Origin of the sequence: Agrobacterium sp. NPDC090273 (genome assembly GCF_044772305.1) — a bacterium.
In the GTDB taxonomy this organism is placed as follows: domain Bacteria; phylum Pseudomonadota; class Alphaproteobacteria; order Rhizobiales; family Rhizobiaceae; genus Agrobacterium.
The window spans coordinates 171,106-228,776 of the sequence record NZ_JBIVYN010000007.1 but is presented as its reverse complement, the minus strand read 5'-3'; the positions used below and the strand labels follow the sequence as shown (position 1 = coordinate 228,776).

The following is a 57,671-nucleotide window of genomic DNA, read 5'->3' as shown; positions in this document are numbered from 1 at the left end:
CCGAAAAGCCCGATGGCATTGACTTCATCGAGAAGCCGGCCCGGATCGCCCTGAAGATCGGAAGCACTCAGTTTCAACGACGCGAAAGCATCATCGGGATCGATGCCCGTTTTCTTGGCAATGAGGCTTGCGCGTTCCGAGACGAGGCCGCGATCAGGGCCATAAATCACAAAAATGCGAAAACGCTCCGCCGGGTTTTCGGCGAAGCGCTCGAATTCATGAGACTTTATTTCCGTCATCGCGCCCGGTCTCAGCGGCCGAGCGTGGCGGCGATATCCGTACGGATGATTTCAGCCAGTTCGCGTGCTGCGCGGTTTTCTGCGTCGCGGATCGCACGGATCTTTGCGAATTCCTGCTGCGGCAGATCGACCTGTGCGGTCACGCTGCGGCGCGCAGAGCGCAGGATCTGTCCATCGGACACGCGCGTCAGCACGTATTGACCATTCATCACCACGCGGCCCGGGTAGGGACCATCGTAGTTGTTGTTGGTTCGCGACGTCAGATCGTAGTTTTCGACTTCGGTGGAGGTCGCACTCGAGCTGACTGTCATCTTGAGATTGTACTGAGCCGTAGCAGGTTCGCCAGCGCCGCCAGAAGCCAGGAAGATCAGGTTGTTGCGAACTTCCTGGGAGATTCTGTCATGCGCAGGAGCGAAGCTGACAGCCGCCAGCCTCTCTTTCGTTCCCGACGCTTCGCCGTAGAGCGGCCGGGCCTGGCACCCGGCAAGAACGCCAGCCACCAGCACGACGGAAAGTGCCGCCGCAGTGCGGCTCCATCTCGAAAATGCGTCAGACAACAATGTTCACAATCCTTTGCGGAACCACGATGACTTTCTTGGGCTCGCCGCCGGCAAGAAGAGATTTGACGGCATCCAGCGCAAGGGCGGCCGCACGAACGGCATCTTGATCCGCATCGCGCGCGATTGTCAATTCGCCACGCTTCTTGCCATTGACCTGCACCGGCATGGTGACGTCGTTTTCCTCGACCAGCGCGGGAACGAACGTCGGCCAGGGGCTCTGCGCCACAAGACCACCATTGCCAAGCACGGACCAGCATTCTTCGGCCAGGTGCGGTGTCATTGGCGCGATCATACGAATCAAAATCTCGACGGCATCGCGCGCCGCTGCCTTGACGTCCTCTGACTTGCCACCAGCCGACACGTCGGCGAGCGGGCCGGCCAGGGCGTTGACCAGTTCGTAGATGCGGGCGATGGCCTTGTTAAAGGCCAGCTTGTCCAGATCTTCCTGAACCGCCTTCAGCGTCTTGTGCGCAGCCTTTGAGGCAGCCAAGCCTTCGCCGTCCGTCGCAGGCTTTCCTGTGACGGCCTTCAGCTCTTCGGCGGCCTCGCCGATGATGCGCCAGACGCGCTGTACAAAGCGGTGTGCGCCTTCAACGCCGGATTCAGACCAGATGACGTCACGGTCCGGCGGAGAGTCGGACAGAACGAAGAAGCGGGCAGTGTCAGCGCCATAAGATGCGATGATGTCGTCCGGATCGACAACGTTCTTTTTCGACTTCGACATTTTCTCGATCGAGCCGATCTTCACCTCGTCGCCAGACGACAACAGGAATGCACGACGGTTTCCGTCCGTTTCGTCGATCCGCAGGTCCGCAGGTGCGATCCATTCGCGCGCAGTCCCTTCACCGCGGCTGTAGGTCTCATGCACCACCATACCCTGCGTAAAGAGGCCCTTGAATGGTTCCTTCACGTCGACATGGCCGGTCTCGCGCATCGCACGGGTAAAGAAGCGCGAATAGAGCAGGTGCAGGATCGCATGTTCGATGCCGCCGATATACTGATCGACCGGCAGCCAGCGATTGGCAACCTTAGGATCGGTCGGCTCGTCTTCCCACGGTGCGGTAAAGCGCGTGTAATACCAGCTCGAATCGACAAAAGTATCCATGGTGTCGGTTTCACGACGTGCGTCTGCACCGCACTGCGGGCAGGCAACGTGACGCCATGTCGGATGACGATCCAGCGGGTTGCCGGGGACGTCGAATGTCACGTCGTCAGGCAGCTTGACCGGCAATTGCTTTTTCGGAACCGGAACGACGCCACAGACTTCACAATGAATGACCGGGATCGGGCAGCCCCAATAGCGCTGGCGGGAGATGCCCCAGTCACGCAGGCGGAAATTGACCTTGCGCTCTGCCTGCGGCGCGTTGCCCAAGGTCTGAGCGGACAGTTTCTGCACGATCGCTTCAAATGCGTCTGCCGTCTTCATGCCGTTCAGGAACTGTGAATTGATCATCACGCCGTCATCGACATAAGCTGTGTCGCCAACAGTGAAGTTATCCTGATCCGGGCCTTCAGGCGCAACAACCGCAACGACCGGCAGGCCGTACTTGCGCGCGAAATCCAGGTCGCGCTGGTCGCCGGACGGGCAGCCGAAGATTGCACCGGTGCCGTAGTCCATCAACACGAAGTTGGCGATGTAGACCGGCAGTTCCCAAGTTGGGTCCAGCGGGTGAACGACCTTCACGCCAGTGTCCACGCCCTTTTTCTCGGCCGTTTCCAAAGCCGCGAGCGAGGTGCCATGACGACGGCACTCATCGCAGAACTCGGCGATGGCCGGGTTCTTTGCGGACAATTCCCTGGCCAGCGGATGGTCGGCGGCAATGGCGATGAACGATGCACCGAACAACGTGTCCGGGCGTGTGGTGTAAACGGTGATATCCGAAAAACCTTCGGGCGCTGTTGCTGCAACTGTCTGCCAACGCAGCGACAGGCCCTCGGATCGGCCAATCCAGTTCTTCTGCATCAAGCGAACTTTTTCCGGCCACTGGTCCAGCGTATCCAGTTCGTCCAGCAGATCCTGGCTGAAATCCGTAATGCGGAAGAACCATTGCGTCAGTTCGCGCTGTTCGACCAGAGCGCCGGAGCGCCAGCCGCGACCGTCGATCACTTGTTCGTTAGCCAGAACCGTATGGTCGACCGGGTCCCAGTTGACCTTGGACTGCTTGCGATAGACCAGGCCCTTTTCCATGAAGTCGATGAACAATGCCTGCTGACGGTGGTAGTAGTCGACGTCACAGGTGGCAAATTCGCGGGTCCAATCCAGGGACAGGCCCATGGACTTCAGCTGGCCGCGCATCGTGGCGATGTTCTGGTAGGTCCAGTCCTTTGGATGAACCTTGTTCTGCATGGCAGCGTTTTCGGCGGGCATGCCGAAAGCGTCCCAGCCCATTGGGTGCAGAACGTTGAAACCGCGCGCGCGCTTGTAACGCGCAACAACATCGCCCATGGCGTAGTTGCGCACATGGCCCATGTGGATGCGGCCCGATGGATACGGGAACATCTCTAGAACGTAATATTTCTCACGCGGGTCGCTGTTGTCGGTCACGAAAACATTGTCTTCGTTCCATTTCTGCTGCCAGCGCGGCTCGGCGTCGCGAGGATTGTAACGTTCGATGGCCATGTCTTTAGAAATCCGGGTATCGAGGGGAAAAATTTGCGCTGACCTTCACCATGAAACGACCGGGGCGTCAAGTTTGGCGGGGCATTAGGACGTTCAAACTTGGCCAGCGCTCATCAAATGGTGCGAAACCTGCTTGGCATCAAGGCTGCAGGCGTCTAGTTAGCGTTGAAAACGGTTCAAACGAAGGTCCTCCAATGGAAATCGAAGCGCGCCTTGAAGATGTCAGGCACCGGATTGCGGATGTTGCTGAAAAATCTGGTCGCAAGGCGGATGATGTTACGCTTGTTGCCGTTTCGAAGACTTTTGACGCGGAGGCGATTGAGCCGGTGATCGACTGTGGTCAGCGCGTTTTCGGTGAGAACCGTGTGCAGGAGGCGCAAGGCAAATGGCCGGCGCTGAAAGAGAAGACCCCTGATATCGAACTGCATCTGATCGGACCGCTGCAATCCAACAAGGCAGCAGACGCCGTGGAACTGTTCGACGTCATCCAGAGTGTCGATCGGGAAAAAATTGCTCGTGCCCTTGCCGCAGAATGCGAAAAGCAGGGACGACATCTTCGTTTTTATGTGCAGGTCAATACGGGGCTTGAAGAACAGAAAGCCGGTATCGATCCACGTGAAACGGCAGCCTTTGTTGTTTTTTGTCGTGACGAATTGAAGATGCCGGTCGAAGGGCTGATGTGCATCCCCCCCGCAGATGAAAATCCTGGCCCGCATTTTGCGCTTTTGGCCAAGCTCGCCGCTCAGTGTGGCCTCGAGAAGCTTTCCATGGGCATGTCCGGCGATTTCGAGACAGCCGTGGAGTTTGGCGCAACCAGTGTTCGTGTCGGCTCAGCGATTTTCGGTTCTCGCTGACGCTGAGTGAACAAAGAAAACTGAGCCTTCAACAAAAAACCCGGCTTTGAAGCCGGGTTTTGTAAATCCGATGACTGCAAACGAATCAGTACTGATCGTCCTCATCTTCGTCGGTCTTGGTCGACTTCAACGAGCTCAGCTTTCTGAACACGGCGTCGGCGTCGATCTGCTCTTCTTCTTCACGCTGGAAGCTGTAGTTCAGGCCTTCGGTCGCGGCTGCAGGCTGCAGCGTGTTGTCCAGCTCTTCTGCGGTTGGCAGCGGACGGCCGCGCGATGCGCGTTCGACTTCAAGGTCGAGATCGATCTGGCTGCAGAGACCGAGCGTTACCGGGTCCATCGGCGTAAGGTTGGCCGAGTTCCAGTGCGTACGATCGCGAATCTGCTCGATGGTGGACTTGGTCGTACCAACGAGGCGCGAAATCTGCGCGTCCTTCAGTTCAGCATGGTTACGGACCAGCCAGAGAATGGCATTCGGACGGTCCTGACGCTTGGAAACCGGCGTATAACGCGGGCCACGGCGCTTGGATTCCGGTACGCGAACCTTCGGCTCGGAAAGCTTCAGCTTGTGGTTCGGATTGCCTTCGGCGCGGACAATCTCGTCACGGGAAAGCTGTCCGGTTGCAATGGGGTCGAGACCCTTGATGCCCTGCGCGGCTTCACCGTCGGCAATTGCCTTCACTTCGAGCGGATGCAGCTTGCAGAACGTAGCGATCTGATCGAACGACAGCGCGGTGTTATCAACCAGCCATACGGCGGTCGCCTTTGGCATGAGCAATTGTTGAGCCATAGATACAATCCTTCTGTCCGTCCGCGCCGGTGTCGCGGGCCGTGGGTACTAACCACTAATTTCCGGGATATGGAGGCTCTATAGCTGCATTGCATCAGAATTGCAATTCTTTGTGCAACAAATGACCTTTGTCTAATTGCCGTACGAAGTTGAACTGCTATGAATTGAACACATGTCTGAGGTGGGAGTCTTGGGCAGAAAACAAGACATATCTGGTTCCAGGAGGAGTTCATGTCTGCCAAAATCTATCCGGTGCTCAAGTCGGCAAAGGCCCGTACGCTCATTGACAACGAGCGTTACCAGAAATGGTATCAGGAGAGCGTCGAGGACCCGGAAAAGTTCTGGGACAAGCACGGCCGGCGGATCGACTGGTTCAAGCCATATACCAAGGTCAAGAACACCTCGTTTCGCGGGCGCGTGCCGATCAAGTGGTTTGAGGACGGTCTTACCAACGTTTCTTACAACTGTATCGACCGGCATCTGAAGACGCATGGCGAACGTACCGCGATCATCTGGGAAGGCGACAATCCCTATATCGACAAGAAGATCACCTACAATCAGCTTTATGATTACGTCTGCCGTCTCGCGAACGTCCTGAAGAAGCATGGCGTCAAAAAGGGTGACCGCGTTACCATCTATATGCCGATGATCCCGGAGGCAGCTTATGCGATGCTCGCTTGCGCGCGTATCGGCGCCATTCATTCCGTGGTTTTCGGTGGTTTCTCTCCCGAAGCGCTGGCGGGCCGCATTGTCGATTGCCAGTCGACGTTTGTTATAACCTGCGATGAAGGCGTGCGTGGTGGCAAGCCTATCCCGCTGAAGGAAAATACCGACAAGGCGATCGACATCGCGGCGAAGCAATATGTCATCGTCAACAAGGTTCTGGTTGTCCGCCGCACCGGCGGCAAGACTGGCTGGGCACCCGGCCGCGATGTCTGGTACCATCAGGAAATTGCCACCGTGAAACCGGATTGCCCGCCCGTGAAGATGAGGGCGGAAGATCCGCTTTTCATTCTTTATACGTCCGGCTCCACCGGCAAACCAAAGGGCGTTCTGCACACGACGGGCGGGTATCTCGTCTATACCTCGATGACGCACGAATATGTGTTCGATTACAAGGATGGAGAGGTCTACTGGTGTACGGCCGACGTTGGCTGGGTGACCGGGCATTCCTATATCGTATACGGACCGCTGGCGAACTGCGCGACGACGCTGATGTTCGAGGGCGTGCCCAACTTTCCGGATCAGGGACGTTTCTGGGAGGTGATCGACAAGCACAAGGTCAATATCTTCTATACGGCACCAACAGCGTTGCGTTCGCTGATGGGCGCGGGCGACCAGTTTGTCACGCGCTCGTCGCGCTCCAGCATTCGTCTGCTCGGCACAGTGGGCGAGCCGATCAACCCGGAAGCCTGGGAGTGGTATTACCACGTCGTCGGTGAGGACAAGAGCCCGATCGTCGATACATGGTGGCAGACGGAGACTGGCGGTATTTTGATTTCGCCGCTGCCGGGCGCGACCGATCTGAAGCCCGGATCGGCGACACGACCGTTCTTTGGCGTACAGCCACAGCTTGTCGACGCGGAAGGCAACGTTCTGGAAGGCCCGGCCGACGGCAACCTGTGCATCACCGACAGTTGGCCCGGTCAGTCGCGCAGTGTCTATGGCGATCACCAGCGTTTCATCGACACCTACTTCTCCACTTACAAAGGCAAGTATTTCACCGGCGATGGCTGCCGTCGCGACGAGGACGGATATTACTGGATTACCGGCCGCGTCGACGATGTGCTCAACGTGTCTGGCCACCGACTTGGCACAGCGGAAGTGGAATCGGCGCTGGTGTCGCACCATCTGGTTTCGGAAGCGGCGGTTGTCGGTTATCCGCATGCCATCAAGGGGCAGGGCATTTATTGCTATGTGACGCTGATGGCCGGACAGAACGGTGACTATGCGCTTCGCGAGGAACTGGTGAAACACGTGCGCAACGAGATCGGCCCGGTCGCCACGCCTGACAAGATCCAGTTCGCACCCGGTCTGCCGAAGACACGCTCCGGCAAGATCATGCGCCGTATTCTCAGAAAAATCGCCGAAGACGATTTCGGAGCGCTCGGAGACACCTCGACACTTGCCGATCCGGCGGTGGTCGAAGATCTCATCGCCAACCGGCAGAACCGGCTGGCGGCGTCCTGATCGTCCAACTGTCTTGAAAAGGCTGCTTCGGCAGCCTTTCTTTTTGCCAATGGCACAAACAAAAACACCCGGAGGCGGAACCTCCGGGTGTTTTTCATTCTAGGTCAGTGCGATTACTGACCGCGGATCTTCTTCAGGTCCGCGAGAACGGCGTCAACGACGTCAGCGCCGATTTCAGCCTTGTGCTTTTCGTAGACGACCATCGACTTTTCGCGGATACGGGCCTGCTCTTCAGCCGACAGCGTGTTCACTTCGAGGCCGGCAGCCTTGATCTTTTCCAGGGACTTCTGGTTCAGATCGCGGATGACCTTGCGCTCTTCGTCACGGCCAACGGCCGCGCACTCGCGCAGGGCAGCCTGCTCTTCAGGAGCGTAGCTGTCGAAGATCGGCTTGGAGAAGAGGAACAGGAACGGCGTGTAAGCGTGGTTCGTTTCCGTGATGTACTTCTGGACTTCGTAGAACTTGGACGTGTCGATCGTTACGTAGGGGTTTTCCTGCGCGTCGATGGCGTTGGTTTCAAGTGCGGAGAAGACTTCGCCGAAAGCCATCGGCGTTGCGTTGGCACCGAGGTTCTGGAAGGTGTCGAGGAAGATGTTGTTCTGCATCACGCGAACCTTCAAGCCGGAGAAATCTTCCCACTTGTTAACAGCGTGCTTGGAGTTGGACAGGTTGCGGAAACCGTTTTCCCAGTAAGCCAGGTTTACGAGACCCTGCTCTTCCAGCTTCTTGTTCATCATGTTGCCGAACTCACCGTCCATAACGGCGTCAGCTTCCTGAGCGTTGGAGAAAAGGAACGGCAGGTCGAACACGCCGAGAGCCGGGATCAGGCCAACGAGCGGCGACGAGGACGTCACAACGGCTTCCTGAACGCCGGAGCGGAGAGCCTGCGTTGCCTGAAGATCGCCGCCGAGAGCGCCGCCCCAGAATGCCGTCAGTTTCAGCTTGCCGCCCGACTTGTCGTCGAGGCAGGCCTGCATCGCCTTGATGCCGTTGCCGACCGGGTGGTCGGCATTGATGCCGTTCGAAACACGGATGTTGCGGCTGCTGAATTCAGCCATCGCAGGTGCTGCTGCGCCAACGGCGAAAGCGATTGCAGTGGTGGTCAGAAGAAGCTTTCTCATAATATCCTCCCTTGGATTTGTGAGCGAGAAGCGGATTGCGGATTAACGGAGATACTGCAGCGGAACCATAACGATGTCCGGGAAGATGACGAGCAACGCCAGGACAATGGTTTCGGCTACAAGGAACGGCCAAACGCCGATCGTTACCTTGCCCAGCGGAATGCGTCCCACGCCGCTGACGACGTTCAGCACGACGCCAACCGGAGGGGTAATCAGGCCGATGGCGTTGTTGATGATGAAGAGTACGCCAAAGTAGACCGGATCGATACCTGCCTGTTTGATGATTGGCATCAAAACAGGTGTCAGGATCAGGATGGTCGGCGTCAGGTCGAGTGCGGTGCCGACGACGAAGACGAGGATCATGATGACGACCATCAGGAGCATCGGTCGGTCGATCAGCGGCTCGATATAGCCTGCAACTTCGTTTGGAATGTTGGCAGCGGTGATAAGCCATGCGGAAACCAGCGCGGCGCAGACCAGGAACATGATGATCGATGTGCTTTTCGCGGCACGCAGGAGAACATGGAAGAGGTCTGCAGGCTTCAGTTCGCGGTAGATCACCATGCCGACGAACAGAGCGTAGGCGGCGGCCACAACAGCGGCTTCGGTCGGGGTCATGATGCCGGCCTTGATGCCGCCGAGGATGATGACCGGCATGCCGAGCGCCCAGCCGGCGCGAGCCGTCGCAGCCAGACGTTCTTTCGCAGTCGTTCTTGGCAGCGGCTGAACATTGTCCTTACGCACGACGATAAGCCAGGCGATGATCAGCGAGATACCCATCAGGATGCCCGGAACGATACCGGCAAGGAAGAGCTGCGTGATCGAGACGTTTGCGGCGACGCCGAAAACGATGAAGGCCATGGACGGCGGGATGACCGGAGCAATGATGCCGCCTGCGGCGATCAGACCACCGGAGCGCGGAATATTGTAACCGGCTTTTGCCATCATCGGGATCAGGATCGCCGCAAGTGCTGCGGTATCAGCTGCTGCCGAACCGGAAATGCTGGCCATAATGATGGCGGCAACGATTGCAACGATACCAAGACCGCCGCGGATGTGGCCGACGAGAGCTATCGCGAAGTCGATGATGCGGCGGGAAAGGCCGCCGGAGTTCATCAGTTCGCCGGCAAGAATGAAGAAGGGAATAGCCAGCAGCGTGAAGGTATCAGCGCCCGAGATCATGTTCTGAGCAATTATCTGAGTGTTGAACATGCCCATGTAAGCCATGAGCACGACGCCACAGAACATCAGCGAGAATGCGACGGGAACGCCAATCGCCATGGCTCCCAGCAGAGAGCCGACAAAAACAAAAAGTGTCATGGTATCAGCGCTCCGAAAGCTGTTCGATCGTCAGGTTCTCGCCCGCAAACTGGGCGACTTCATCATCGGTCACGCGGCCCGTGAGATAACGGTAGAGGCGTTCGAGCGCGATGATGAACATCAGGCCGCCGGTGAACATGCCAACGCCGTAGACCCAGATCATCGAGAGCTTGGTTACGGGGGCGTGCATGCTGGCGTTGATGCCGGACTGCTTCCAGGTTCCCCAGAAGAAAATGGCGGAACAGACAAGAATGATGATGTTCGAGATGATCATGCAGAAGACGCGTGCGCGTCGCGACAGGAACATGACGAGCGTTTCAATGCCCATGTGGCTGTTCTCGCGAAACGTGAGAACGGCACCGATAAAGGTCAGCCACACGAAGAAATAGCGCGACAACTCTTCCGACACGTTGATACCGGAATTCATCGTGTAACGCATGACAACGTTCACGAAGACCATGATCGACATGCCGGCCAGCAGCAAGACGAGAATGATTTCGAGAATCCGGTAAAAGAGATTGATTGTCTTTTGCATTTTCCCCTCCCGAAGAAATTTTTAGAGTAGCCCTCGTTTGGCCAGATTGCGCATCAGAGCCGTGGTGCCGAACGTCCATTCGGGGCACTCGTCGGTGGTGGTAACCCAGTTGATAAGCCTGCCGAGCTTCGGCGTGGAAATTTCCACGCGGTCGCCCTTGGCGTGGGTGAAGCCGAGACCGGGACCATGCCGGTCCTTGACCGGTGCAAACATGGTTCCGAGGAAGAATACCGCGCCATCGGGATACTGATGATTGCGGTTCAAGAGTTGCGAAGCCAGATTCTCCGGCGAGCGGCTGATTGCCTGCATCGGGCTGACGCCCGTCATCGTGAAGCCATCCGTGCCTTCGACGAGAAGCGAGATCTGCGACTGCTTGACATCTTCGATGCTAAACTTTCCGTCAAAAAGACGGATGAAGGGACCGATTGCGCAGGACGCATTGTTGTCCTTCGCCTTGCTGAGCAGCAGGGCGGAGCGTCCTTCGAAATCACGCAGATTGACGTCGTTGCCCAATGTTGCGCCGATGATGCGTCCATCCGACGTAATGGCAAGGACGACTTCCGGTTCAGGATTGTTCCATTGCGACTTCGGGTGAACGCCGATGAGGGCGCCGCAACCGACGGATGCCATGGCCTGTGCCTTGGAGAAAATTTCCGCATCGGGGCCGATGCCAACTTCGAGATACTGCGACCAGAGGCCCATTTCCTGAAGCAGCTTTTTCACTTCGGCAGCTTTTTCGGAGCCGGCTTCGAGGCCCTTGAGGTTGTCGCCGAGAACCGGCGCCAGACGCACACGAATTTCCTGGGCGCGCAACGGGTCGCCTTTGGCCTGCTCCTCGATGACGCGCTCCAGCATGCTGTCGGCGAAGGTTACACCAGCTGCCTTGACCGCCTGAATATCGTTCGGAGCGAGGAGTTCACCGGCCGAACCGTCGAGAAATGCGTCAAGCGTGCCGAGTGCGACGAAACCGCTGACGTCGGCGAGCAGATCGACCAGATCGGTCTTTTCGAGAAGCTCGGCCATGGTCGGAGCAAGCGAGGTGAGATCATAAAGCACGCCGTCACGCAGAAGCACGGGGCAGGGCCCATCTTCGCTTTTTGACCAGACGCGACCAACCAGCAGGGCGCTCGCAAAATCTTCAGGCAAAATATCTGTGGCGTTGATTGGCCCAGCAACGGTCATGTATGTCCTCCACTTCAGAACCCCGACGACCACCTCCATGTGGTCTTATTGTCTGGATGTCTGACAAGCTATATTGATCTTTCTTAGTATGACTTTTGCAGCGAGTCTAGCGGTCGACTAGACAAAAATTCGCGTTGTTTGTCGCCCTGATCATGAAAACCCGACAAAGCTGTCCGATAGCTTTGCGTTACAGCTCAGAATAGGTCGAGTTCCAGGTTCACTCGACTTGCTGCGCCGATAAGGTGCTTGCGCATAGCGTTTTTGGCCGCCGTGGCATCGGAAGCGGCGACCGCGTCGTAGATGGCAACGTGTTCGGCGATGGTGATTTCGAGGATTTCGCCAAATATTGCACGGGAGAACGCGATATTGATCGCAGAGCTGATGCGTTCGGCAATAAAGCCAAGAAACATCAGGAAATATTCATTCTGAGTCGCCTCGGCGAGAATGCGGTGGAAGTCGAGATCCGCCGCCACGCCGTCCTTGCTCCAGTCTTCGGCTGTCCGCATTCCTTGCAAGGCCTCTGCAAGCCGCGTCAATTGTTCGGGGCTTCTATGAAGCGCCGCAAGGCCGGCAGCCTCAATCTCCAGCGGCATGCGAAGCTGAAAGAGATCCCTGAAGTTTTCCGGGTCGTTCAGCCGGGACCGTTCGATGCGAATGGAAAGGCGCTGCCTGGGATCGGTGACAAACGCGCCGACACCTTGCCGTGTTTCAACAAAACCCTCATTGCGCAATTGCGCAATGGCTTCGCGAATAACCGATCGGCTGACACCAAAGGTCCTGGCCAGTACATGCTCGGTGGGCAACCTGTCACCCGGTCCAAGTTTCGAATCGTTGATTTCGCGGGCGATCTCCGCGGCAATGCGGCCGGGAAGGTGATCGTTGCGATGTATCTGATTGAACTCCAGCGTCATGCCTGCTCCCGTTTCGCGGAATTATTGCTTTTATCTTCACCTCTGCCCGCGACTTCCTCCTTCGCCTGCAGAGGTTTTGTGGACGGCTTTTTGGTGGAGCCGTCCACGTTTTTACTTAGCTATCCGCCGAAAGGCTGATCTGGCAACCGGGATTCATGCGCAAATCCGGGTCAAACGCGGATTTCAGGTTGGTGATCATCTGGCGCTGCACGTCGGACAGGCGGCTTTCAAAGTCGCCGCGCTTCAGGCGGCCGATGCCATGCTCGGCGCTGATGCTGCCGACGTAACGATCCAGCACCTCATTGACGATGGTTTTGGATTTGTAGATGAGCGCCGTTCGTTCGTCCGGCGTCGAGCCGTTCGGCGGCAGAACGTTGAGGTGAACATTGCCGTCTCCGACATGCCCATAAGACACGGCAAGGCATTCCGGCAGGCGATCCGCCAGTTCGGCTTCAGCTTCGGCCACGAAGGCCGAGAGCTTCGAAAGCGGCACGGAAATGTCAGTGCGCATATGCGAGCCGCGCAGGGCCTGGCCCTCGTTCATGCCTTCGCGGAACAGCCAGAGCTGTTGCGCCTGCGCACGAGATGAGGCAATGACGCCGTCCAGCACCAGCCCGTCTTCCATGACGCCTTCAAGGAAACGTCCCATCAGATCGGCCGTGTCGACCAGGCCCGAACCGGAAATCTCCATCAGCACATAGGCGGGATAATCCGCAGCAATCGGCATCTTGAGGTCGGGAATGGCTTCGATCGCCAGTGTGAAAGCCACCGGCGGCATGAATTCAAAAGCCGACATCAGGTCACAGCATTCACGGCGCGCGCGGCGATAAAGCTTGATGGCGTCATCGAGCGAATTAAGGCCCAGCAGCGCTGTCTCGACGTGTTCAGGGTTCGGATAGAGTTTGACCGCAACGGCGGTAATGATGCCAAGCGTTCCTTCCGCGCCGATGAACAGTTGCTTGAGATCAATGCCGCGATTGTCCTTGCGCAATGTGGACAGGCCGTTCCAGATCGTGCCGTCCGGCAAAACAACTTCGAGGCCGAGAACCAGTTCGCGCGTCATGCCGTAGCGCAGCACGTTGATACCGCCGGCATTGGTTGAGACGTTGCCCCCGATGCGGCAGCTACCCTGGGCTCCCAGTGACAGCGGAAAGAACATGCCCTTGTCTTCGACGGCGTCCTTGAATTCCGAGAGGATGCATCCGGCTTCCACGACTGCGGAAAAATCGTCGCTGTCGATGGTGCGGATGGCATTCATGCGCTCGAGGCTGATGACGACCTGTCCTGCAGGTGCGTCGGGTGTTGCGCCCAGAACCAATCCGGTGTTGCCGCCTTGGGGAATGATGGCAAGTTTCAATTCAGCGCAGGCGCGAACGGCAGCAGAGACTTCTTCCGTCGAACGCGGACGAATGACGGCGACCGCCGAACTCGTCACGTCCCCGTGCCAGTCACGGCAGTAACGGGCCATATCCTCCTCTGCCGTCAGAAGCATTCCTTCTCCCAGCATGTTTTTCAACGAGAACCGCACTTCCGTCAGGTCGTTCTCGATCACGTTCTGCATTCCACCCTCTCCCATGCCACCCGCTCAAGGTCGCGCATCAGGCCGTATTCGTGCCTGCTTTTGCCGGTTTGTTAAAAAATACTATTTTCAAGCGGATCATATAAGGTTATCAGACAACCTTACAAGCTAATTTATCGGCTTGCTGTCTCGATAGCGAGTCAGAGGTGTTTTTCGGTCCGGGAGAGTGACCGGATCAATGAGGAGGATAAATATGCATATCGCAATCATCGGAGCTGCCGGCATGGTTGGCCGCAAGCTGACCCAGCGTCTCGTCAAGGACGGCGCATTGGGCGGTAAGCCGATCGAAAAATTCACGCTGATCGACGTGTTCCAGGCAGATGCGCCTGCCGGTTTTTCCGGTGTAGTCGATACGCGTGCGGCCGATCTTTCCGCGCCCGGCGAAGCCGAGAAGCTGGTGGAAGGTCGTCCTGATGTCATCTTCCATCTTGCCGCTATCGTGTCGGGTGAAGCCGAACTGGATTTCGACAAGGGATATCGCATCAACCTTGATGGCACGCGTTACCTTTTCGACGCCATCCGGATTGCCAACGGCAAGGACGGCTACAAGCCGCGCGTCGTTTTCACCTCGTCGATCGCCGTTTTCGGTGCGCCCCTTCCTTATCCGATCCCGGATGAATTCCATACGACCCCGCTCACCAGCTACGGTACACAGAAGGCAATCTGCGAACTGCTGCTGTCGGATTACAGCCGTCGCGGTTTCTTTGACGGCATCGGTATTCGCCTGCCGACGATCTGCATCCGTCCCGGCAAACCGAATGCTGCCGCATCCGGTTTCTTCTCGAATATCCTGCGCGAGCCGCTGATTGGTCAGGAAGCGGTGTTGCCGGTTCCGGAAACCATTCGCCACTGGCACGCATCGCCACGTTCGGCTGTCGGCTTCCTCATTCACGGCGCGACGATCGACGTTGAAAAGGTCGGTCCGCGTCGCAATCTTTCCATGCCGGGGCTCAGCGCAACTGTTGGCGAACAGATCGAAGCGCTTCGCAAGGTTGCTGGTGAAAAAGCTGTTTCCCTCATCCGTCGCGAACCGAATGAAATGATCATGCGCATGTGCGAAGGCTGGGCTCCCGGCTTCGAAGCCAAGCGTGCCCGCGAACTGGGCTTCACGGCAGAAAGCTCGTTCGAAGAAATCATTCAGGTTCATATCGAAGACGAACTCGGGGGCTCTTTGAAATGAGTGTTGCCGGGGAGGAGAAGAAACAGTCTATCGCGTTCATCGGAACCGGCCTGATGGGCGGTCCGATGGCCCGGCGCTTGCTGGGCGCGGGGTTTGCCGTCAAGGTCTGGAACCGCAGCGTCGAGAAGGCCGAAGCGCTTGTTGCCGATGGTGCAGTGGTTGCAGCATCGCCGGCTGAGGCGGCCAGGGGCGCCGATGTCGTCATTACGATGTTGAGCGACGGCAAGGCGGTTGGTGAAGTCCTGTTTGAAACGGGCGTTGCCGAGGCATTGGAAAAGGGTGCTGTCGTGATCGACAGCAGTTCCATCGCTCCACCGATTGCACGCGAACATGCGTCGCGGCTGGAAGCGCTGGGTATTCGCCACATCGATGCGCCGGTGTCCGGCGGTGTGCCGGGTGCGACTGCAGGCACGCTCGCCATTATGGCGGGTGGTGACGAAGCAGTCGTTTCTTCCCTTGCCGATCTCTTTGCACCGATGGGACGCTTGACCTATGTCGGCCCTTCGGGTGCCGGGCAGCTTTGCAAACTTGCCAATCAGCAGATCGTCGCCATCACCATTGGCGCCGTTGCTGAGGCGATGATGCTGGTCGAGGCTGGTGGTGCATCGCGCGAAGGTTTTCGTAATGCGATCCGTGGCGGTTTTGCCGAAAGCCGTATTCTCGAGCTGCACGGCGAGCGGATGGTCAAGCGCAATTTTGTGCCCGGTGGTCCATCGAAATTCCAGCTCAAGGATTTGAACGGTGTGCTTGCCACGGCAAAGGATCTGTCTCTGACGCTTCCTCTGACACAGCAGGTTACCCGCGAATTTGATGATTTCGTCGGCGACGGCGGAGCTGATATCGATCACAGCGGCATCCTGCTCTATCTCGAAAAACTCAACAACCGGGAACAGGGTTGAGATCAGCCATGGCCAACGACATCACACAGAAGCGACGCCTGCGTTCACAGGACTGGTTTGACAATCCTGATCACCTTGACCTGACTGCACTTTATCTCGAACGCTTCATGAACTACGGCGTGACGCCGGAAGAGCTTCGCTCTGGCAAACCGGTGATCGGTATCGCTCAGAGCGGTAGCGACCTGACGCCGTGCAATCGCGTTCACGTCGAACTCGTGAAGCGTGTGCGCGACGGTATTCGCGATGCTGGCGGTATTCCGATTGAGTTTCCTACCCATCCGATGTTCGAGAATTGCAAACGCCCAACGGCGGCGCTTGATCGAAACCTCGCTTACCTCAGCCTAGTGGAAGTGCTTTACGGTTACCCGCTTGATGGTGTCGTTCTGACAACGGGTTGCGACAAGACCACGCCGTCGGCGTTGATGGCGGCGAGCACGGTCGACATTCCGGCCATCGTGCTCTCCGGTGGCCCTATGCTCGACGGGTACCACGAGGGTGATCTCGTCGGTTCCGGTACGGTGATCTGGCGTATGCGCCGCAAATTTGGTGCCGGCGAAATTACCCGCGAGGAATTCCTGCAGGCGGCGCTGGAATCTGCACCGTCGGTCGGTCACTGCAACACCATGGGTACCGCATCCACGATGAATGCGATGGCGGAAGCGCTCGGCATGTCACTGACCGGCTGCGGTGCAATTCCGGCGGCTTACCGCGAACGCGGCCAGATGGCCTATCGCACGGGGATTCGTTCCGTCGAACTGGTGCTTAATAACATCAAGCCGTCCGATATCCTGACACGCGAAGCGTTTCTCAACGCGATCCGCGTCAACTCGGCCATCGGTGGATCGACGAATGCGCAGCCACATCTTGCCGCGATGGCGAAACACGCCGGGGTCGAACTTCGTGAAGAAGACTGGCAGGTCTACGGTTACGACATTCCGCTTCTGGCCAATGTTCAGCCCGCCGGTAAATGGCTTGGTGAAAAATATCATCGCGCAGGCGGAACGCCAGCGATCATGTGGGAACTTCTGAAAGCGGGCAAGCTCGACGGAAACTGTCCGACCGTGACCGGCAAGACCATGGCGGAAAACCTTGAAGGCCGGGAATCATCCGACCGCGACGTGATTCTGCCTTATGATCAGCCGCTCAAGGAACGTGCCGGCTTCCTGGTGCTCAAGGGGAACCTGTTTGACTTCGCGATCATGAAGACAAGCGTGATCTCGTCGGAGTTCCGACAGCGTTATCTCAGCGAACCAGGCCGTGAAGGCGTGTTCGAAGGCAAATGCGTGGTGTTCGACGGTTCGGAGGACTATCACGCCCGGATCAACGATCCGGCACTTGATATCGACGAACGTACCATTCTTGTTATCAGAGGTGCGGGTCCGCTCGGCTGGCCAGGGTCGGCTGAAGTCGTGAACATGCAGCCGCCGGATGCGCTTTTGAAAAAGGGGATCACCAGCCTCCCGACAATCGGTGATGGACGTCAGTCAGGAACCGCAGACAGCCCATCGATCCTGAATGCCTCTCCGGAAAGTGCGGCGGGCGGCGGTCTGGCGTGGCTCAGGACAGGCGATGTCATTCGCATCGACTTCAACCAGGGCCAGTGCAACATGCTGGTGTCCGACGAAGAAATCGCAGCACGCAAAGCGGACGGCATTCCGGCCGTTCCGGCCGATGCGACGCCATGGCAGCGCATCTACCGAAAGTCGGTGACACAGCTTTCCGACGGTGCAGTTCTGGATGGCGCAGCCGATTTCCGCAGGATTGCAGAAAAGATGCCGCGGCATAACCATTGATATTGATCGAAAAAAATCCCCGGCCAAGCCGGGGATTTTTTTGTTTCAGGCGGTTTCGTAACGCAATTCGGCCTCTTAATGTTCGCAACTGCAAATCAGCAGCACGGGAGCAAAAAAGATGACGAATATTGCGATGATTGAAGCGGCGCGCGAACGTATCGGCAAAAACGCAGTGCGTACCCCGTTGCTGTCGTCGCATTTTCTGGATGAGATTGCTGGCCGCAAATTATACGTGAAGGCAGAGTGCCTGCAGAAGACGGGTTCCTTCAAGTTTCGCGGTGGCTGGTCGGCGGTCTCAGGTCTGCCTGCGGATGTGCGAGCCAAAGGCGTGATCGCTTTTTCCTCCGGCAATCATGCTCAGGGCGTTGCTCTGGCCGCTCGTCTGCATGGGGTGCCGTCGGTTATCATCATGCCATCCGATGCGCCGAAGATCAAAATCGACAACACACGTGCCTATGGTGCCGAGGTTGTTTTGTATGACAGAGCGAACGAAGATCGCGACGCGATCGGCGACCGGCTGTCACGCGAGCGCGGGTTGACGCTCATCAAGCCATTCGACGAGCCGCTGGTGATCGCCGGGCAGGGGACAGCAGGTCTTGAAATCGCCGAACAGGGTGCTGAACTGGGCATCGGTGCGGCTGAGGTTCTTGTCCCGTGTGGCGGCGGCGGGCTGACCTCGGGCATTGCTCTTGCACTCGATGCCAAAGCTCCGACGTACAAGGTCCGTACCTGCGAACCGGAGCACTTTGATGATGTCGCGCGTTCGCTTGCAGCAGGCAAGATCGAACGCAATGCCAGCACATCCGGCTCGCTCTGCGATGCGATCATGACACCACAGCCTGGAAACGTCACCTTCCCGCTCATGGCGGGTCTGTGCGGAGAGGGAATTGCCGTCTCCGAGGACGAAGCGCTTCGCGCCATGGTTCTGGCCTTCAATAGACTGAAGATCGTTGTGGAACCGGGTGGAGCCGTGGCGCTTGCCGCCGCGCTTTTCCATGGAAGCGAATTGACGGGTGATATCGTGATTGCCGTTGCCTCGGGTGGCAACGTCGATCCGGCGATCATGGCAAACGCGCTTTCCCGTTTTGGCTGAATGTCAGGCCAGTTTCCCGGCGACATCGTGAGCAATGGCCAGCGAGGCTGTGAGCCCCGGACTTTCTATACCAAAGAGATTGACGAGGCCCGGAAGCCCATGTGCTTCCGGGCCGTCGATCCGGAAATCCATGGCGGGGTCATTCTGACCTGAAATCTTTGGACGGATGCCGGAATAAGCGGGAATCAACGCATTTTCTGGCAGCCCCGGCCAATAACGTCGTATTGCTTCGCCAAAACCGCTCATACGCTCGGGATTAACGGCATATTCTATGCCGTCCACCCATTCGACATCGGGACCAAAGCGTGCCTGCCCAGCCAGATCGAGTGTGAGATGAACGCCAAGGCCATGCGTCTGCGGCGCGGGGTATATGAGCCGTGAGAAAGGCTGTTTGCCGGAAAGCGCAAAATAGCTTCCTTTTGCATAACGCGCCATCGGGACGGTGTCATGCTGTAGCCCATCGATCTTTGCGGCGATTGACGGCGCGAAAAGCCCAGCCGAATTGACGAGGAACCGGCACGTCAGGCTCATCGGCTCCTTGCCACCGACATGGACACGGAAGCCGTTGCTGACCGTTTCTGCAGCAAGAAAAGGCGCGTTGAGGGCCAGCGCCGCGCCATGATCTTCCGCGTCGCCCAACAGTGCGAGCATATAGCCATGACTGTCTATAATTCCCGTCGACGGGGAAAACAGCGCAGCCGTACAGGACAAGGCGGGTTCAAGCAGAAGTGCTTTTTGCCTATCGATCAGCTCCAGATCACCACAACCATTGGCTTGGCCCTTGTTCTTGAGGCCGACAAGCAGGTCTGCTTCCCCATCGTCAGTGGCGACGATCAGCTTGCCGCAACGACGGTGGGCGACGCCATGGCTTTGGCAGAAGGCATATAGCCGATGCTTTCCATCGACACAAAGACGGGCCTTGAGGCTTCCTTGCGGATAATAAAGCCCTGCGTGAATAACCTCGCTGTTGCGGGAGGACGTTGCTGAGCCGAACTCCGCTTCGCTCTCGAGGATGATAACGGAGAAGCCGCGCATTGCCAGCTCGCGTGCCGTGGCCAGTCCGATGACACCGGCGCCAATGATGACTGCATCTATATCGGTCATGGCTTCCCGTTTTTTGATGGCTCGAACCGAATTCCCGCTAAAGCGTTTATATCGCGCCATGGGTAGATTGATGCGTTTCGACAGGCAAGTCGCAATCCGATTTTTCCCTTTGGGCCAATCTTATGGAATTTTATCTCTACTGAAATAGTGGGGAATAGCGATAATCTTTACCAAGATAAGCGAGTGGCCACCTCGGTGGATCAATGAGGCAAAGGAGCGCGAAATGTCTTATTCCAAGACCGGAAAAGTCAAAGACTTCGTTCCGCAATCCCACGCACAGCGCAACTGGCGTGACACGGTTCACACTGCGCTGGTCGGCGTCTGTTTCGCTTTTGTCGCAGCAGTCATTTTCGGCTTCGTTCCCTGATCCTCCCATATTCCGGGAAACCGAAGAAAAAGGCCAGTCGCTCCTCCGACTGGCCTTTTTCATTTGATGTCAGCGCTTGAGGTAATCTTCCGCCAGTTCGACCCAGAACGAGGTTCCGATTGGCAGAATCTCGTCGTTGAAGTCGAACTTCGGGTGATGCAGAGGCGGATCGTTATCGGTACGGGCCGTTCCGAGGAAGAAATAACAACCTGGCCGTTTCTCCAGCATATAGGCGAAATCTTCAGCGCCCATCGAAGGGCGTGGCATTTCGGCGACGTTTTCGGCTCCGGCAAATCGCTTTGCCAGTTCATTGACGTAGTCAGTCTCAGCCTTGTGATTGATCGTGGCGTTGTAACCACGTTCGTACTCGATGGTCACGCTCATGCCGTAGCTCGCGGCCTGGCCCTCGGCGATGGAGCGGATACGCTTTTCGAGTTCGTCGCGAACGCCCGGATCGAAGGAGCGGATTGTCAGCAGCATTTCTGCGGTTTCCGGAATGACATTGCTTGCGATCCCGGCGTGAAATGCCCCCACGGTCACAACAGCGGAGAGTTGCGGATGGATGTTGCGGGAAACCACCGTCTGCAACGCCATGATGATGCTGGCACCTGCCACGATGGGGTCAGCTGCAGCTTGGGGTTCTGCACCATGGCCACCGTAGCCATTCACCGTGATCCTGCATTCGTCGACGGCTGCCAGGATCGGACCTTCACGCAGCACGAACTGACCAAAAGGCAGGCCGGGATCGTTATGAAGGGCGAAGACAGCGTCGCAGGGGAAGCGCTCAAAAAGGCCATCCTCGATCATGATGCGGGCGCCGCCAAAATTTTCTTCCGCCGGCTGAAAGATCAGATGCAGCGTCCCGTCGAAGTTCTTGCGTTCAGCGATGATTTTAGCCGCACCGAGCAACATGGCGGTGTGGCCGTCATGTCCGCAGGCATGCATGACGCCCTGATTTTCACTGGCGTAGTCGGCGCCGGTTTCTTCATGAATGGGCAAGGCATCAATGTCTGCACGAATGCCGAGCGTGCGCGTCCCGCTGCCATTGCGCAGCGTGGCGACAACTCCGGTGCCGGCAAGGCCGCGTGTGACGTCGTAGCCCATGGCAACAAGTTGGTCGGCAATGAAGTCTGACGTCTGGTGCTCGGAAAGGCCGATTTCGGGATGCTGGTGAAGATGATGCCGGATCGCGACCACCTCTGGCATATGGTTGGCGAATGCGCTGCTGTTTCCGGTTTGTCTGGTCATCGTGCGGTTCCGTTACCTTGCTTTTAGACCCTTCCATAACAGCAATGTTGCGAGCGCGTAAATGCCGAATAGGGGTAGGCCGGTGGGCCTAAAATTGACGGTGTTACGGTTTGGATCGAAAGCCTGGAAACATCGCTTGCATCGGCCCGAAACCGGTGGCATGGAACTGGTTGGCGATGCAAGGCGTTACGTCTTTTCGGTGGCAAGAATACGGGGCAATCCCGCTTTTTGCCGGAATGGGAAGACGGAAAAGGGGAAGCCGCCTTGCTGACGTTGTTTTCGCTTTGGGGGAGCATGCGAAATCCGTATGGAACGACCAAGTTTTGCGGCTCGTCCTTTCCGGTTTTTCTCACGAATATCCGCCAGCTATGGAATTTGAGTGCTTCAGCCCTGCATGCAGCAGGCTTTAGGCTGAGCGGTGAAACGGGCGCGGGAATGCGCCACGTTTTTTGCCGGTTCAGCAAAGGTTCATGAAGAACGCGACATATAACTGCGGTTTTGTTTTCATGATGCTTTCAGCAATATGATGCAAATGCCGAGCAAGACGAGCAACGCACCTAAACCGTTTTAGAATACGAGCCGATGTCATTTCATATTACGCCGCCTGCCGCCGCCCGTGATTCCGAAGCCAAACAGATCGATCACAACGATTCGATCCGTGCTTCCTACATGACGATCGAAGAATTGTATGAGGCCGGTGCCGCGCTTTCGCGCGACGGTGCTGACAGCCTCCCCGGTTTCATGGAGTTCGATTTCTTCGAACGCCATCGCGAAAACGAGAAGGAAATCCTGCGCGTCTATCGTACCACCGCGGTTGACGCGGAAAACGGTGCGACGATTACGCCCGCCGCGGAGTGGCTTCTCGACAACCACTACGTGATCGAAGAAGCGATCCAGGAAGTCCGTCGCGATTTCCCGCGCAAGTTCTATCGTCAATTGCCGACGATGACGGTTGGTGGCGTCACCATACCCCGTGTCATGGCGCTCGGCTGGCTTTATGTGGCGCATACGCACAGCACTGTGACGCGCGAAAACATGACGGCACTGGTGGACGGTTATCAGACGTCCAAGACGCTGCAGATCGGCGAGTTGTGGGCGTTGCCGTCGATCATCCGTTTTGTTCTCATCGAAAATCTCCGCCGTATTTCTATTCGCGTCGAGCGTTCGCGCCGCATGCGCCAGAAGGCGAATGAGGTTGTCGACGAGATTATCCGTCTCAACGATGCGGAAGCCTCGGCTGCTCTGCTTGGTCAGGTCAATTCGCTGGTCGATGATCCGACCTTTGCGACCCAGTTCCTCTATCGCCTGAGAAATGGCTCTCAGACCTCGGGTTTTGCACTGGCCTGGCTGGAAGAACGTTTGCATGCTGCCGGTACCGACGCCGAAAACGTCATGATGGCTGAGCACAACCGTCTGGCCTCCGGCAACGTGACGATGGGTAACATCGTCAAGAGCCTGCGCGAAATCGACGATACGGAGTGGTCGGTCTGGTTTGAGGAAGTCAGCCACATCGACAAGGTTCTCCGCGAGGAAACCGACTACGAAACGCTCGATTTCGGTTCGCGCAACACCTATCGCAACACAATCGAACTTCTGGCGCGACGCTCGCCGAAAACCGAAGTGGAGGTTGCCCGCGCTGCTGTTGAAATGGCGCGTACGCTTCAACCTGTTGCGGGGTCAGACAGCCGCGTCAATGTCGGCTCCGTGCTCGTCGGGCAAAGCCGATTCGAGCTTGAAAAGCAGATCGCCTACAGGCCGTTGGTCTCCCAGCACATCGTAAGATCGATGCGCCGGTTCAACTGGCTGTCGATCGCGGCGCCGGTTCTTCTGATTACGGCCGTGGCAATGTGGGCCGTGGGCTGGTTCCTGGCTGAAGCTGGAATGCCCTGGTATGTGGTTACCGCGTTCCTGCTGATGTTCGCCCTGCCGGCTTCGGAAGGCGCAACTGGTCTCTTCAACACGCTGGTGACCTTCTTTGTGAAGCCGTTCCGCCTGGTCGGATACGAATTCAAGAACGGTATTCCGGACGATGCGCGAACGCTGGTGGCCGTGCCCTGCATGTTGACCAGCCGCGATAGCGTTGATGAAATGATGCGCAACATCGAGGTGCATTATCTCGCCAACCCGCATGGTGAAATCTATTTCTCGCTGGTGAGCGACTGGCGCGACGGACAGCAGGAGCAGTCCGGCGACGATATCGAAATTCTCGAATACGCCAAGCGCGAGATCGCTGCACTGAACAGCCGTTATGCCTTTGATGGCAAGACGCGATTCTATCTGCTGCACCGCCGCCGGCTCTATAACCCGGCAGAAGGCTGCTGGATGGGGTGGGAGCGCAAGCGCGGCAAGCTGCATGAACTGAACATGCTGCTGCGCGGCGACAAGGATACAACCTTCCTCGGCGGCGCGAATGTCGTGCCGGCCGACGTTAAGTACGTCATGACGCTGGACGCCGATACGCGCCTGATGCGCGACGCTGTGACCAAGCTGGTCGGCAAGATGCATCATCCGATCAACCGTCCGGTGATCGATCCGGTCTCGGGACGCGTCGTGGAAGGTTACGGCCTGCTGCAGCCGCGTGTTACGCCGTCGCTGACAACCGGCAAGGATGCCTCCGTCTTCCAGCGCGTCTTTTCGATCAACCGTGGGATCGACCCCTATGTCTTCACGGTGTCTGACGTCTATCAGGATCTGACCTCTGAAGGGACGTTCACCGGCAAGGGCCTCTATGACGTGGATGCCTTCGAAGCGGCGCTGAAGGGTCGCATCGAGGAGAACTCCATTCTCAGCCACGACCTTCTCGAAGGCTCGTTTGCGCGCTGCGCGCTGGTAACCGATGTCGAGCTGGTAGAGGATTTCCCGACCCGCTACGAAGTTGAAGTCTCGCGCCAGCATCGCTGGGCGCGTGGCGACTGGCAGCTTCTGCCTTACATCCTCGATCGGGCACGCGGCGTGACCGCAATTGGCCGCTGGAAGATGGTCGACAACCTGCGTCGTTCTCTGACGCCAATTGCGTGGTTCTTCGCGTCCGTACTGGGCTGGTACTTCATGGACCCGCTTGGCGCGCTGATCTGGCAGATCCTGCTGATCTTTTCGCTGTTCGTGGCACCGACGCTCTCGCTTCTTTCCGGTCTAGTCCCGCGTTCGACGGATATCGTGCCACAGGCGCATTTCCACACGATCTGGTCTGAGATCCGGGCAACCAACGCTCAGGTCGCGCTGCGCATCGTCTTCATTGCCGATTCCGCCTGCATGATGACAGATGCTATCGCGCGTTCGCTTTATCGCCTGCTGGTCAGCCACAAGCTGATGCTGGAATGGCGTACCGCTGCCTCGATGCAATCCAGCGCACAGAGCAGCGTGGTCGGTTATTATCAACAGATGTGGCATGCTCCGGTCGTTGCGCTTCTCGGCCTGCTGTTTGCAGCGCTGCCTGGCGATAACGCATTCCTGATTGGTATTCCTTTCGCACTGTTGTGGGTTCTGTCGCCTGCCGTCGCCTGGTACGTCAGCCAATCGGCTGAAACCGAAGACCGCATGTTCGTGTCGGAACATGTTTCGTTCGAACTGCGCAAGATCGCGCGCCGGACTTGGCGTTACTACGAAGCCTTCGTGACGCCGCAGGAAAACTATCTGCCGCCGGACAACTTCCAGGAAACGCCGGAGCCGATCGTTGCCTCGCGCACATCGCCAACCAACATCGGCGTTTATCTGCTGTCGGCAATCTCGGCACGCCGGTTTGGCTGGATCAGTTTCGCTGAAACCATCGAGCGGATCGAAAATACGATCACGACCGTTGAGAAGATGGAGAAATATCGCGGCCATCTCTACAACTGGTATCATACGGACACACTGCAGACGCTTGGTCCGCGTTACGTCTCCGCTGTCGACAGCGGCAACCTTGCGGGTCACCTGATTGCCGTTTCGTCGGCCTGCCGCGATTGGGCTGAAGCACCTTCCGCACATCTTCAGGGCAATCTTGACGGTATTGGCGATGTTGCCGGTATTCTGCGCGAGACGCTGAAGGCGCTGCCGGATGACCGCAAGAACCTCCGTCCGCTGCATCGCCGGCTGGAAGAGCGCATTATCGGCTTCTCGAACGCTCTGGCTTCGGTCAAGCGTGAGCATGAGTTCGCTTCGATCCGTGTGATCAATCTTGCGGTTCTTGCGCGCGACATCCAGAAACTCGCCACCAATGTGGACCACGAGGTCAAGTCGTCGCAGAGCACCGAGGTTACCCGCTGGGCGCAGCTATTGGTGGAATGCTGTGAGGCGCATATTGCCGACAGCGCGATCGATCTCACCAACATGGAACCGCTTCGTCAGCGTCTGGCGTCGCTGCGCGACCGTAGCCGCAACCTTGCCTTCTCGATGGACTTCACGTTCCTTTACCGCAAGGATCGCCGTCTTCTGTCGATCGGTTACCGGGTCGAAAGCAAGGAACTCGATGAAGCCTGCTACGACCTTCTCGCGTCCGAGTGCCGTCTGACGAGCCTGTTTGCCATCGCCAAGGGCGATCTGCCGACCGAGCACTGGTATCGCCTTGGTCGTCAGGTCGTGCCGATCGGCGCTCAGGGTGCCCTGGTGTCCTGGTCTGGCTCGATGTTCGAATACCTCATGCCGCCTCTCGTCATGCAGGAGCGTCAGGGTGGTATTCTCAACCAGACCAACAATCTGATCGTCAAGGAACAGATGAACCATGGCCGCCGCCTCGGCACGCCATGGGGTATTTCCGAAGCGGCGTTCAACGCCCGCGATCACAACATGAACTATCAGTACACCAACTTCGGTGTGCCGACGCTTGGTCTCAAGCGTGGCCTCGGCCAGAACGCCGTCATTGCGCCTTATGCGTCGATCCTCGCCAGCCAGTACGATCCGGAAGGCGCGCTGGAAAACCTCGACAAGCTGCGCAAACTTGGCGCGCTTGGCCAGTACGGTTTCCACGATGCGGTCGACTTCACGCCGACCCGCGTGCCGGACGGCAAGGTCTGCGCGGTGGTCTATAACTACTATGCACACCACCATGGCATGTCGATTGCGGCCGTTGCCAACGTCGCTTTCGACGGCGTGCTGCGCGAACTGTTCCATTCCGACCCGGTCATTGAGGCGGCGGAACTGCTTCTGCAGGAAAAGGCACCGCGAGAAGTGCCGGTGATGAGCGCCAAATACGAGCCGGAGACACCCGGTAAGGAGCAGGCGGATCTCTTGCGTGCGGAAGTCCGTACCATTGCCGATCCTGCTGTTCGCGATCGTGAAGTGGTATTCCTGTCGAATGGTCATTACTCGACCATGCTGACATCCACCGGTGCCGGTTATTCCAAGTGGAATGGTCAGGCGATTTCCCGCTGGAAGGCCGATCCGACCGAGGATCGTTGGGGAACCTTCATCTTCCTGCGCGATACGTCGTCGGGACAATGGTGGAGTGCGACCGCAGAACCGCGCGTGATCGAAGGTGAAAAGACGAAAACGGTCTTTACTGACGACAAGGCGGAGTTCCACAAGGCCGTCGGCGATCTGCAAAGCGTCGTTGAATGCATCGTGGCGACTGAACACGATGCCGAAGGCCGTCGCGTCACACTGCTCAATGTCGGTTCGGAAGATCGCTACATCGAAGTGACGTCCTATATGGAGCCGGTCATTGCGTCCGAGGATGACGACAATGCGCATCCGCTGTTCTCACGTATGTTCGTGCAGACCGAAATCGGTCGTCGTGGTGATGTTATCCGGGCATGGCGCAATCGCCGCGGCCCGAGTGATCCGGGCACGGTCATCGCGCATCTGGCAGCAGACAATGCAGGCCCATCGCGTCCGACCGAGTTCGAAACCGACCGCGCGAAGTTTATCGGTCGTGGCCGTTCGCTGGCGGAAGCTGCCGCTTTCGAAAGCGGTGCCACGCTTTCGAGCACCGACGGTTTCACGCTTGATCCTGTACTTTCGCTGCGTCGGACCGTTCGCGTTCCTGCCGGCAAGAAAGTCAGCGTTATTTTCTGGACGATTGCGGCGCCAAGCCGTGAGGAAGTCGACAAGGCAATCGATCGTTACCGCCATCCGGACGCCTTCGCGCATGAACTCGTTCACGCCTGGACGCGTACGCAGGTACAGATGCGCCATGTTGGCGTCACATCGCAGCAGGCTGCGGCATTCCAGCATCTTGGTCGCTATCTGACCTATCCGGACATGCATCTGCGTGCCGACTCAGAGACGCTGAAAACCGGTCTCACCTCGCAACGCGCGCTTTGGCCGCTGGCGATCTCGGGCGATTTCCCGATCTTCTCGCTGCGCATCAACGATGACATGGATATGGACATCGCTCGCGAAGCCTTGAGCGCGCACGAATATCTGCGTTCGCGTGGTGTGATCTTCGATCTCGTCATCGTCAATGAGCGCGCAGCGTCCTACGCGCAGGATATGCAGCATGCGCTGGATCATATTTCCGAAGGCCAGCGCCGCATCAATCCGGCAGACGGTGGAAGACCGCATGTCTTCTCTGTACGCCGTGACCTGATGGATGAGGAAACCTGGGCAGCTTTGCTGGCGGCGTCGCGTGTGGTTTTGCACGTTCGCAATGGCAAGATTGTCGACCAGATCAACCGCGCCGTGTCGCTTTTTGCTGCACATCGCGGTCCGGACGGCGGCGCCGAAGCAGCGCTTGCGCGTCTGCCTGCACCGGCTTTCCCGGTTGCCGAACCGGTCGAGGATGCGGACGATCTGGATTTCTGGAACGGTTTTGGCGGCTTTGCCAAGAGCGGTCAGGAATATGTCGTGCGTCTGCATGGCGGCCAGTCGACACCACATCCGTGGATCAACGTCATTTCCAACGAAAAATTCGGCTTCCATATTTCGGCCGAAGGCGCGGGTTTCACCTGGAGCCGCAATTCGCGCGACTACCAGTTGACGCCATGGAGCAATGATCCGGTCATCAATCGTACGGGTGAGGCGTTCTACGTATCCGACGTCGAAACCGGAAAGGTTTATACGCCGTTTGCAACCCTCTCGCGTGATCCGGAAGCATTTTTCGAAACACGTCACGGTCTCGGCTACTCCGTGTTCACCGGCAAGGCCGACACGGTTGAGATCGAGGTTACGCAAACGGTCGACCGCGAAAAGCCACTCAAATATTCGCAGGTCATTGTTCGCAACAAGGGCACGAAGAGCCGACGCTTGAAGGTCTATTCCTATGTGGAATGGATTCTTGGCAACAATGGTCAAAAGTCTGCCCCGTTCATTCTGAGCAGGCATGACGCTGAAAGCGGTGCGATTTTCGCATCGAACCCATACAGCATCGACTACAATGCCCGGACCTCGTTCCTGACACTGGATAGCGAGGCAAGCGGTTTCACCACCAGCCGTCGCGAATTCATTGGCAGGTATGGTTCCATACAGGCTCCTCAAGGTGTTGTTTCCGGTGCGGCTCTGGCTGGTAACACCGAGGTGGATGGTGATCCCTGCGCAGCACTGATGCAGGAAATTCATCTGAAGCCGGGCGAAGAACGTCACATGATGTTTGTCCTTGGTGATGCCGATAGCGAAGAAGAAGCCCAGTCGCTGGTGAAGGATGCGCGGCGCGCTGACTTCCAGATGGCGCTCGAAGAGAGCAGGGCATTCTGGAACGGATTTACCGGTCAGCTCCAGGTGACCACGCCGGATTCCGGTTTCAACCATATGGTCAATAACTGGCTGCCGTATCAGGCGCTCGCCTGCCGCATCCTGGCCAGAACGGCTTTCTATCAGTCGAGCGGCGCTTTCGGCTTCCGCGATCAGCTTCAGGACACACTGGCGTTCCTCCTCTACAAGCCGGATCTTGCCCGCAGCCAGATCCTGCGAGCAGCCGGGCGCCAGTTTGTCGAAGGCGACGTGCAGCACTGGTGGTTGCCACTGACTGGCGCGGGCGTTCGCACGACCATCTCCGATGACGTTGTTTGGCTCGCTTATGCGGTCAACCAATATCTGTCGGCGACGGGAGATGCCTCCATTCTTGATGAGAGCATTCCGTTCCTCAAGGGATCGGCCTTGATGCCGGGTCAGCACGACGCCTTCTTCCAGCCGGAAACCAGCGAAAAGTCTGCAAGTCTTTACGACCATGCAGCATTGGCGCTCGACCTGGCGATCCAGAGAACCGGAGAAAATGGTCTGCCGCTGATTCTGGGTGGTGACTGGAACGACGGCATGAACCGCGTCGGCGTTGGCGGCAAGGGCACGAGCGTCTGGCTCGGATGGTTCCTGGCCGGTGCGTTGCGCGATTTCATCGCGATTGCCGAAAAACGGGGCGACGACGCGCATGTCGCAAAGTGGTCAGCCCATCGCGACAAGCTGCGTGCGGCACTCGAGACAGCCGGCTGGGATGGTAGCTATTACCGTCGTGGCTACTTTGATGATGGTGCACCGCTCGGTTCTGCCACCAGTGAGGAGTGCCGTATCGATTCACTTGGCCAGAGCTGGAGCGTTCTATCCGGTGAGGGTGAGGAAGGTCGTTCGCGTCAGGCAATGGATGCCGTGCTCGAACATCTGGTCGATGAAAAGACGGGCATTATCCGCCTGTTCACACCGGCTTTCTCGCAGACGTCGCATGACCCGGGTTACATCAAGGGTTATCCGCCGGGCGTGCGTGAAAACGGCGGCCAGTATACGCATGCGGCAACCTGGGTGGTTCTTGCACTCGCAAAGCAGGGTCGTCATGACGATGCCTGGAAGTGCTTCAAGCTGCTCAACCCGGTCAATCACGCGCTGGACCGTGACGCTTCGCAGACCTATCGCGTTGAACCATACGTGGTGACGGCTGACGTTTACGGTGGCGATGGCTACGCGGGACGTGGTGGCTGGAGCTGGTATACGGGGTCGGCCGGCTGGCTCTATCGCGCGGCTGTTGAAGGTATCCTCGGCATTACCCGTGTCGAGGGCAAACTGCACATTGCACCGGCGCTGCCGGACGACTGGAGCGGCTTCTCGGTCAAGATCACGCTGGACGGCAAGACACGGGATATCGTCGTCAGCCGTAAGGCGGGCTCTGGAGATGTCATCGTATCTGTCGATGGTAAGGCAGCGGCCACAAAGAACGGTATGGCAAAGATCGCCTGAGCGATGGCTCGAGTCTGAAGGCCGGATCAACAAGAGCCCTTGCGATCAGCAGGGGCTTTTTTATTGCCACAAAAAGTCGAGCTTCGTTAATCCGTACGGGGGGGAGGCAGAAAGTTCGGGAGCTCGGCGGTTACCGCCTGCTTTCAGATCGACGTCGCTAAGTGCGCGCGTCGCGCCCAACGGCGGCTTCGATATCCTGTGACACGGGCATGTTTCCGAAAGCGGCTCTGCCTCTGGTCTGCGGATCTGCCAGCCACGCATCCTCTGGTGATCAATTAAGGGGATGGAGAGTTGGCGACGTCCGGTTCATTGGCTCAGCAGAGGGCTGCTGATAGGCTGACTGTGGTGTTGATTGCGTATCGTGGATCAACCCGACGTGTCACCTCAGCCAGATACAAAAAAGGGCGGACATTGCCTGTCCGCCCCCTTTGAGCATTGTTTTGTTCTTGGAGCTGTTTAGGACGCGATGGCCTTCGGCTGTCCGTTGCCACCTTCATCCGTCAGCAGGCCGCTGGCACGCAGAAGCGAGGTGAAGCGTCCGCCACGTTGGCTCAGTTCATCAAACGTACCCTTCTCGATGATCCTGCCCTGATCGAGGAACAGCACGAGGTCGGCGTCGCGGACTGTCGAAAGGCGGTGCGCGATGATGAATGTCGTACGGTTCTTTCTCAGCGCATCGACAGCAGCCTTCACGCGGGCTTCCGTCTCCACATCGAGCGCACTGGTCGCTTCGTCCAGAACAAGGATTGGCGCGTTCTTCAAAATGGCGCGTGCGATGGCAATTCGCTGGCGCTCGCCGCCTGAAAGCCGGTTACCACGTTCACCCACCTGGGTCAGATAGCCATTGATGCGGCTGTCGATGAAATCCGTTGCTGCCGCTGCTGCCGCCGCTTCGATCACCTCTGCATCGGTCGCCGATTCACGGCCAAGTCTGATGTTTTCCTTGATCGAGCGGTTAAGCAGTCCGGCGTCCTGGAACACTGTCGCGATCGAGTTTCTCAGCGACTGTTTCGTGACGGTGGAAATATCCGTGCCATCAATCAGGATCTGACCGGAATTCGGGTCGTAGACACGCTGTAGAAGGTTGATGAGCGTGGTCTTGCCTGCACCTGTCGGACCGACGATGGCAACCGTCTCGCCAGCTTTCGCCGTGAAGGAGATGTCATGAACGCCCTGTTTGGTGTTGGCAAAACCGAAGTTGATGTTCTTGAATTCCACGGTGCCGGAAACGTTGGTGAGTTCGCCGGCATTGCCCGGCTCCTCGCGCTCCTTGACGGAATCTTCCAGAACGAAAAAGTCCTCGAGCTTGGCGCGGGCTTCGAAAATCTGGGTCACGAACTGACGCATCTGGTCGAGACGACCAATCAGCAGGTTTGCAAAGCCGATGAAGGCGATAACGTCGCCGACACGCAATTCACCGTTCTTCACGAGAATGGTGCCGATGACGAGAATGATCATCATCGAAACGGTCGATGCTGTGCGGTTGAGGGCGCTGGCAAAAGCCCACCAGTCGAGAACTGGATACTGGGCGCTCAGGAGCTTTTCTGTGAATGATTTCAGCGCCTTCGTTTCAGCTTCGATACGATTGTAGCTATGCAGAACCGAAACGTTGCTGATGGAATCGCTCACATGCGCAAAGACGCTGTGATAATGTTCTTCGACGGATGCCTGGCCATCTTTCGTCCGGCCCATCACCCATTTGCCGATGAACCAGTAGACGATGCCAAGGCCGATCAGCACGAAGCTGAGGCGCATATCCATCGACATTGCGGTCGGCACCAGAAGCACCAGGGCCACGAAGGTTGCCAGGTGCGTGCGCATGAATTCCAGCCACAGGCCGAACAGCGTTTCACTGGCGCGCAGCAACGTGTGCAGAGCATTCGATGTGCCGCGCTGGTGATGCCACGACAGCGGCATGGAGATGATCCGGCCGAAGGCTTCCGTCAAAAGCGTGGCGCGACGACCGTGTGCCAGCCTGTCCGCCTCACGGGCGACAGCGACGTAAGCGACTGTGTTGAACACGCCAAAGCCCGCCCAGAGCGCAAGAATGGCCGTGACGTCGGAGCCTGACGAGATGGCATCGATGATGCGCCCGAACAGCACGGGTTCGGCGATGGTGATGGCCGCCAGGATGATGTTGGCAACGACGACAACCGTCACACGCCATTTGTGGACGGTCAGATAGCGCAGGGCGCGCGTGTAAACCTGAAACAAAGTCAAATTTTCAATCCAATCCGTGCGTCTTTTTCATGCGGTTGATGGGTTAACTTTCAAACCCTTGCGTCTCGATAGACGGCGAAACTGGCGGGATTATCGCTCTTTCTGTCTGAATGGCGGCTTAACAAACGTCTCACCGTTGTTTGAAGCAAACGATGCGCGCGTAAAACGGTTCGCAGTTGCCCTAACAAGATTTTGCGGTATCGTTTCAGTGATTGATAACGACGTTCGGCGCAATCTCGTCTGACCGGCGCCCGAATAACATGACGTCATCGCGGGACCATGTCCAACAATCATCCGTCAACACTGCCAGCTTCGGGCATGCGTCCTTATGCATAATATCGTTCATTTCATTGCCAAATGTCATCAGATCGCGAACGTGGATGATGTCCAGTCCGAGTTTGCCGCTCTTCTGCAGGAGTATGGTTTCGACTATTTCCTTGTCAGCAGACGCATGGCCGGCGACCTGACCTCAGGGGGATATGTCCTCGCTCAAAACCTCCCCGACGGCTGGATGGACGTTTATCGCGCCAAGAAGTACAGCCTGGTCGATCCGGTGAAGAAACTGATTGGCCTGGTGCACAAGCCATTTCATTGGAAAGATGCGCTTGGTGAACTGCCTCGCGCCATGCATCGCAAACGTGCTGTCAGCTTTTTCCACGACGCCAGCCGTTATGGACTGCAGGGCGGTTACGCGTTTCCGGTGCACGGACGTGCGGGTTTCATCGGCGCGGTTTTCATTGGCGGCGAGGACCGGCAATTGAAGGCGGCGGATATCGAATTGTTCGATTCCGCCATGCGTGCCGTATTCTGGCGTCTGCTTGATCTTTCCGGACAGGCCAACGCCATTCTCAATCTTCCTGAAATGTCTTCCCCCGAACTCACCAAAAGAGAGATGGAGGTGCTGAGGCTCATGGCTGAGGGCATGACGTCGACGGAAATCGGGCGGCAGCTTTCGATCTCAAGTCATACCGTGGACTGGTACATCAACGGGATTCAGCGCCGCTTTAACGCGAAGAATCGCCAGCATACCGTTGCGCTTGCATTTCGGCGTGGACTGCTCAGTTAGCCTGATCTCTAAAGCCACGCCTTTGGCACCGTGAAGTTGGCCGAAGTTTTTCAATCGATTTAAAAATTCTATGCCCCCAGAGGGCCGGAGCGATCGCTTCCGGTCGGAAATGGTCTTTCCAAGATCGTTTTTTGCTGCTTAATTTCGCGGTGCAGCAGAAAACTTCTTTTGTTTCTGGGGAGACAGTCTTGAAAATTTCGAAACTACTTGTCGCCAACCGCTCTGAAATAGCGATCCGTGTTTTCCGGGCAGCGAATGAGCTTGGAATAAAAACGGTCGCGATTTGGGCCGAGGAGGACAAGCTGTCTCTCCATCGTTTCAAGGCGGATGAGAGTTATCAGGTCGGTAGGGGGCCGCACCTGACGAAAGACATGGGACCAATCGAAAGCTACCTTTCGATCGAGGAGATCATCCGGGTCGCGAAGTTGTCCGGTGCGGATGCGATCCATCCCGGTTACGGCCTTCTGTCGGAGAGCCCTGAATTCGTGGAGGCCTGCAACAAGGCAGGAATCATATTCATTGGACCGACGGCCGACACGATGCGTCAGCTCGGCAACAAGGTTGCTGCGCGCAATCTCGCCATTTCGGTCAACGTCCCCGTTGTACCGGCCACCGATCCATTGCCCGACGATATCGCCGAAGTGGAGCGAATGGCTGAAGAGATCGGCTACCCGGTGATGTTGAAGGCGTCCTGGGGCGGTGGTGGTCGCGGCATGCGCGCCATTCGCAAGAAAGAGGACCTTGCACGTGAAGTGACGGAAGCCAAACGTGAGGCCAAGGCGGCGTTCGGCAAGGACGAGGTTTATCTCGAAAAGCTGGTCGAGCGCGCGCGCCACGTCGAAAGCCAGATTCTCGGCGACACACATGGCAATGTCGTTCATCTGTTTGAGCGCGATTGTTCGATCCAGCGACGCAACCAGAAGGTTGTGGAGCGTGCTCCGGCACCTTACCTCAGCGAAACACAGCGACAGGAACTTGCCAATTACTCGTTGAAGATCGCCGCTGCGACAAACTACATCGGTGCCGGCACTGTCGAATATCTGATGGATGCGGATACGAACAAGTTCTACTTCATCGAGGTCAATCCGCGTATCCAGGTCGAGCATACCGTCACCGAGGTCGTGACCGGTATCGATATCGTCAAGGCGCAGATCCATATTCTCGAAGGTGCCGCCATCGGCACGGCAGAATCGGGTGTTCCGAAGCAGGAAAACATTCGCCTCAACGGTCATGCGCTCCAGTGCCGTATTACGACTGAAGACCCCGAACATAACTTCATTCCTGATTATGGCCGTATCACTGCTTATCGTTCGGCTTCCGGCTTCGGTATCCGTCTTGACGGCGGTACCTCGTATACGGGCGCGGTGATTACACGTTACTACGATCCGCTGCTGGTCAAGGTGACCGCCTGGGCGCCGGGACCTGAAGAGGCAATCAGCCGCATGGATCGCGCCCTGCGCGAATTCCGTATCAGAGGTGTTGCGACAAACCTCACCTTCCTGGAAGCCATCATCGGCCACACGAAATTCCGCGACAATACCTATACAACGCGTTTCATCGACTCCACGCCGGAGCTGTTCGCGCAGGTCAAGCGCCAGGACCGTGCAACGAAGCTTCTGACCTATCTGGCCGATGTCACGGTCAACGGTCATCCTGAAACCAAGGGTCGCGCAAAGCCATCGGACAAGGCAGCCAAGCCGATCGTGCCCTATATCGATGCCCCGACGCCGGGTGGCACGAAGCAGGTTCTCGACAAGCTTGGCCCCAAGGGCTTTTCGGAGTGGATGCGCAATGAAAAGCGCGTTCTCGTCACTGATACGACCATGCGTGACGGGCACCAGTCGCTGCTAGCGACGCGTGTGCGGACCCACGACATTGCTGGTGTGGCGAGCGCCTACGCCAAGGCGTTGCCGCAGTTCCTCTCGCTCGAGTGCTGGGGTGGTGCGACCTTCGACGTTTCCATGCGCTTCCTGACGGAAGATCCATGGGAGCGTCTGGCCCTCATCCGTGAGGGTGCACCAAACCTTCTGCTGCAGATGCTTCTGCGCGGCGCCAATGGCGTGGGTTACAAGAACTACCCCGACAACGTGGTGAAGTACTTCGTTCGTCAGGCGGCCAAGGGTGGCATCGATCTCTTCCGCGTGTTCGACTGCCTGAACTGGGTCGAGAACATGCGCGTCTCGATGGATGCGATTGCCGAAGAGAACAAGCTCTGCGAAGCGGCGATCTGCTACACGGGCGACCTCCTCAATTCCGGGCGTCCAAAATACGACCTCAAATATTATACGGGGCTTGCGGCCGAACTGGAAAAGGCCGGTGCGCATATCATCGCCGTCAAGGACATGGCGGGTCTTCTGAAGCCTGCGGCTGCCAAGGTTCTGTTCAAGGCCTTGCGTGAGGCGACCAGCCTGCCGATCCACTTCCACACGCACGACACGTCCGGCATTTCCGCCGCGACCGTTCTTGCGGCTGTGGACGCGGGCGTGGACGCTGTCGACGCCGCCATGGATGCGTTCTCCGGCAACACGTCGCAGCCGTGCCTTGGCTCCATCGTCGAGGCACTTGCCGGCACCGAGCGCGATACGGGTCTCGATGCAGAATGGATTCGTCGTATTTCTTTCTATTGGGAGGCGGTCCGCAACCAGTACGCGGCGTTTGAAAGCGACCTCAAGGGACCGGCATCCGAAGTTTATCTGCATGAAATGCCGGGTGGTCAGTTCACCAACCTCAAGGAGCAGGCGCGTTCGCTTGGCCTCGAAAGCCGCTGGCACGAGGTGGCGCAGGCCTATGCCGATGCCAACCAGATGTTCGGCGATATCGTCAAGGTCACGCCATCCTCCAAGGTTGTCGGCGACATGGCGCTGATGATGGTCAGCCAGGATCTGACGGTTTCCGACGTCGAAAATCCGGACAAGGAAGTCTCCTTCCCCGAATCCGTGGTGTCCATGCTCAAGGGTGATCTTGGCCAATCGCCGGGCGGCTGGCCGGAAGCGCTGCAGAAGAAGGCGTTGAAGGGAGATGCACCCTATACTGTGCGTCCCGGTTCGCTTCTTGCCGACGCCGATCTGGATGCCGAACGCAAGACGATCGAGACAAAGCTCGAGCGTTCGGTCAACGACTTCGAGTTTGCCTCTTACCTGATGTATCCGAAGGTGTTCACCGATTTTGCCCTGACGGCAGAAACCTATGGCCCGGTCTCTGTGCTGCCGACTCATGCCTACTTCTACGGCATGGAAGACGGTGAAGAGTTGTTTGCCGATATCGAGCGCGGCAAGACGCTGGTGATCGTCAACCAGGCGTCATCCGGCACTGATGACAAGGGCATGGTGACGGTGTTCTTCGAGATCAATGGTCAGCCGCGTCGCATCAAGGTGCCAGACCGGGCGCATGGAGCGACAGGTTCGGCCGTACGCCGTAAGGCTGAGCCCGGCAACGCTGCCCAGATCGGCGCACCGATGCCGGGTGTCATCAGCCGCGTTTTCGTCAATCCGGGGCAGGCCGTAAAGCCTGGAGACGTGCTGCTTTCCATCGAAGCCATGAAGATGGAGACGGCGCTGCACGCCGAGCGTGAGGGCACTATTTCTGAAGTCCTCGTCCGCCAGGGTGATCAGATCGACGCAAAGGATCTGCTTGTGACCTACGCAAGCTAATGCCGTCATCGCGACATTGCATCTGACGACGCATTGCGCCCGCCCTTTGGCGGGCGTTTTGCTGTTGCGCTTCTGAGAAAACTCAAATATGCATGTTTGTGCACGTTTTTACATGTTTATCCGTGAAGTGAAATGAACGAACATTTTGTCAGTGAGCGACAGGCGCTCATTCTCTCTCAATTACGGCAAAACGGTCGTGTGTTGGCGCAGAATCTCGCGGAGAGTTTCTGTGTGTCCGAAGATACGATCCGGCGTGATTTACGTGATATGGCGGGCAGAGGTGAATGCCAGCGCGTTTACGGCGGCGCCTTGCTTGCCGAAAGCACGACGGTGCCGCTGAAAACACGCATGGCAGAAGATGCTGATCGCAAAGAGCGTCTTGCCGCCGCGGTCGTGCCGCTTCTTGAACCAGGGATGGTTGTCTTTATCGATGCCGGTTCGACCAATCTTGCCATTGCACGGGCAATCCCCGCTGATTTGAAGCTGACTGTTGTCACGAACACCCCAGCCATTGCTGCAGAACTGACGGGGCGAGCCGGCATTGAACTGGTATTGATCGGTGGCAAGGTCGATCCGCTGGTCGGCGCCGCCATTGACGCCATGGCGTTGCGACAGCTCGAATTGATGCGGCCTGATCTCTGTGTCCTCGGTGTTTGCGGCATGACGCTCAGTTCGGGATTATCCGCCGATGTCTTTGAGGATGCCGTGTTCAAGCGGCTCGCCTGCAGTGCCAGTGAGCAGGTTGTTGCTGCTATCACGACGGAAAAGCTTGGCCACAAGGCAGCTTTTCATGTGCATGATCTGACGCCTTCTCTTTGTCTCGCGCTGGAGCGCGACATTGAGCAGACGACTGCCGATGCGCTTGCGGCGCACGGCGTGAATATCCGTTTTGCCGATACCCACGCGGCTTAACCCGCCCGCGCTCACGTTTGAAGGATTTTTAGATGAACGGTCCTGCGAGTTTCGCACCCACACCGGCGCGCTCTTCGTACTTCACGCGACACCGGCTCGGCGTTTCGCTGTTGTTCCTGATGAACGGCTTCATGATGGGGTCATGGGCACCGAAAATCCCCGAATTTTCAACCCGCCTCTCGCTGAGCGAAAGTGCGCTGGGTCTGGTCATTCTGGTGTTTGGGGTCGGTTCACTGCTGTTCATGCCGATTGCCGGTTCACAGATCGCGCGTTTCGGATCGCGCACCGTGTCTCTCGTTTCGGCGGTGCTTTTTCTTCCGACGCTGCTGTTCATCACCTGGGCCAACACGATCTGGGCCGGTGTCATTGCCGTTTTCCTGTTCGGCGGTCTGACGGGGGCAATGGACGTTGCCATGAATGCCAATGCGGTTGCCGTGGAACGGGACATGCGCAGGGCCATCATGTCCTCCTGTCACGCATTCTGGAGTCTCGGCGGTCTGATCGGCGCGGGCTTCGGCGGCTTTCTGATCACGGCCATCGGCGTGCACGGCCATGCGGTTGCGCTGACGCTGGTCGCACTGGTCCTCCTCGTCATTGCCTGGCCTCGCACTCTCGCTGATCGTCCACACCCGGAAGAAGAGCGGCCGAAGGGCGGCTTGCCGCTGACGCCGTTGCCCTGGATCATCGGTCTGATGGCTTTGTTTTCGATGGTGCCGGAAGGCGCAATCCTTGACTGGGGCGCCCTTTATCTGCGCAACGAGTTGGGTGCGTCCGTTTCGCAGTCCGGTTTTGCCTTCGCTGCGTTTTCATTGACCATGGCTGTCATGCGCTTTGCCGGCGATCTGGTCAGGGACCGCTTCGGCGCCGTCAACACCTTGCGTTTCTGCTCGACGATTTCGATCATCGGTTTGTTGACCGCCGGCCTTGCAGAAAATTCGACCCTGGCAATCATCGGTTTTGCCGTGGCCGGGATCGGCATTTCCAACATGGTGCCGATTGCCTTTTCTGCCGCCGGTAACATGCCTGGCCTGGCGCCTGGGATCGGATTGTCTGTCGTCACGACCATGGGGTATTCGGGGATTCTCGTAGCGCCCTCGGCCATCGGGTTCATTGCCGAGCACACCGGTCTTGCTGTTGTCTTCTTAGGTCTACCGCTGCTGCATGTTGTCGTCTTGCTGCTTTCGAAGCTTGCACGGCATGCCGACGGCGCTGGACGGGAATAGTCGTCTCGAATTTTGCCACGATTGCGGTAAAGTAGAAGCTCACGTGCGTTGGGTGTTGACAAGGCCTCCCCCTTGTTTCACCTCAATAGCCATATTTTGCCGCAAGCTCAGAGACCAAAATGACGTCACACGCCGATTTCGACCCGAAGCCCCGCCGCGCATCTGTTGCTGTCGATGTGGGTGGTGTTATCGTCGGCGGCGGCGCGCCTGTCGTCGTCCAATCGATGACCAACACCGATACGGCGGACATTGACGCTACCGTGCAGCAGGTGGCGGCGTTGTTCCGGGCCGGTTCGGAAATCGTCCGCATCACCGTCGACCGCGACGAAAGTGCTGCAGCAGTGCCGAAAATCCGCGACCGCCTGTTGCGTCTTGGCATGGACGTACCGCTTGTCGGCGACTTCCATTATATCGGTCACAAACTTCTGGCCGACCATCCTGCCTGTGCGGAGGCGTTGGCGAAGTACCGCATCAACCCCGGCAATGTCGGCTTCAAGGACAAGAAAGACAAGCAGTTCGGCGAGATCGTCGAGATGGCGATCCGTTACGATAAACCCGTACGTATCGGCGTGAACTGGGGTTCGCTTGATCAGGAGCTGCTGACTGCCCTGATGGACAAGAACAAGGAAGAGGGGTTTCCGCTCTCCGCTCGCCAGGTGACTCGCGAGGCGATTGTTCAGTCTGCGTTGATTTCCGCCGAGTTGGCTGAAGACATCGGGCTGCCGCGCAATCGTATCATTCTTTCGGCCAAGGTCAGCCAGGTACAGGACCTCATCGCGGTTTATTCGATGTTGTCGGAACGCTCCGATCACGCACTGCATCTTGGCCTGACCGAAGCAGGTATGGGCTCCAAGGGTATCGTCGCCTCGTCCGCCGCTATGGGTTACGTGCTCCAGCACGGTATCGGCGATACGATCCGCGTGTCGCTGACACCGGAACCCAATGGTGACCGCACCCGCGAAGTTCAGGTTGCTCAGGAACTGTTGCAGGTCATGGGCTTCCGTCAGTTTATTCCTGTTGTTGCGGCATGTCCCGGTTGCGGCCGCACCACGTCCACGGTGTTTCAGGAACTGGCGCAGAATATCCAGAACGATATCCGCAAGAACATGCCGGTCTGGCGTGAAAAATACCCCGGTGTTGAAGCGCTCAACGTTGCGGTCATGGGCTGCATCGTTAACGGCCCGGGTGAGAGCAAACATGCCGACATCGGCATTTCGTTGCCCGGAACCGGTGAAACGCCGTCGGCTCCGGTCTTCATCGATGGACAGAAAGCGCTCACCCTGCGCGGCCCTAACATTGCCGCCGATTTTGAAGCGCTTGTGATCGACTACATCGAAAAGCGTTTTGGCCGGAAAGACGCGGCGGAGTAAAGAGTACCGTGAAAAGGCCGGAATCCCTCTGTCATACCTCCTGAACCTCTCGGAGCATCAAAACACATGATAAAAAAAATCGCGATTGTTGCCCTTTGCGGGACCTATCTCTCCGCCTGCACGACCACTGACCCCTATACGGGCGAGCAGAAGATGTCCAACACGGCCGGCGGTGCGGGTATCGGTGCCGTCGTCGGTGCGCTCGGCGGTCTTGCCGTTGGTGGCTCGCCGGTCGGTCGTCGCAACGCCGCACTCATCGGCGCCGGTATCGGCGCGCTGGCTGGCGGTGCGATCGGCAACTACATGGATACGCAGGAATCGGAACTGCGTGCGCAGTTGCAGGGTACCGGCGTGTCTGTCACCCGTCGCGGCGACAACATCGTTCTGAACATGCCGTCGAACATCACCTTCGCAACCGACCAGGACCAGGTCATTCCGCCATTCTACGCGACGCTCGATTCGGTTGGTATCGTGTTGAACAAATTCAACCGCACCCTCATCGACATCAACGGTCACACAGATTCCACCGGCAGCCTGCAGCATAACCAGGCGCTTTCTGAACGCCGTGCGGCGTCTGTCGCGAATTATCTGGGTGCGCGTGGTGTCGACCAGCGCCGTATCTCGACGCTCGGCTTCGGTCCGTCGCAGCCGATCGCATCCAATGCGACACCGGATGGCCGCGCGCAGAACCGCCGCGTTGAAGTTCTGATTTCGCCGCTCAAGGGCTGAGAAATCGATGAAAACGCTGGGCCGGAGTTTCCGGCTCAGCTCTTGCGTTCGGCGATGAACCGCGCTGCCGCAACGAGGATATCGGCCTTGGCGCCATACGGCGAGAGAAGCTCTGCCGCCTCGTTTACCTGCTCACTCAGCTTTTGACGTGCCCAGTTTTCGCCGCGCAGGGCAACCAGCGTGCCCTTGCCACGTGCTGCATCTTTACCGGTCGCCTTGCCCATGGTCGCAGCATCGGCCGTCAGATCCAGGAGGTCGTCAGCAAGCTGAAAGGCAAGACCAATCTTCTCACCGAAAAGACGCATTCTTTGCCGCTCAGACGCGTTGCTCCCGGCGATAATGGCGCCAGCCTCACACGCAAAGCGGATAAGCGCACCGGTTTTCATCGCTTGAAGCGTGACAATGCCCGCCTCATCAGGTGCTTCCTTTTCAGCGGCAAGATCCAGCGCTTGCCCGCCTGCCATGCCACCTATTCCGGCAGCGCGCGCCAGTGAAAGCACAAGTGCAGCCTTGCGATCTGCCTGCAGCGGATTGTTGTCCGAGGCGATGATGTCAAACGCCAGTGTCAAAAGGCTGTCGCCGGCGAGAATGGCGGTGGCTTCATCAAATTTGCGATGAACTGTCGGTTGACCGCGACGCAGATCGTCATCGTCCATGGCCGGCAGATCGTCATGAACCAGAGAATAGCAATGAAGGCATTCGAGTGCTGCGCCGACATGGTGGGCTGCCTCGTCGTTGCCGCCCAGTAGCGCCGCACTTTCTATGACGAGAAAAGGCCGCAACCGTTTGCCGCCATTCAGCACGCCATGGCGCATGGCGTCGAGAAGGTTTTGAGGGCGAGCGATTTCGTCCGGGCCCACGTCGCTTGAGAGCAGGCGTCCGAGCAGGGCTTCGGTCTTTGCCGCGCTGTCGCGCAGCTTCGTTTCAAAAGTCGTCATTGCAGCGTCCATGTGGCGCTCTTTGGCATGCCGTACGTCGGCAAGCAAACCTTTTCGTGATTCCTTGCGGGAACCCATTTGAGCGGACTCGCCTTGAACATGGCAATGGAATATGAAAGGTTTTTATAAGCCTGGGTGGGGGAAACATTGAGCAGCACGCCTGAAAGCGACGCAGACTACGCCGTGCTGGCGGAAGACCGGAGCAGTCCGAAGGTGGATTTTCGCACGTTGGCAAAGCGTTTCGTCATGTTTTTGCTGGCATTGCTGATCCTGCCTTACCTGCTGATTCCCGTCTATGCGCTTCCTTTCATGCGGCCCGTTTCAACGTTGATGCTTGCCGATCTTGTGACTTTGCAGGGTTACGACAGGCGCTGGGTGCCAATTGAGGACATTTCTCCACGTCTTGTTCAGTCGGTGATGATGTCCGAGGACGGGCAATTCTGTTTCCATGGCGGCGTTGACTGGAACCAGATGCAATCTGTGGTGACGGATGCGCTGGAGGGGGCTTCAACGCGTGGTGCCAGCACCATTCCGATGCAAACGGCAAAGAACCTATTTCTCTGGAATGGACGATCTTTCCTGCGCAAGGGGCTGGAACTGCCGCTTGCCGTGGTCGCCGATTTCGTCTGGTCCAAAAAACGGATGATGGAGATTTATCTCAATGTTGCCGAATGGGGCCCAGGTATCTACGGCATCGAAGCGGCCGCCCAGCATCATTTCAAGGTGCCGGCCTCGAAGCTGACCCAGAGGCAGGCGGCGCTTCTCGCGGTCTCATTGCCCAATCCGATCGACCGTGTCGCCAGCAAGCCAGGGCGTGGCCTGCAACGGCTCGCGGGCGTTATCGAACGACGCGCCCGCGCATCCGGCGCCTATGTCGGCTGTGTGCTGGACTAAGCCAGTCAGCCCTTCTTGAAAATGTAATCCGTTTCCTGACGCAAGGTCTCGCCTGGGCGCAGGATGGCATGCGGAAAATCGGCGTGGTTGGGGGCGTCCGGCCAGTTCTGCGTTTCAAGGCAGAAACCGGCAAAGGGGCCATAGGTCCGGCCGTCGAGGCCCGGAACCGGAACGTCGAGTTTGAAGGCGGAATAGAATTGCACACCGGGCTCAGTCGTGTGTACTTCAAGCGCGATGTCGGATGCCGGTGCGTAGACGCGCGCTACTTTGCGCTTGGCCCGGCGCTCGGGCGAAAGGCAGAAATTGTGGTCGTACAGAACCTGCTCGCCATTGTCCTTGCGTCGCATCGGTGTCGGGTGGCGAAGGTCGAAAACCGTGTCATCGACGGGGCGGATTTCACCTGTCGGAATCTGCTGTTCGTTGGTCGGCAGATAATAGTTCGCGGCAATTTCGATCTCGTGGCCAAGTGCCGTGTCAGCACCGTCCAGATTGAAATAGGAGTGCTGGCAGATGTTGGCGATGGTCGCCTTGTCGGTGGTTGTTTCGTAAACGACAGAAAGCACGCCGCCGTCGAGGATCGTGTAGGTCGCCGTGACAGTGCAGTTACCGGGATAACCGGCGCGGCCGTCCGGATCGATGATTTCCAGAACAACATGGCTTTCGCCGTGCTCCATCAACATCCAGTTGCGTTTGCCCAAGCCGTCGCTGCCACCGTGAAGATGGGTAACGCCTTTTTCATTCAACTCGAGTTGGTACTCGTGGCCGTCGATCGAGAACTTGCCGCCACCGATACGGTTGGCATTGCGGCCGGGCGTCGCGCCGAAATAAGAGGAGTACTTGTAGTCCTCGAACTTGTCGAAGCCGAGAACGAGTGGCGGCTGGTGGCCGTCGAGGCGCAGATCCTGAATGACTGCGCCCCACGTGATGACCTTCGCGGTCAGTCCGCCCTTGGATATGGTGACACGCTCGACCTTTTCTCCGGTTGCTGTGAAACCGAAATTTTCCCGTGCCGGCACATCGCCCATTCCTGCTCTCCCCGCTTGTAATGACCGGCGGACGTTGCGTTATTTTGCGACGATGTGCAATCGCGTTTTATGCGGCAAGCTCTCCGATAGCGTCGAGATCGTAGGGGGTCGTCTGGTATATCTCGTTGATCCAGTTTCCAAAAAACAGATGCGCGTGGCTTCGCCAACGATTGAGCGGGGTCAGTTCCGGATCGTTGTGGGGGAAGTAGTCATGCGGCAGCTTTATGGGAACCCCGGCGTTCACATCGCGGAAATATTCGTCCGAAAGCGAGGTCGAATCATATTCGACGTGGTTGAACATGTAGAGCCGGTTGCCCTGCTTTTCATGCACCAGGCACACGCCCATTTCTTCCGATTCCATCAGGATTTCCAGATCGGCGCGCTTTTCGATATCGGCGCGACGCACCTCCGTCCAGCGTGACACCGGAACCTGGAAGTCGTCGGAAAACCCGTTCAGATAAATGGAAGACGGGCTGAGATTGCGGTGACGATAAACGCCGAAAGCCTTTTCCTTCAACTCATGCTTCGGCACGCCATGGAAGTGATAGATGGCTGCCATCGCGCCCCAGCAGACATTGAGTGTCGAATGGACGTTGGTTTGCGTCCATTCGAAAATCTTCTGCATCTCGTTCCAATAGGTGACGTCTTCATAGGCGAGCGTCTCGACGGGAGCGCCCGTGATGATGAAGCCATCGAACTTGCGGTGGCGAACCTCTTCCCACGTCTCATAGAAGGAAAGCAGATGCTCTTCCGGCGTATTTTTCGCGCGATGACCGCCAATGCGCACCAGCGACAACTCAACCTGCAACGGTGAGGCGCCAACGAGGCGAGCCATCTGTAGTTCGGTTTTGATCTTGTTCGGCATGAGATTCAAAAGTCCGATCTGGAGCGGGCGAATATCCTGCCGGATAGCCGCCGTTTCGGTCATGACCCGTACGCCCTCATGCACGAGGGTTTCGAAAGCGGGCAGGGTATCTGGAATTTTGATCGGCATGTTGAAACTCTCACTTTCAGGCCGCCAAAGGCCGTGAAAACAAAAAAACCGGTAGCGAAATCGCAACCGGCTCCAGGAAATTGCCTTTTTCCTCGACCCTTTAGCGACTTCTTTAAAGTGGCTGCAAGCCGGTCGGCAAATCACCACTGGCGGATTACATAATCCTGTCGAGGCGGAAAATCAATATCGGCGGTTTTCTGCGGGTTTCAGCCTTTCCATTTCGCTCCTACCTGCGATAAGGCAAGGCATGGAAACAGAACGCTTCACCATTCTGCTTGGCGGAAATGTCACCGTCACGGATCGCCTGAAAACGGTGGTGTCGGGGACGCGTGTCATCGCTGCAGACAGTGGCATGCGCCATGCCAAAACGCTTGAGCTGTCGCCGGAACTTTGGGTCGGGGATTTCGATTCCGCTGAGCCGGGTCTTCTCGACGAATGGCCGGGCATTGAACGGCAACCATATCCAGCGGCAAAAGCTGTTACCGACGGCGAGATTGCCGTTTCAGAGGCGATTGCCCGTGGGGCTCGTTCGCTTGTGCTGGTCGGCGCTTTCGGAGGGGCAAGGAGTGATCATGCGCTTCAGCATTTCCTGTATGCCGTCGCACTTGCCGAGCGTGGTTTCGATGTCGTTTTGACATCCGGTGACGAGGAAGCTTATCCGTTGCTTCCTGGCGCGCTTGATCTCGATCTGCCAGCCGGTTCCTTGTTTTCCGTTGCCGGTATTTCCATACTTGAGGGGCTGAACATTGCCAATGTGCGCTATCCGCTAACGGAGTTCGCGCTTGCTTTCGGTTCATCCCGCACTATTTCCAACGTCGCAAATGGCGGTACGGCGCATTTTTCGCTGAAAAGCGGAAAAGCTATCGTGCTTGCCCGACCCTATGATCTGACCGGAGCCTGACACCTTGGCACCCCCAATTCTTAAACTCGACGATATCAAACTCACCTTTGGCGTGACGCCGTTGCTTGACGGTGCAAACCTGCAGGTGGAGCCGGGTGATCGTATCTGCCTTGTCGGGCGCAACGGTTCGGGCAAATCGACGTTGATGAAAATTGCCGCCGGCCTGGTCGAAGCGCAATCAGGTGAGGTTTTCCGTCATCCCTCCGCCACCATCCGTTATCTGGAACAGGCACCTGATTTCGACGGCTATGATACGGTTCAGGCTTATGCCGAGTCGGGGCTCGGGCCGGGCGACGACCCTTATCGCGTCACCTACATTCTCGAACATCTCGGCCTGACGGGACAGGAGCATCCACAAAACCTTTCCGGCGGTGAAGCGCGTCGTGCGGCGCTCGCGCGTGTCATGGCGCCTCAGCCGGATATTTTGATGCTGGACGAGCCGACCAACCATCTGGACCTGCCGACGATTGAATGGCTGGAAGACGAGCTGCAGCAGACGCGAAGTGCACTGGTACTGATTTCGCACGACCGCCGTTTTCTCGAAAAGGTGTCCAATGCCACTGTCTGGCTGGATCGCGGCCAGTCTCGGCGCCTCAATCGCGGTTTTGCGCATTTCGAGGAATGGCGCGACAAGGTTCTGGAAGAAGAAGAACTCGAGCAGCACAAGCTCGGCAAGGCCATCGAGCGCGAAGAGCACTGGATGCGGTATGGCGTGACAGCACGGCGCAAGCGCAACATGCGTCGCGTCGGTGAATTGCAGGCCATGCGCGCGTCCTATCGCGGGCACAAAGGGCCGCAGGGCTCAGTCCAGGCAACGGTGACCGAAGGGCGTGAATCCGGCAAGCTGGTGATCGAAGCGGACGCCATCACCAAGTCCTATGGCGAACGCACCATCGTCGCACCCTTTTCACTGCGTGTGCATCGTGGTGACTGTATCGGCCTGGTCGGGCCGAACGGCGCAGGCAAGACGACGCTCCTCAAGATGTTGACGGGGCAGCTTGCGCCTGATGGCGGAACGGTCAAGCTCGGCACCAATCTGGAGATTGCGACGCTCGATCAGAAGCGCGAGGATTTGAACCCGGAAGACACTCTCGCCTATTATCTTACGGACGGCCGCGGTGACAACCTGATCGTCAACGGTGAGCTGAAGCATGTGACGGGCTATATGAAGGATTTCCTGTTTCAGCCGGAACAGGCCCGTACGCCGATCCGTAACCTCTCGGGTGGTGAACGCGCCCGCCTCATTCTGGCGCGCATTCTCGCGCGTCCGACCAACCTGTTGATCCTCGACGAGCCGACCAACGACCTCGATATCGAAACGCTCGATCTTCTTCAGGAAATCGTCGCCGGGTTCTCCGGGACGGTCATTCTTGTCAGCCACGATCGTGATTTTCTCGATCGTACCGTCACCTCCACCATCGCACCGGCAAATCCCGATGCGCCGGATGGCCGCTGGATCGAATATGCCGGTGGCTATTCCGATATGATGGCGCAGCGAAAAGGTGCTGCCGAGGAAAAACGGAAAGCGGAAAAGCAGGAAAAGGCAAAGAGCACATCGTCTGCCTCTTCGTCTGCGGAACCTGCAAAGGGCAAGGCAAAGCTCTCTTTCAAACAGAAGTTCGCGCTGGAAAATCTGCCGAAGGAAATGGAGAAAGCGCAGGGCGAAATCGCCAGGCGCGAAGAGCGCATGGCCGATCCCAACCTGTTCACCAAAGACCCGGCCGCCTTCAACAAGCTGGCGGAGGAAATGACCAAGCTGCGCGAAAAGCTGGAAGCCATGGAAGAAGAGTGGCTGGAGCTGGAGATGCTGCGCGAAGAGCTTGAAGGATAAAAGCGGAATTCCGGGAACGGTTTCGTCTGCTCTGACTTTGACAGGGGAAGCAAATTGGCTTTTCCTGTGAGTCCAATGGAGGAGTTCGGACCATGCGGATGATTTTCGTCAACCTGCCCGTCAAGGATATCGAGAGATCGCGAGCATTTTTTACGGCGCTCGGGTTCAGCTTCAATCCGGAATATTCTGACGATCGTACGCTCTGCATGATTGTCGAGCAGAACATCTTCGTGATGCTTTTGCAGGAAGAGCGTTTTCGGGATTTCATCAATGGCGATATTTGTGATGCGACGAGCAGTACAGAGGTGCTGACCTGCCTTTCGGCAGGGAGCCGTGAGGAGATCGACCGTACGATTACGGCGGCACTTTCCTCGGGTGGCAGCAGATGGAAGCCGGTTCAGGATCATGGCTTCATGTATGCCGGCAGCTTTCAGGACCCTGACGGCCATGTCTGGGAACTCGTGCATATGACGGAGCAGGCCTGATAACAGGCCGTCTTGCCAAGCGACAGCGGCAGGTTTACATCCTTGCTTTGATCTAACGGGGTGTCTTGTCTTCTTTCTGGAGACAAGGCTGAGAGGTTCGCCAACCCGAAGAACCTGATCCGGTTCATACCGGCGTAGGGATTAGACAGCTTTCACGCAAGCGCCTGATCCCCTTTTCGTTTTTTAGGAGGTGCGCGTGCGTCGTCGTTTCTTGCTGAACTCCATTGTTGCCGTATCTCTGCTGTTGCCGGGTGTTGCCGCGGCGCAAGAGAAAAAGACATTGACTGTCTACACCTATGAGAGTTTCGTTTCAGAATGGGGTCCAGGCCCCAAGGTGAAAGAGGCTTTCGAAAAAATCTGCAACTGCACGGTCAATTTCGTCGGGGTTGCTGATGGTGTGGCGCTGCTCAACCGCCTGAAACTGGAAGGCGCTGGCTCGAAGGCTGACGTTGTGGTCGGCCTCGACACCAATCTCGTGGCGGAAGCCAAACAGACCGGCCTGTTCGAGGCAAGCGACATTGATGTGTCCACGGCGAAAGTACCGGGCGGCTACAAGGACGATGTTTTCGTGCCATATGACTACGGCCATTTTGCCGTTATCTATGATACGCAGACCATCAAGAACCCGCCCAAAAGCCTGAAGGATCTGGTTGACGGCGATCCGTCGCAAAAGATCGCGATCCAGGACCCGCGCACCTCGACGCCGGGCCTCGGTCTGCTGCTCTGGGTCAAGTCGGTCTATGGCGACAAGGCGCCGGAGGCCTGGGCAAAACTGAAGAACCGCGTTTTGACGGTGACGCCGGGCTGGTCGGAATCCTACGGCCTCTTTACCAAGGGCGAAGTGCCGATGGTGCTCTCCTACACCACGTCGCCCGCCTATCACATGGTTTCGGAGAACACCGATCGTTATCAGGCCGCAGCGTTTTCTGAAGGGCATTATATCCAGATCGAGGTTTCAGGCCTCCTGAAAAACGCGCCGGAGAAGGAGCTTGCCAAACAGTTCCTTGCCTTCACTCTGACGCCGGGTTTTCAGGACGCCATTCCGGAAAACAACTGGATGATGCCAGTTTCCGCTACTTCGAAGCCGTTGCCGGAAGCTTTTTCCAAATTGGTGCAGCCGGAAAAGACCTTTCTGATGGACTCTGCCGAGGTGGCGAAAAATCGCAAGGCCTGGATCGATGAGTGGCTTGCGGCCATGAGCGTCAATTAAGGGAAGTTCAGGCGAACAGATGATGCTGCGTCGCGACTACAGATGGTCGATGATTGGAGGAACGGCGGCGTTTACCGCCGTTTTTCTGTTCATGGCGCTTGCCGTCGTCGCGCTGCTTTCGTTTGATGCTGGAACGTCGGCTTCGGGAATTCTGGATGCCTATACGCTGCGCATCCTCCGTTTCACGCTTTATCAGGCTACGCTGTCCACCCTTATTTCCATCATTCTGGGTCTGCCGGTGGCGCTGGCGCTGGCCCGGCAAAGACGTTTTCCCGGCCGTATCTGGATAATCAGGCTACTGGCGGTTCCGATGGGTCTGCCAGCAATTGTCGGGGCCTTCGGGATCATCGCGATCTGGGGCAGGCAAGGTGCGCTGAACACCGCGCTTTTGTCACTCGGCAAAGAGCAGCCATTCAGCATCTACGGCCTCTCTGGCATTCTCGTTGCGCATGTTTTTTTCAATCTGCCGTTGGCCGTTCGGTTGATGCTGGCGGGGCTGGAGCGCGTGCCCGCAGAATATTGGCGTATGGCGTCGAGCCTCGGTATGGGCTCGTTATCGGTGCTTCGCTTCATCGAGTGGCCTGCAGTCGTGCGCCTCGTGCCGGGCATTGCCGGGCTCATCTTCATGCTATGCGCCACCAGTTTTACGCTTGTTCTGCTTTTGGGAGGTGGACCTGCGGCAACGACACTCGAAGTGGCCATCTACCAGGCGCTGAGATTTGATTTCGATCCACAGCGCGCGATTGCCCTTTCGCTGATGCAGATCACCCTGACGGCCGTTCTTCTTGGTTTGCTTTCCCTGTTTCCCTCGCAGGACGCGGAGATTGCATCCCTGGGACGACCGATCCGTCGTTTTGACAGTTTCGGTATCGCTGCCCGGGTCTGGGACGGAGCGGCCATTGTTTTCGTGATCCTTCTGGTCGGCTTGCCGCTTGCGGCCGTCGCTGCTTCCGGGCTCAGTGCCGATCTGATCCGGCTTGTTTCGGCGCCGGTCTTTGTGCGGGCCGCGACCACCAGCTTTTTCATCGCGCTGCTGTCGGGGACACTTGCCGTGCTTTGCTGCGTTGCGTTGATTGCTGCGCGGCAGGCGATTTCTTCAAAACGAAGAGTTACGGCGCCCTTGCGGTTCGTCTCGGTACTTTATGGAGCAGGCTCTTCACTCGTCCTTCTCGTGCCGCCTGTGGTCCTCGGAAGTGGCTGGTTTTTGCTTTTGAGACCACTGGGCGATGTCAATCTGTTTGCCGCCTTGCTCGTCGCCCTGATCAACATGCTGATGGCCCTGCCGCTTGTCATGCGGGTACTGGAGCCAGCCATTGCGACGCACCGCGCCCGCACCGGGCGGCTATCGGCAAGCCTTGGCATCGCAACTTTTTCGCGTATGCGTCTGATCGACATGCCTGTCCTGTGGCGGTCTCTTGCCATGGCCATGTCATTTTCAATGGCACTGTCGCTTGGCGACCTTGGCGCGGTTGCCCTATTCGGTTCGGAGAACTTTGTGACCTTACCCTGGCTGGTTTACAGCAATATGGGCAGCTATCGGACGAATGATGCGGCGGGATACGCCTTCATTCTCGGTCTCGTTTGCCTTTTGCTTGCGGCTGGCGGTGTGCCGAGTTCCAAATCATCAAAGGGAAGCGCATGAGTACGGAAAATCTGGCGATTCGGCTGGATGAAGTGAGCTTAACACTCGGGTCGCAGAGCTTTCAGTTTGACTGCAGTTTCAACAGAGGACGGATTACGGCTGTCGTCGGTGCCTCGGGTTCCGGCAAGTCGACTTTGCTCAACCTTGTTGCCGGCTTCGAGATGCCGGACACCGGCCGGGTGCTGATCAATGAGCAGGACGTAAAGATGCTCGATCCCTCCGAACGTCCCGTTTCATTGATCTTTCAGGACAACAACCTTTTTGCGCATCTCGACATTTTCACCAATGTTGCGCTTGGCGTCAGTCCGTCTTTGAAATTGCAGGCAAAGGACAGGCAGGAAATTGACCTTGCGCTTGAGCGCGTTGGGTTGGCGGGGTTCGGAAAACGCATGCCGAACACACTGTCGGGCGGGGAGAGGCAGCGAGCGGCTTTGGCACGCGCGCTCGTGCGCGAAAAGCCTGTCATGCTTCTTGATGAACCTTTTGCCGCGCTTGATCCGGGTTTACGGTTCGGGATGGTGTCGTTGCTTGTTAAACTGCAAGCCGAAACACAACATACCGTCGTTATTGTCACGCATCATATCGAGGACGTGAAGAAGCTGGCTCAGGATGTGGTTTTTCTTGATCAGGGCAGCGTTCTCTACTCGGGTTCGGTCGATGATTTCTTTGCCACACAAAATGTGAAGGTCATTGAGGGCTTCCTGAATGGATGATCGCCTTATTTTCGACGCGGCCCGCTGGCAATCGCTTTACCACACGACTTCAATGACGCTAATTTGCACTTGCGAGACTCAAGTTGTTGTCCGAGAACACGGTAACTATTGCTTTCTTCAAAAATAGTCCGGGTGCGAAGGATCGTTTTTACCTCTGCGGCATTCATGTGCTGGTCGAGGGGAATATGATATTCTGGTCTGCAATTAACGGATGATCAGGAACGTTAGGAGCAGACTAACAGAATGAAAAATTGCGTGACTGCACAGAGGGGTTTGTTCTCCGGTTCAGGCGTTCAGCGTTTCGGCAGAGCGGCCAAAGTTTTTTCTGTGCTTGCGGCATCCTCCGTCATTCTATCTTCCTGCCAGTCTCTGTTCAGCCCGGCTTACCAATCTACGTTGCGGCCGTCCGACAATCCGCAGACCGTGGAAGAGGTGCAAAAGAATGACCCGCGTGCCCAGATGGGTGCGCGTGAGCATCCCCGCATCGTGGCGAGTTACGGTGGTGAATATCACGATGCCAAAACGGAACGGCTGGTTGCGCGCATTACCGGTGCGCTGACGGCGGTATCGGAAAATCCGCAGCAATCGTATCGCATCACAATCCTCAATTCGCCGGCGATCAATGCCTTTGCATTGCCGGGTGGCTATCTTTACGTGACGCGTGGTCTTCTGGCGCTTGCCAATGACGCGTCGGAAGTAGCGGCTGTGCTTTCGCACGAAATGGGCCATGTCACCGCCAATCACGGGATCGAGCGTCAGCGTCGTGAAGAAGCGGAGGTTATTGCCAGCAGGGTGGTTGCCGAGGTGCTGTCCAGCGACCTCGCCGGCAAGCAGGCGCTGGCACGTGGCAAGCTGCGACTTGCAGCATTTTCCCGTCAGCAGGAACTGCAGGCTGATGTTATCGGCGTGCGCATGCTGGGCGAGGCAGGGTACGATCCTTTCGCGTCGCCCCGGTTCCTTGACTCGATGGCCGCTTACGCTCGCTTCACCTCCGCTGATCCCGACAGCGACCAGAGCCTCGACTTCCTGTCCAGCCACCCGAATACGCCACAACGTATCGAATTGGCGCGGCGCCATGCCCGCGCCTTTGGCCAGGAGGGGCAGGTTGGTGATCGTGGCCGCGACTGGTTCCTCGATGGCATCGATGGGCTGCTTTATGGCGATAGCCCGCAGGAAGGTTACGTCCGTGGGCAGACATTCCTGCACGGCACGCTCGGCATCCGTTTCGATGTTCCGGAAGGCTTCGTGATCGATAACAAGGTGGAAGCCGTTCTGGCGACCGGACCTGGCGACATGGCCATCCGTTTTGATGGCGTTGCCGATCCCAAGCAGACCAGTCTTGCGAACTATCTCACGAGTGGCTGGGTGGCAGGCCTCATCCCGGAAACCGTTCGTGAAACTCAGGTCAATGGGCTCGAGGCTGCAACGGCCCGCGCGTCCGCCGACAAGTGGGATTTCGATGTGACCGTCATCCGTGTCGGCCAACAGATCTTCCGTTTTCTGACGGCCGTGCCAAAGGGCAGCCCGCAGCTTGACAGTGTTGCCAACGTTCTGCGCAGCAGTTTCCGGCGGATGACGCCACAGGAGATTGCCTCGCTGAAACCGCTGCGCGTACGGGTCATCACCGTAAAACCTGGTGAGACAGTGGCAACGATGGCGGCGCGCATGATGGGTACGGATCGCAAGCTTGACATGTTCAGGGTACTGAACGCGTTGAGCGCGACAGTCACTCTCCAGCCCGGCCAGCGGGTGAAGATCATTTCGGAATAACCAAAAAGAAAACCCCGGATCGCTCCGGGGTTTTTTGTCAGTCTGATTTGGCTTCGACGTTTATTGCCATTCACGAACATCGACGAAGTGGCCAGCGATGGCCGCCGCCGCGGCCATGGCGGGGGAAACCAGATGTGTGCGGCTCTTGTAGCCCTGACGGCCTTCGAAGTTGCGGTTCGATGTCGAGGCGCAACGTTCGCCCGGCTTCAAACGGTCATCGTTCATGGCAAGGCACATCGAGCAGCCCGGTTCGCGCCACTCGAAACCGGCATCGAGGAAGATCTTGTCCAGACCTTCCTTTTCCGCCTGCTCTTTCACCAGTCCGGAGCCGGGGACGATCATTGCGGAGACTGTCGGCGCGACCTTGCGGCCATCAACGATCTTTGCCGCAGCGCGCAGGTCCTCGATGCGACCATTGGTGCAGGAGCCGATGAAGACACGATCGACAGGAATATCCGTCATGCGGGTGCCGGGCTTCAGGCCCATATACTCCAGAGCGCGCCATTTGGAGGCACGCTTGTTCTCATCTTCAATCTTGTCGGGATCAGGAACAGTGCCCTGAACGGATGTCACGTCTTCAGGCGACGAGCCCCAGGAAACGATCGGTGGCAGGCTGGCGGCATCCAGCACGACAATCTTGTCGTAGTGCGCACCTTCATCCGACTTCAGCGTCTTCCAGTAGGCTATCGCCTGTTCCAGCGTTTCGCCCTGCGGTGCGCGCGGCTTGTCCTTGATATATTCGAACGTCGTTTCGTCCGGTGCGATGAGACCAGCGCGGGCGCCACCTTCGATCGTCATGTTGCAGACCGTCATGCGGCCTTCCATGGACAAGGAACGGATCGCCTCGCCGGCAAATTCGATCACGTGGCCGGTACCGCCGGCGGTGCCGATTTCACCAATGATCGCGAGGATGATGTCCTTTGCCGTCACGCCTTCCGGTATCTTGCCGTCGACACGCACCAGCATGTTCTTGGCTTTTTTCTGGATCAGCGTCTGGGTCGCCAGAACGTGCTCAACCTCCGAGGTGCCGATACCATGCGCCAATGCGCCAAAGGCTCCGTGGGTGGAGGTGTGGCTGTCGCCGCAGACGATCGTCATGCCAGGCAGGGTGAAGCCCTGTTCAGGGCCAACGATGTGAACGATGCCCTGGCGCTTGTCACGTTCGGAGTAATATTCAACGCCGAAATCCTTGGCGTTCTGCGCCAGCGCTTCGACCTGAATACGGCTTTCCTCGTTCTTGATGCCCTCAAGACGATCGGCGGTGGTTGGAACGTTGTGGTCGACGACAGCCAGAGTGCGGGTCGGCGAATGGACAGGGCGACCTGCCATACGCAGGCCTTCGAAGGCCTGCGGCGACGTCACTTCGTGGACGAGGTGACGGTCGATGTAGATGAGACAGGTCCCATCCGGGTCGCGGTTGACGACGTGGTCGTCCCAGATCTTGTCATACAGGGTACGCGGTGCGCTCATGGCTCTTTGCCTTGTCATTCAAAAGGTAAATTGTGGATCGATATGAGGTGGACAGCAGATGCTGTCAGGCGAGCCTAAGTCGGCTGTTGAGCGCCCCGGCGATGCGCGCGAAGAAACGGGCTGGCAGACGCTTATGGTCCTGCAGCACGTAGATATTCTGCGCGAGACATCCGAATTTCGATTCCATGGTTACCTTCATACCAGATCGCGGACGCTACGGCAATATCAGGCCGAGGGGCGAGAGTGCCGATTTTATCGCCACGAAATGCCAGTTTTTTACGCGAAATGCCTTGAAATCCCCTGTATTGCGGGGTGATTGCTGCATTGCAACTTGCTTGTTGTGCGCTGCACATATAGACGGAGCGCCTTATCATCTGCATTTCGAACGAGGAATCGAAGGGAGGGAAAGCACATGGTATCTGAAAAGTCCCTTATCTCGAAGATCACCTGGCGGCTCATGCCGTTTCTTGGCGTTCTCTATCTTATCGCTTACATCGACCGTCAGAACGTCAGCTTTGCCAAGCTGCAAATGGTGGACGATCTTGGATTGAGCGAATATGCCTATGGGCTCGGCGCTTCGCTGTTCTTCATCGGTTATTTTATTTTCGAAGTTCCGAGCAATCTGCTGCTGACGCGCTTCGGTGCAAGCCGCTGGTTCGCACGCATCATCATTTCCTGGGGTCTGGTCACGATCGCGCTTGCCTACACAAGCAGCCCGACGATGTTCTATATCCTGCGCTTCCTCTTGGGAGCGTGTGAGGCCGGCTTCTTCCCTGGTGTTCTTTATCTGCTGACTGTCTGGTTCCCGCGGGATTACCGCGCCCGTATGGTCGGATTGTTCATGATCTTCAGTGCACTTGCCAATGCGATCGGCGCGCCGCTCGGCGGCATGCTGCTCGATCTGGACGGTCTGTTTGGATATGCAGGCTGGGAATGGGTGTTCCTTGCCACTGGCGTTCCTGCGGTTATCGCCGGTATCTTTACGCTCTTCTATCTGGACGATACGCCCGACAAGGCGAAGTTCCTGACGCAGGACGAGAAGGACTGGTTGAAGAACCGTATCGCGTCTGAAAATTCCGGTATGGAAGAACACGCCGATGATGGTTTCAGGGCGTTGATCAATCCGCGCGTCTTGTTCATGTCGCTCTGCTATGTCGGTTTCCCGCTTGCCGCCTACGGGCTCAGCTACTGGCTGCCGACCATCGTCAAGAGCTTCGGCGTTTCCAACACGGCCAATGGTTTCATCAATATCATTCCGTGGATCGCTGTCGCAATCTCGCTGTATGTCATTCCGGCTGCTGCGGATCGTGCCAAGAATAAGACGCTGTATATCGTCGGTCCTGCCTTCATTGGTGCGGCCTGCCTTCTGATGTCGGCTTTGCTGACCACTCCGGTGCTGCAGTTCACGTTCCTTTGCATTGCTGCTGCAGGCATTTTCGCCGGCCAGCCGGTGTTCTGGAGCCTGCCTGGTCGCTTCCTCAAGGGAGCTGGCGCTGCTGCCGGTCTTGCGGCCATCAACTCGGTCGGCAATCTCGGCGGTTTCGTCGCACAGAACGTGGTGCCGTGGATCAAGGATCAGACTGGAAGCACCATCGCACCGATGTTCTTCCTGGCTTTCTGCCTTGCTGTTGCGGGCGTGCTGGTCATTATCGCCACGCGCACGATAGCCAGCGAAAACAGGGCAACCGCCTGACAAACGAAAATGCGCCAGCCGGGTTTCCCGGCTGTCGCACCACGTCTCAGCCTTGCTTCGAGCGCAAAGCCTTTTCAACGCGCCGCAAGATCAGTGACAAGCCGATCGTCAGGAGCAGGTAGACATAGGCGACAATCGAGTAAGTCTCGAAAAAGCGGAACGAACCTGCTGCATAGACCTTAGCCATCTGGGTAATATCGGTGACTCCCAGAACCGAAACGAGCGAACTGTCCTTGACCATGGCGACGAAGTCGTTCGAAAGCGGCGGAAAGATTGTC

At 57.6% G+C, this 57,671-nt stretch carries 42 protein-coding genes and 2 riboswitches (2 of these 44 only partly in view); of the genes, 23 read left to right on the top strand and 19 right to left on the bottom strand.

Annotated elements, in window-relative coordinates:
- The 3 genes in view from holA to leuS are tightly spaced (at most 11 nt apart) and all read right to left on the bottom strand, a layout consistent with a single transcriptional unit that may run on beyond the window.
- A protein-coding gene (gene holA, locus ACIQT8_RS19385) for a DNA polymerase III subunit delta (protein ID WP_138795206.1) crosses the window boundary here: on the bottom strand, positions 1-239 show its start. It extends 799 nt beyond the left edge of the window; the window shows 239 of its 1,038 coding nt (coding positions 1-239); it begins with the start codon at positions 237-239; its stop codon lies beyond the left edge, outside the window.
- Between the two features lie 11 nt (positions 240-250).
- Positions 251-796 carry an LPS assembly lipoprotein LptE gene (locus ACIQT8_RS19380; protein ID WP_262523459.1) on the bottom strand — a complete coding sequence of 182 codons (546 nt, stop codon included), beginning with the start codon at positions 794-796 and terminating at the stop codon, positions 251-253.
- Positions 789-3,419, bottom strand: coding sequence for a leucine--tRNA ligase (leuS, locus tag ACIQT8_RS19375; protein WP_400968470.1), 2,631 nt, complete (start codon positions 3,417-3,419; stop codon positions 789-791). The genes ACIQT8_RS19380 and leuS overlap by 8 nt, the downstream gene beginning before the upstream one ends.
- Positions 3,420-3,613: 194 nt before the next feature.
- Here leuS and ACIQT8_RS19370 point away from each other — a divergent pair, with 194 nt between their 5' ends.
- Positions 3,614-4,273, top strand: coding sequence for a YggS family pyridoxal phosphate-dependent enzyme (locus tag ACIQT8_RS19370; protein WP_400968467.1), 660 nt, complete (start codon positions 3,614-3,616; stop codon positions 4,271-4,273).
- Positions 4,274-4,358: 85 nt separating this feature from the next.
- Here the strand turns inward: ACIQT8_RS19370 and ACIQT8_RS19365 are convergent, their stop codons facing one another.
- Positions 4,359-5,060: a DUF1013 domain-containing protein gene (locus ACIQT8_RS19365; RefSeq protein ID WP_178340602.1), complete on the bottom strand. Its 702-nt coding sequence runs from the start codon at positions 5,058-5,060 to the stop codon at positions 4,359-4,361.
- 231 nt (positions 5,061-5,291) lie between these two features.
- Between ACIQT8_RS19365 and acs the strand changes: the two genes are divergently transcribed.
- Positions 5,292-7,250: an acetate--CoA ligase gene (acs, locus tag ACIQT8_RS19360; RefSeq protein WP_138795209.1), complete on the top strand. Its 1,959-nt coding sequence runs from the start codon at positions 5,292-5,294 to the stop codon at positions 7,248-7,250.
- A gap of 113 nt (positions 7,251-7,363) precedes the next feature.
- Here acs and ACIQT8_RS19355 read toward each other — a convergent pair whose 3' ends face one another.
- The 6 genes from ACIQT8_RS19355 to ACIQT8_RS19330 all read right to left on the bottom strand — a co-directional run bounded on the left by ACIQT8_RS19355 (position 7,364) and on the right by ACIQT8_RS19330 (position 13,880).
- Positions 7,364-8,371 carry a TRAP transporter substrate-binding protein gene (locus ACIQT8_RS19355; protein ID WP_138795210.1) on the bottom strand — a complete coding sequence of 336 codons (1,008 nt, stop codon included), beginning with the start codon at positions 8,369-8,371 and terminating at the stop codon, positions 7,364-7,366.
- Between the two features lie 42 nt (positions 8,372-8,413).
- A complete protein-coding gene (locus tag ACIQT8_RS19350; protein ID WP_262523455.1) occupies positions 8,414-9,691 on the bottom strand; it encodes a TRAP transporter large permease in 1,278 nt (425 codons plus the stop codon).
- A gap of 4 nt (positions 9,692-9,695) precedes the next feature.
- Positions 9,696-10,226, bottom strand: coding sequence for a TRAP transporter small permease (locus tag ACIQT8_RS19345; protein WP_262523454.1), 531 nt, complete (start codon positions 10,224-10,226; stop codon positions 9,696-9,698).
- 21 nt (positions 10,227-10,247) lie between these two features.
- A complete protein-coding gene (locus tag ACIQT8_RS19340; protein WP_262523453.1) occupies positions 10,248-11,408 on the bottom strand; it encodes a fumarylacetoacetate hydrolase family protein in 1,161 nt (386 codons plus the stop codon).
- A gap of 194 nt (positions 11,409-11,602) precedes the next feature.
- Positions 11,603-12,319, bottom strand: coding sequence for a FadR/GntR family transcriptional regulator (locus ACIQT8_RS19335; protein ID WP_138795214.1), 717 nt, complete (start codon positions 12,317-12,319; stop codon positions 11,603-11,605).
- A 115-nt stretch (positions 12,320-12,434) separates the two neighbouring features.
- On the bottom strand, positions 12,435-13,880 hold the full coding sequence (locus ACIQT8_RS19330) for an FAD-binding oxidoreductase (protein ID WP_400968460.1): 1,446 nt from the start codon (positions 13,878-13,880) through the stop codon (positions 12,435-12,437).
- Between the two features lie 211 nt (positions 13,881-14,091).
- On the opposite strand from ACIQT8_RS19330, the gene denD reads away from it, so the two are divergent.
- From denD to ACIQT8_RS19310, 4 genes are all read left to right on the top strand, one after another.
- Complete coding sequence (gene denD / locus ACIQT8_RS19325) at positions 14,092-15,078, top strand: D-erythronate dehydrogenase (RefSeq protein WP_400968457.1); 987 nt, start codon at positions 14,092-14,094, stop codon at positions 15,076-15,078.
- Positions 15,075-15,977 carry an NAD(P)-dependent oxidoreductase gene (locus ACIQT8_RS19320; protein ID WP_400968454.1) on the top strand — a complete coding sequence of 301 codons (903 nt, stop codon included), beginning with the start codon at positions 15,075-15,077 and terminating at the stop codon, positions 15,975-15,977. The genes denD and ACIQT8_RS19320 overlap by 4 nt, the downstream gene beginning before the upstream one ends.
- Positions 15,978-15,985: 8 nt before the next feature.
- Positions 15,986-17,770, top strand: a complete 1,785-nt coding sequence (locus ACIQT8_RS19315) for an IlvD/Edd family dehydratase (RefSeq protein WP_400968452.1) — start codon at positions 15,986-15,988, stop codon at positions 17,768-17,770.
- Between the two features lie 118 nt (positions 17,771-17,888).
- Positions 17,889-18,863: a threonine/serine dehydratase gene (locus ACIQT8_RS19310; RefSeq protein WP_400968449.1), complete on the top strand. Its 975-nt coding sequence runs from the start codon at positions 17,889-17,891 to the stop codon at positions 18,861-18,863.
- Between the two features lie 3 nt (positions 18,864-18,866).
- Here the strand turns inward: ACIQT8_RS19310 and ACIQT8_RS19305 are convergent, their stop codons facing one another.
- The gene (locus ACIQT8_RS19305; RefSeq protein ID WP_400968446.1) at positions 18,867-19,967 is read right to left on the bottom strand and encodes an NAD(P)/FAD-dependent oxidoreductase; all 1,101 of its coding nucleotides are present in this window, start codon (positions 19,965-19,967) and stop codon (positions 18,867-18,869) included.
- A gap of 223 nt (positions 19,968-20,190) precedes the next feature.
- Between ACIQT8_RS19305 and ACIQT8_RS19300 the strand changes: the two genes are divergently transcribed.
- Positions 20,191-20,334 (top strand): hypothetical protein, encoded by a 144-nt coding sequence (locus ACIQT8_RS19300; protein WP_178340603.1) that lies wholly within the window; start codon positions 20,191-20,193, stop codon positions 20,332-20,334.
- Between the two features lie 69 nt (positions 20,335-20,403).
- Here ACIQT8_RS19300 and ACIQT8_RS19295 read toward each other — a convergent pair whose 3' ends face one another.
- Positions 20,404-21,582: a M20 aminoacylase family protein gene (locus ACIQT8_RS19295; RefSeq protein ID WP_400968443.1), complete on the bottom strand. Its 1,179-nt coding sequence runs from the start codon at positions 21,580-21,582 to the stop codon at positions 20,404-20,406.
- A 582-nt stretch (positions 21,583-22,164) separates the two neighbouring features.
- On the opposite strand from ACIQT8_RS19295, the gene ACIQT8_RS19290 reads away from it, so the two are divergent.
- On the top strand, positions 22,165-30,657 hold the full coding sequence (locus ACIQT8_RS19290; RefSeq protein ID WP_400968441.1) for a GH36-type glycosyl hydrolase domain-containing protein: 8,493 nt from the start codon (positions 22,165-22,167) through the stop codon (positions 30,655-30,657).
- A gap of 456 nt (positions 30,658-31,113) precedes the next feature.
- Here the strand turns inward: ACIQT8_RS19290 and ACIQT8_RS19285 are convergent, their stop codons facing one another.
- Positions 31,114-32,877: a glucan ABC transporter ATP-binding protein/ permease gene (locus tag ACIQT8_RS19285; protein WP_138795222.1), complete on the bottom strand. Its 1,764-nt coding sequence runs from the start codon at positions 32,875-32,877 to the stop codon at positions 31,114-31,116.
- A 328-nt stretch (positions 32,878-33,205) separates the two neighbouring features.
- Between ACIQT8_RS19285 and ACIQT8_RS19280 the strand changes: the two genes are divergently transcribed.
- The 6 genes from ACIQT8_RS19280 to ACIQT8_RS19255 all read left to right on the top strand — a co-directional run bounded on the left by ACIQT8_RS19280 (position 33,206) and on the right by ACIQT8_RS19255 (position 41,827).
- Positions 33,206-33,943: a LuxR family transcriptional regulator gene (locus tag ACIQT8_RS19280; protein ID WP_138795223.1), complete on the top strand. Its 738-nt coding sequence runs from the start codon at positions 33,206-33,208 to the stop codon at positions 33,941-33,943.
- A gap of 188 nt (positions 33,944-34,131) precedes the next feature.
- On the top strand, positions 34,132-37,593 hold the full coding sequence (pyc, locus tag ACIQT8_RS19275; RefSeq protein WP_400968436.1) for a pyruvate carboxylase: 3,462 nt from the start codon (positions 34,132-34,134) through the stop codon (positions 37,591-37,593).
- A 132-nt stretch (positions 37,594-37,725) separates the two neighbouring features.
- Entirely contained in the window at positions 37,726-38,505 is a 780-nt protein-coding gene (locus tag ACIQT8_RS19270; protein WP_400968433.1) for a DeoR/GlpR family DNA-binding transcription regulator, read from the top strand.
- Between the two features lie 32 nt (positions 38,506-38,537).
- A complete protein-coding gene (locus ACIQT8_RS19265) occupies positions 38,538-39,728 on the top strand; it encodes an MFS transporter (RefSeq protein WP_262523440.1) in 1,191 nt (396 codons plus the stop codon).
- Between the two features lie 119 nt (positions 39,729-39,847).
- Complete coding sequence (gene ispG / locus ACIQT8_RS19260; protein ID WP_262523439.1) at positions 39,848-41,098, top strand: flavodoxin-dependent (E)-4-hydroxy-3-methylbut-2-enyl-diphosphate synthase; 1,251 nt, start codon at positions 39,848-39,850, stop codon at positions 41,096-41,098.
- A 66-nt stretch (positions 41,099-41,164) separates the two neighbouring features.
- The gene (locus ACIQT8_RS19255; RefSeq protein ID WP_138795228.1) at positions 41,165-41,827 is read left to right on the top strand and encodes an OmpA family protein; all 663 of its coding nucleotides are present in this window, start codon (positions 41,165-41,167) and stop codon (positions 41,825-41,827) included.
- Between the two features lie 35 nt (positions 41,828-41,862).
- Here ACIQT8_RS19255 and ACIQT8_RS19250 read toward each other — a convergent pair whose 3' ends face one another.
- Positions 41,863-42,777 (bottom strand): polyprenyl synthetase family protein, encoded by a 915-nt coding sequence (locus ACIQT8_RS19250; RefSeq protein WP_400968427.1) that lies wholly within the window; start codon positions 42,775-42,777, stop codon positions 41,863-41,865.
- A gap of 171 nt (positions 42,778-42,948) precedes the next feature.
- Between ACIQT8_RS19250 and mtgA the strand changes: the two genes are divergently transcribed.
- Positions 42,949-43,659, top strand: a complete 711-nt coding sequence (gene mtgA / locus ACIQT8_RS19245; RefSeq protein ID WP_178340615.1) for a monofunctional biosynthetic peptidoglycan transglycosylase — start codon at positions 42,949-42,951, stop codon at positions 43,657-43,659.
- A 5-nt stretch (positions 43,660-43,664) separates the two neighbouring features.
- Here the strand turns inward: mtgA and ACIQT8_RS19240 are convergent, their stop codons facing one another.
- Together ACIQT8_RS19240 and metA are read right to left on the bottom strand one after the other, a co-directional pair.
- Positions 43,665-44,684 carry an aldose epimerase family protein gene (locus ACIQT8_RS19240; protein ID WP_400968424.1) on the bottom strand — a complete coding sequence of 340 codons (1,020 nt, stop codon included), beginning with the start codon at positions 44,682-44,684 and terminating at the stop codon, positions 43,665-43,667.
- 67 nt (positions 44,685-44,751) lie between these two features.
- Positions 44,752-45,678: a homoserine O-succinyltransferase gene (gene metA, locus ACIQT8_RS19235; RefSeq protein WP_400968421.1), complete on the bottom strand. Its 927-nt coding sequence runs from the start codon at positions 45,676-45,678 to the stop codon at positions 44,752-44,754.
- Between the two features lie 80 nt (positions 45,679-45,758).
- Positions 45,759-45,835: riboswitch (SAM riboswitch) on the bottom strand.
- A 90-nt stretch (positions 45,836-45,925) separates the two neighbouring features.
- Between metA and ACIQT8_RS19230 the strand changes: the two genes are divergently transcribed.
- The 7 genes from ACIQT8_RS19230 to ACIQT8_RS19200 all read left to right on the top strand — a co-directional run bounded on the left by ACIQT8_RS19230 (position 45,926) and on the right by ACIQT8_RS19200 (position 54,230).
- Positions 45,926-46,579, top strand: coding sequence for a thiamine diphosphokinase (locus tag ACIQT8_RS19230; RefSeq protein ID WP_400968418.1), 654 nt, complete (start codon positions 45,926-45,928; stop codon positions 46,577-46,579).
- A 4-nt stretch (positions 46,580-46,583) separates the two neighbouring features.
- Positions 46,584-48,410: an ABC-F family ATP-binding cassette domain-containing protein gene (locus ACIQT8_RS19225; protein WP_400968415.1), complete on the top strand. Its 1,827-nt coding sequence runs from the start codon at positions 46,584-46,586 to the stop codon at positions 48,408-48,410.
- Between the two features lie 92 nt (positions 48,411-48,502).
- Complete coding sequence (locus tag ACIQT8_RS19220; RefSeq protein WP_400968412.1) at positions 48,503-48,895, top strand: VOC family protein; 393 nt, start codon at positions 48,503-48,505, stop codon at positions 48,893-48,895.
- Positions 48,896-48,941: 46 nt separating this feature from the next.
- Positions 48,942-49,053: riboswitch (TPP riboswitch) on the top strand.
- Between the two features lie 38 nt (positions 49,054-49,091).
- Entirely contained in the window at positions 49,092-50,105 is a 1,014-nt protein-coding gene (gene thiB / locus ACIQT8_RS19215; RefSeq protein WP_400968409.1) for a thiamine ABC transporter substrate binding subunit, read from the top strand.
- A 19-nt stretch (positions 50,106-50,124) separates the two neighbouring features.
- Entirely contained in the window at positions 50,125-51,747 is a 1,623-nt protein-coding gene (thiP, locus tag ACIQT8_RS19210) for a thiamine/thiamine pyrophosphate ABC transporter permease ThiP (RefSeq protein ID WP_400968406.1), read from the top strand.
- Positions 51,744-52,460 carry a thiamine ABC transporter ATP-binding protein gene (thiQ, locus tag ACIQT8_RS19205; RefSeq protein WP_400968403.1) on the top strand — a complete coding sequence of 239 codons (717 nt, stop codon included), beginning with the start codon at positions 51,744-51,746 and terminating at the stop codon, positions 52,458-52,460. Before thiP ends, thiQ begins: the two co-directional genes overlap by 4 nt.
- Before the next feature lie 243 nt (positions 52,461-52,703).
- Entirely contained in the window at positions 52,704-54,230 is a 1,527-nt protein-coding gene (locus ACIQT8_RS19200; protein ID WP_400968400.1) for a M48 family metalloprotease, read from the top strand.
- A 60-nt stretch (positions 54,231-54,290) separates the two neighbouring features.
- Here the strand turns inward: ACIQT8_RS19200 and leuC are convergent, their stop codons facing one another.
- Together leuC and ACIQT8_RS19190 are read right to left on the bottom strand one after the other, a co-directional pair.
- Positions 54,291-55,700, bottom strand: coding sequence for a 3-isopropylmalate dehydratase large subunit (gene leuC, locus ACIQT8_RS19195; protein WP_138795240.1), 1,410 nt, complete (start codon positions 55,698-55,700; stop codon positions 54,291-54,293).
- Between the two features lie 64 nt (positions 55,701-55,764).
- Positions 55,765-55,887, bottom strand: coding sequence for a hypothetical protein (locus tag ACIQT8_RS19190; protein ID WP_262523428.1), 123 nt, complete (start codon positions 55,885-55,887; stop codon positions 55,765-55,767).
- A gap of 225 nt (positions 55,888-56,112) precedes the next feature.
- Here ACIQT8_RS19190 and ACIQT8_RS19185 point away from each other — a divergent pair, with 225 nt between their 5' ends.
- Positions 56,113-57,393: an MFS transporter gene (locus ACIQT8_RS19185; RefSeq protein WP_400968396.1), complete on the top strand. Its 1,281-nt coding sequence runs from the start codon at positions 56,113-56,115 to the stop codon at positions 57,391-57,393.
- A 46-nt stretch (positions 57,394-57,439) separates the two neighbouring features.
- On the opposite strand, the gene ACIQT8_RS19180 is transcribed toward ACIQT8_RS19185, so the two are convergent.
- Positions 57,440-57,671, bottom strand: partial view of an amino acid ABC transporter permease gene (locus ACIQT8_RS19180; protein WP_400968729.1) — the 3' end only. The gene runs 530 nt beyond the window's last position; 232 of the gene's 762 nt are visible here — the last part of the coding sequence; its start codon lies beyond the right edge, outside the window; its stop codon occupies positions 57,440-57,442.

What these genes read in the sequence shown, in the direction of transcription:
- ACIQT8_RS19240 (WP_400968424.1), bottom strand. Translation starts at nt 44,684, where the DNA reads ATGGGCGATGTGCCGGCACGGGAAAATTTCGGTTTCACAGCAACCGGA.
- ACIQT8_RS19250 (WP_400968427.1), bottom strand. Translation starts at nt 42,777, where the DNA reads ATGGACGCTGCAATGACGACTTTTGAAACGAAGCTGCGCGACAGCGCG.
- ispG (WP_262523439.1), top strand. Translation starts at nt 39,848, where the DNA reads ATGACGTCACACGCCGATTTCGACCCGAAGCCCCGCCGCGCATCTGTT.
- ACIQT8_RS19320 (WP_400968454.1), top strand. Translation starts at nt 15,075, where the DNA reads ATGAGTGTTGCCGGGGAGGAGAAGAAACAGTCTATCGCGTTCATCGGA.
- ACIQT8_RS19255 (WP_138795228.1), top strand. Translation starts at nt 41,165, where the DNA reads ATGATAAAAAAAATCGCGATTGTTGCCCTTTGCGGGACCTATCTCTCC.
- ACIQT8_RS19315 (WP_400968452.1), top strand. Translation starts at nt 15,986, where the DNA reads ATGGCCAACGACATCACACAGAAGCGACGCCTGCGTTCACAGGACTGG.
- ACIQT8_RS19190 (WP_262523428.1), bottom strand. Translation starts at nt 55,887, where the DNA reads ATGGAATCGAAATTCGGATGTCTCGCGCAGAATATCTACGTGCTGCAG.
- thiP (WP_400968406.1), top strand. Translation starts at nt 50,125, where the DNA reads ATGATGCTGCGTCGCGACTACAGATGGTCGATGATTGGAGGAACGGCG.
- ACIQT8_RS19300 (WP_178340603.1), top strand. Translation starts at nt 20,191, where the DNA reads ATGTCTTATTCCAAGACCGGAAAAGTCAAAGACTTCGTTCCGCAATCC.
- acs (WP_138795209.1), top strand. Translation starts at nt 5,292, where the DNA reads ATGTCTGCCAAAATCTATCCGGTGCTCAAGTCGGCAAAGGCCCGTACG.
- denD (WP_400968457.1), top strand. Translation starts at nt 14,092, where the DNA reads ATGCATATCGCAATCATCGGAGCTGCCGGCATGGTTGGCCGCAAGCTG.
- ACIQT8_RS19265 (WP_262523440.1), top strand. Translation starts at nt 38,538, where the DNA reads ATGAACGGTCCTGCGAGTTTCGCACCCACACCGGCGCGCTCTTCGTAC.
- ACIQT8_RS19295 (WP_400968443.1), bottom strand. Translation starts at nt 21,582, where the DNA reads ATGACCAGACAAACCGGAAACAGCAGCGCATTCGCCAACCATATGCCA.
- thiQ (WP_400968403.1), top strand. Translation starts at nt 51,744, where the DNA reads ATGAGTACGGAAAATCTGGCGATTCGGCTGGATGAAGTGAGCTTAACA.
- ACIQT8_RS19310 (WP_400968449.1), top strand. Translation starts at nt 17,889, where the DNA reads ATGACGAATATTGCGATGATTGAAGCGGCGCGCGAACGTATCGGCAAA.
- ACIQT8_RS19200 (WP_400968400.1), top strand. Translation starts at nt 52,704, where the DNA reads ATGAAAAATTGCGTGACTGCACAGAGGGGTTTGTTCTCCGGTTCAGGC.
- ACIQT8_RS19270 (WP_400968433.1), top strand. Translation starts at nt 37,726, where the DNA reads ATGAACGAACATTTTGTCAGTGAGCGACAGGCGCTCATTCTCTCTCAA.
- leuC (WP_138795240.1), bottom strand. Translation starts at nt 55,700, where the DNA reads ATGAGCGCACCGCGTACCCTGTATGACAAGATCTGGGACGACCACGTC.
- metA (WP_400968421.1), bottom strand. Translation starts at nt 45,678, where the DNA reads ATGCCGATCAAAATTCCAGATACCCTGCCCGCTTTCGAAACCCTCGTG.
- ACIQT8_RS19355 (WP_138795210.1), bottom strand. Translation starts at nt 8,371, where the DNA reads ATGAGAAAGCTTCTTCTGACCACCACTGCAATCGCTTTCGCCGTTGGC.
- ACIQT8_RS19280 (WP_138795223.1), top strand. Translation starts at nt 33,206, where the DNA reads ATGCATAATATCGTTCATTTCATTGCCAAATGTCATCAGATCGCGAAC.
- ACIQT8_RS19345 (WP_262523454.1), bottom strand. Translation starts at nt 10,226, where the DNA reads ATGCAAAAGACAATCAATCTCTTTTACCGGATTCTCGAAATCATTCTC.
- ACIQT8_RS19220 (WP_400968412.1), top strand. Translation starts at nt 48,503, where the DNA reads ATGCGGATGATTTTCGTCAACCTGCCCGTCAAGGATATCGAGAGATCG.
- ACIQT8_RS19290 (WP_400968441.1), top strand. Translation starts at nt 22,165, where the DNA reads ATGTCATTTCATATTACGCCGCCTGCCGCCGCCCGTGATTCCGAAGCC.
- ACIQT8_RS19185 (WP_400968396.1), top strand. Translation starts at nt 56,113, where the DNA reads ATGGTATCTGAAAAGTCCCTTATCTCGAAGATCACCTGGCGGCTCATG.
- ACIQT8_RS19230 (WP_400968418.1), top strand. Translation starts at nt 45,926, where the DNA reads ATGGAAACAGAACGCTTCACCATTCTGCTTGGCGGAAATGTCACCGTC.
- ACIQT8_RS19335 (WP_138795214.1), bottom strand. Translation starts at nt 12,319, where the DNA reads ATGACGCTGGAGTTCAATCAGATACATCGCAACGATCACCTTCCCGGC.
- ACIQT8_RS19365 (WP_178340602.1), bottom strand. Translation starts at nt 5,060, where the DNA reads ATGGCTCAACAATTGCTCATGCCAAAGGCGACCGCCGTATGGCTGGTT.
- ACIQT8_RS19330 (WP_400968460.1), bottom strand. Translation starts at nt 13,880, where the DNA reads ATGCAGAACGTGATCGAGAACGACCTGACGGAAGTGCGGTTCTCGTTG.
- leuS (WP_400968470.1), bottom strand. Translation starts at nt 3,419, where the DNA reads ATGGCCATCGAACGTTACAATCCTCGCGACGCCGAGCCGCGCTGGCAG.
- ACIQT8_RS19370 (WP_400968467.1), top strand. Translation starts at nt 3,614, where the DNA reads ATGGAAATCGAAGCGCGCCTTGAAGATGTCAGGCACCGGATTGCGGAT.
- ACIQT8_RS19350 (WP_262523455.1), bottom strand. Translation starts at nt 9,691, where the DNA reads ATGACACTTTTTGTTTTTGTCGGCTCTCTGCTGGGAGCCATGGCGATT.
- ACIQT8_RS19305 (WP_400968446.1), bottom strand. Translation starts at nt 19,967, where the DNA reads ATGACCGATATAGATGCAGTCATCATTGGCGCCGGTGTCATCGGACTG.
- ACIQT8_RS19340 (WP_262523453.1), bottom strand. Translation starts at nt 11,408, where the DNA reads ATGACCGTTGCTGGGCCAATCAACGCCACAGATATTTTGCCTGAAGAT.